This window comes from Leifsonia xyli subsp. cynodontis DSM 46306 (assembly GCF_000470775.1).
In the GTDB taxonomy this organism is placed as follows: Bacteria; Actinomycetota; Actinomycetes; order Actinomycetales; family Microbacteriaceae; genus Leifsonia; species Leifsonia cynodontis.
On the sequence record NC_022438.1, the window covers coordinates 284037 to 340930 of the forward strand.

Annotated in this window: 56 protein-coding genes, 1 tRNA gene and 1 pseudogene (2 of these 58 cut by a window edge); 10 read left to right on the forward strand and 48 right to left on the reverse strand. The window is 70.4% G+C overall.

The features are described from left to right. Positions 1-1859, forward strand: partial view of a helix-turn-helix transcriptional regulator gene (locus O159_RS01370; protein ID WP_021753984.1) — the 3' portion only. The gene continues 658 nt to the left of window position 1, outside the view; only the last 1859 of its 2517 coding nucleotides appear in the window; the start codon falls outside the window, past its left edge; it ends in the stop codon at positions 1857-1859. Between the two features lie 10 nt (positions 1860-1869). On the opposite strand, the gene O159_RS13045 is transcribed toward O159_RS01370, so the two are convergent. The 7 genes from O159_RS13045 to O159_RS01410 all read right to left on the reverse strand — a co-directional run bounded on the left by O159_RS13045 (position 1870) and on the right by O159_RS01410 (position 8758). Next, positions 1870-2526 carry a hypothetical protein gene (locus O159_RS13045; RefSeq protein WP_021753985.1) on the reverse strand — a complete coding sequence of 219 codons (657 nt, stop codon included), beginning with the start codon at positions 2524-2526 and terminating at the stop codon, positions 1870-1872. After that, on the reverse strand, positions 2523-3293 hold the full coding sequence (locus O159_RS01385; RefSeq protein ID WP_021753986.1) for a DsbA family protein: 771 nt from the start codon (positions 3291-3293) through the stop codon (positions 2523-2525). The genes O159_RS13045 and O159_RS01385 overlap by 4 nt, the downstream gene beginning before the upstream one ends. Next, positions 3290-5827 (reverse strand): LuxR C-terminal-related transcriptional regulator, encoded by a 2538-nt coding sequence (locus tag O159_RS01390; RefSeq protein ID WP_021753987.1) that lies wholly within the window; start codon positions 5825-5827, stop codon positions 3290-3292. Before O159_RS01390 ends, O159_RS01385 begins: the two co-directional genes overlap by 4 nt. Next, on the reverse strand, positions 5817-6833 hold the full coding sequence (locus O159_RS01395; protein ID WP_021753988.1) for a family 43 glycosylhydrolase: 1017 nt from the start codon (positions 6831-6833) through the stop codon (positions 5817-5819). Before O159_RS01395 ends, O159_RS01390 begins: the two co-directional genes overlap by 11 nt. Beyond that, positions 6826-7380 carry a signal peptidase I gene (locus O159_RS01400; RefSeq protein WP_021753989.1) on the reverse strand — a complete coding sequence of 185 codons (555 nt, stop codon included), beginning with the start codon at positions 7378-7380 and terminating at the stop codon, positions 6826-6828. The genes O159_RS01395 and O159_RS01400 overlap by 8 nt, the downstream gene beginning before the upstream one ends. 106 nt (positions 7381-7486) lie before the next feature. After that, on the reverse strand, positions 7487-8098 hold the full coding sequence (locus O159_RS01405; protein WP_021753990.1) for a hypothetical protein: 612 nt from the start codon (positions 8096-8098) through the stop codon (positions 7487-7489). A 570-nt stretch (positions 8099-8668) separates the two neighbouring features. After that, positions 8669-8758 (reverse strand) — tRNA-Ser (locus tag O159_RS01410). An 81-nt stretch (positions 8759-8839) separates the two neighbouring features. Between O159_RS01410 and O159_RS01415 the strand changes: the two genes are divergently transcribed. Beyond that, on the forward strand, positions 8840-9676 hold the full coding sequence (locus O159_RS01415) for an SGNH/GDSL hydrolase family protein (RefSeq protein ID WP_021753991.1): 837 nt from the start codon (positions 8840-8842) through the stop codon (positions 9674-9676). A gap of 713 nt (positions 9677-10389) precedes the next feature. Here the strand turns inward: O159_RS01415 and radA are convergent. The 7 genes from radA to O159_RS14860 form a co-directional block, all read right to left on the reverse strand. Then, a complete protein-coding gene (radA, locus tag O159_RS01420; protein ID WP_021753992.1) occupies positions 10390-11751 on the reverse strand; it encodes a DNA repair protein RadA in 1362 nt (453 codons plus the stop codon). Positions 11752-11857: 106 nt separating this feature from the next. Beyond that, on the reverse strand, positions 11858-12487 hold the full coding sequence (locus O159_RS01425; RefSeq protein WP_021753993.1) for a hypothetical protein: 630 nt from the start codon (positions 12485-12487) through the stop codon (positions 11858-11860). A 45-nt stretch (positions 12488-12532) separates the two neighbouring features. Beyond that, entirely contained in the window at positions 12533-13030 is a 498-nt protein-coding gene (locus O159_RS01430) for an amino-acid N-acetyltransferase (RefSeq protein WP_043993428.1), read from the reverse strand. 86 nt (positions 13031-13116) lie between these two features. Then, positions 13117-15639, reverse strand: a complete 2523-nt coding sequence (locus tag O159_RS01435; protein ID WP_021753995.1) for an ATP-dependent Clp protease ATP-binding subunit — start codon at positions 15637-15639, stop codon at positions 13117-13119. Between the two features lie 124 nt (positions 15640-15763). Continuing rightward, positions 15764-16186: a hypothetical protein gene (locus tag O159_RS01440; protein WP_021753996.1), complete on the reverse strand. Its 423-nt coding sequence runs from the start codon at positions 16184-16186 to the stop codon at positions 15764-15766. Positions 16187-16354: 168 nt separating this feature from the next. After that, complete coding sequence (gene cls, locus O159_RS01445) at positions 16355-17833, reverse strand: cardiolipin synthase (protein ID WP_021753997.1); 1479 nt, start codon at positions 17831-17833, stop codon at positions 16355-16357. Positions 17834-17967: 134 nt separating this feature from the next. Beyond that, a complete protein-coding gene (locus tag O159_RS14860) occupies positions 17968-18141 on the reverse strand; it encodes a hypothetical protein (protein WP_011186816.1) in 174 nt (57 codons plus the stop codon). Positions 18142-18241: 100 nt separating this feature from the next. Here O159_RS14860 and O159_RS01450 point away from each other — a divergent pair, with 100 nt between their 5' ends. Next, entirely contained in the window at positions 18242-19066 is an 825-nt protein-coding gene (locus tag O159_RS01450; RefSeq protein WP_021753998.1) for a cytochrome c oxidase assembly protein, read from the forward strand. Positions 19067-19095: 29 nt separating this feature from the next. Here O159_RS01450 and lysS read toward each other — a convergent pair whose 3' ends face one another. The 13 genes from lysS to tilS form a co-directional block, all read right to left on the reverse strand. Further along, entirely contained in the window at positions 19096-20610 is a 1515-nt protein-coding gene (gene lysS / locus O159_RS01455; protein ID WP_021753999.1) for a lysine--tRNA ligase, read from the reverse strand. Between the two features lie 42 nt (positions 20611-20652). Continuing rightward, complete coding sequence (gene panC, locus O159_RS01460) at positions 20653-21528, reverse strand: pantoate--beta-alanine ligase (RefSeq protein WP_021754000.1); 876 nt, start codon at positions 21526-21528, stop codon at positions 20653-20655. Positions 21529-21712: 184 nt separating this feature from the next. Then, positions 21713-22495, reverse strand: coding sequence for a DUF2520 domain-containing protein (locus O159_RS01465; RefSeq protein WP_021754001.1), 783 nt, complete (start codon positions 22493-22495; stop codon positions 21713-21715). Further along, positions 22492-24246: a PH domain-containing protein gene (locus O159_RS01470; RefSeq protein ID WP_021754002.1), complete on the reverse strand. Its 1755-nt coding sequence runs from the start codon at positions 24244-24246 to the stop codon at positions 22492-22494. The genes O159_RS01465 and O159_RS01470 overlap by 4 nt, the downstream gene beginning before the upstream one ends. Continuing rightward, positions 24243-24728: a PH domain-containing protein gene (locus tag O159_RS01475; protein WP_021754003.1), complete on the reverse strand. Its 486-nt coding sequence runs from the start codon at positions 24726-24728 to the stop codon at positions 24243-24245. Before O159_RS01475 ends, O159_RS01470 begins: the two co-directional genes overlap by 4 nt. Beyond that, the gene (locus O159_RS01480; RefSeq protein WP_021754004.1) at positions 24712-25185 is read right to left on the reverse strand and encodes a DUF3180 domain-containing protein; all 474 of its coding nucleotides are present in this window, start codon (positions 25183-25185) and stop codon (positions 24712-24714) included. The genes O159_RS01475 and O159_RS01480 overlap by 17 nt, the downstream gene beginning before the upstream one ends. Next, positions 25182-25718, reverse strand: coding sequence for a 2-amino-4-hydroxy-6-hydroxymethyldihydropteridine diphosphokinase (gene folK / locus O159_RS01485; RefSeq protein WP_021754005.1), 537 nt, complete (start codon positions 25716-25718; stop codon positions 25182-25184). Before folK ends, O159_RS01480 begins: the two co-directional genes overlap by 4 nt. Then, the gene (gene folB, locus O159_RS01490) at positions 25715-26095 is read right to left on the reverse strand and encodes a dihydroneopterin aldolase (protein ID WP_021754006.1); all 381 of its coding nucleotides are present in this window, start codon (positions 26093-26095) and stop codon (positions 25715-25717) included. The genes folK and folB overlap by 4 nt, the downstream gene beginning before the upstream one ends. Beyond that, on the reverse strand, positions 26079-26879 hold the full coding sequence (gene folP / locus O159_RS01495) for a dihydropteroate synthase (RefSeq protein WP_236609513.1): 801 nt from the start codon (positions 26877-26879) through the stop codon (positions 26079-26081). Before folP ends, folB begins: the two co-directional genes overlap by 17 nt. A gap of 8 nt (positions 26880-26887) precedes the next feature. Then, positions 26888-27463, reverse strand: a complete 576-nt coding sequence (folE, locus tag O159_RS01500; RefSeq protein ID WP_021754008.1) for a GTP cyclohydrolase I — start codon at positions 27461-27463, stop codon at positions 26888-26890. A gap of 11 nt (positions 27464-27474) precedes the next feature. Beyond that, positions 27475-29478, reverse strand: a complete 2004-nt coding sequence (ftsH, locus tag O159_RS01505) for an ATP-dependent zinc metalloprotease FtsH (RefSeq protein WP_021754009.1) — start codon at positions 29476-29478, stop codon at positions 27475-27477. A 250-nt stretch (positions 29479-29728) separates the two neighbouring features. Further along, complete coding sequence (gene hpt, locus O159_RS01515; protein WP_021754011.1) at positions 29729-30280, reverse strand: hypoxanthine phosphoribosyltransferase; 552 nt, start codon at positions 30278-30280, stop codon at positions 29729-29731. A gap of 16 nt (positions 30281-30296) precedes the next feature. Beyond that, positions 30297-31373 (reverse strand): tRNA lysidine(34) synthetase TilS, encoded by a 1077-nt coding sequence (gene tilS, locus O159_RS01520; protein WP_021754012.1) that lies wholly within the window; start codon positions 31371-31373, stop codon positions 30297-30299. Between the two features lie 53 nt (positions 31374-31426). On the opposite strand from tilS, the gene O159_RS01525 reads away from it, so the two are divergent. After that, positions 31427-31918, forward strand: coding sequence for an inorganic diphosphatase (locus O159_RS01525; RefSeq protein ID WP_021754013.1), 492 nt, complete (start codon positions 31427-31429; stop codon positions 31916-31918). Positions 31919-31981: 63 nt separating this feature from the next. Here O159_RS01525 and O159_RS01530 read toward each other — a convergent pair whose 3' ends face one another. Together O159_RS01530 and O159_RS01535 are read right to left on the reverse strand one after the other, a co-directional pair. After that, positions 31982-33250, reverse strand: coding sequence for a C40 family peptidase (locus O159_RS01530; RefSeq protein ID WP_021754014.1), 1269 nt, complete (start codon positions 33248-33250; stop codon positions 31982-31984). Continuing rightward, positions 33243-34220 (reverse strand): M23 family metallopeptidase, encoded by a 978-nt coding sequence (locus tag O159_RS01535; RefSeq protein WP_021754015.1) that lies wholly within the window; start codon positions 34218-34220, stop codon positions 33243-33245. The genes O159_RS01530 and O159_RS01535 overlap by 8 nt, the downstream gene beginning before the upstream one ends. 165 nt (positions 34221-34385) lie before the next feature. On the opposite strand from O159_RS01535, the pseudogene O159_RS01540 reads away from it, so the two are divergent. Then, positions 34386-35384 (forward strand): annotated as a pseudogene (locus tag O159_RS01540) (IS481 family transposase). Here the strand turns inward: O159_RS01540 and O159_RS01545 are convergent. Next, positions 35381-35560: a hypothetical protein gene (locus O159_RS01545; RefSeq protein ID WP_021754016.1), complete on the reverse strand. Its 180-nt coding sequence runs from the start codon at positions 35558-35560 to the stop codon at positions 35381-35383. The pseudogene O159_RS01540 and the gene O159_RS01545 overlap by 4 nt on opposite strands. A 56-nt stretch (positions 35561-35616) precedes the next feature. Here O159_RS01545 and O159_RS14375 point away from each other — a divergent pair, with 56 nt between their 5' ends. After that, positions 35617-36207, forward strand: coding sequence for an LPXTG cell wall anchor domain-containing protein (locus O159_RS14375; RefSeq protein WP_169725646.1), 591 nt, complete (start codon positions 35617-35619; stop codon positions 36205-36207). A 506-nt stretch (positions 36208-36713) separates the two neighbouring features. On the opposite strand, the gene O159_RS01550 is transcribed toward O159_RS14375, so the two are convergent. Beyond that, positions 36714-37370 carry a DsbA family protein gene (locus tag O159_RS01550; RefSeq protein ID WP_021754017.1) on the reverse strand — a complete coding sequence of 219 codons (657 nt, stop codon included), beginning with the start codon at positions 37368-37370 and terminating at the stop codon, positions 36714-36716. Beyond that, positions 37370-37822, reverse strand: coding sequence for a hypothetical protein (locus tag O159_RS01555; RefSeq protein ID WP_021754018.1), 453 nt, complete (start codon positions 37820-37822; stop codon positions 37370-37372). The genes O159_RS01550 and O159_RS01555 overlap by 1 nt, the downstream gene beginning before the upstream one ends. Positions 37823-38071: 249 nt before the next feature. Between O159_RS01555 and O159_RS01560 the strand changes: the two genes are divergently transcribed. Both O159_RS01560 and O159_RS01565 read left to right on the forward strand, forming a co-directional pair. Next, a complete protein-coding gene (locus O159_RS01560) occupies positions 38072-38572 on the forward strand; it encodes a copper chaperone PCu(A)C (RefSeq protein WP_021754019.1) in 501 nt (166 codons plus the stop codon). After that, positions 38569-39789 (forward strand): Dyp-type peroxidase, encoded by a 1221-nt coding sequence (locus O159_RS01565; protein ID WP_021754020.1) that lies wholly within the window; start codon positions 38569-38571, stop codon positions 39787-39789. Before O159_RS01560 ends, O159_RS01565 begins: the two co-directional genes overlap by 4 nt. 7 nt (positions 39790-39796) lie before the next feature. Here the strand turns inward: O159_RS01565 and O159_RS01570 are convergent, their stop codons facing one another. The 5 genes from O159_RS01570 to O159_RS01590 all read right to left on the reverse strand — a co-directional run bounded on the left by O159_RS01570 (position 39797) and on the right by O159_RS01590 (position 44220). Next, positions 39797-40363, reverse strand: coding sequence for a NifU family protein (locus O159_RS01570; protein ID WP_021754021.1), 567 nt, complete (start codon positions 40361-40363; stop codon positions 39797-39799). After that, positions 40360-42261, reverse strand: coding sequence for a ferrous iron transporter B (gene feoB / locus O159_RS01575; RefSeq protein WP_021754022.1), 1902 nt, complete (start codon positions 42259-42261; stop codon positions 40360-40362). The genes O159_RS01570 and feoB overlap by 4 nt, the downstream gene beginning before the upstream one ends. Beyond that, a complete protein-coding gene (locus tag O159_RS01580; protein ID WP_043993890.1) occupies positions 42258-42533 on the reverse strand; it encodes a FeoA family protein in 276 nt (91 codons plus the stop codon). Before O159_RS01580 ends, feoB begins: the two co-directional genes overlap by 4 nt. A gap of 4 nt (positions 42534-42537) precedes the next feature. Next, positions 42538-42876: a DUF7882 family protein gene (locus O159_RS01585; protein ID WP_021754024.1), complete on the reverse strand. Its 339-nt coding sequence runs from the start codon at positions 42874-42876 to the stop codon at positions 42538-42540. 75 nt (positions 42877-42951) lie between these two features. Then, on the reverse strand, positions 42952-44220 hold the full coding sequence (locus O159_RS01590; protein ID WP_021754025.1) for an LCP family protein: 1269 nt from the start codon (positions 44218-44220) through the stop codon (positions 42952-42954). Between the two features lie 174 nt (positions 44221-44394). Here O159_RS01590 and O159_RS01595 point away from each other — a divergent pair, with 174 nt between their 5' ends. Then, complete coding sequence (locus O159_RS01595; RefSeq protein WP_021754026.1) at positions 44395-45666, forward strand: Nramp family divalent metal transporter; 1272 nt, start codon at positions 44395-44397, stop codon at positions 45664-45666. Between the two features lie 706 nt (positions 45667-46372). Here the strand turns inward: O159_RS01595 and O159_RS01600 are convergent. The 7 genes from O159_RS01600 to O159_RS01630 all read right to left on the reverse strand — a co-directional run bounded on the left by O159_RS01600 (position 46373) and on the right by O159_RS01630 (position 51490). Further along, entirely contained in the window at positions 46373-46861 is a 489-nt protein-coding gene (locus O159_RS01600) for a DUF805 domain-containing protein (protein WP_021754027.1), read from the reverse strand. Positions 46862-47035: 174 nt separating this feature from the next. Further along, on the reverse strand, positions 47036-47356 hold the full coding sequence (locus O159_RS01605) for a CHY zinc finger protein (protein WP_021754028.1): 321 nt from the start codon (positions 47354-47356) through the stop codon (positions 47036-47038). Beyond that, complete coding sequence (locus tag O159_RS01610; RefSeq protein WP_021754029.1) at positions 47353-47964, reverse strand: energy-coupling factor transporter transmembrane component T family protein; 612 nt, start codon at positions 47962-47964, stop codon at positions 47353-47355. The genes O159_RS01605 and O159_RS01610 overlap by 4 nt, the downstream gene beginning before the upstream one ends. After that, on the reverse strand, positions 47958-48644 hold the full coding sequence (locus O159_RS01615) for an energy-coupling factor ABC transporter ATP-binding protein (protein ID WP_021754030.1): 687 nt from the start codon (positions 48642-48644) through the stop codon (positions 47958-47960). Before O159_RS01615 ends, O159_RS01610 begins: the two co-directional genes overlap by 7 nt. Further along, entirely contained in the window at positions 48641-49756 is a 1116-nt protein-coding gene (locus O159_RS01620; protein ID WP_021754031.1) for an acetyl-CoA C-acyltransferase, read from the reverse strand. The genes O159_RS01615 and O159_RS01620 overlap by 4 nt, the downstream gene beginning before the upstream one ends. Continuing rightward, positions 49749-50849 (reverse strand): AMP-binding protein, encoded by a 1101-nt coding sequence (locus tag O159_RS01625; protein WP_021754032.1) that lies wholly within the window; start codon positions 50847-50849, stop codon positions 49749-49751. Before O159_RS01625 ends, O159_RS01620 begins: the two co-directional genes overlap by 8 nt. Then, entirely contained in the window at positions 50846-51490 is a 645-nt protein-coding gene (locus tag O159_RS01630) for a biotin transporter BioY (protein ID WP_021754033.1), read from the reverse strand. Before O159_RS01630 ends, O159_RS01625 begins: the two co-directional genes overlap by 4 nt. 55 nt (positions 51491-51545) lie before the next feature. On the opposite strand from O159_RS01630, the gene O159_RS01635 reads away from it, so the two are divergent. Further along, positions 51546-52157: a TetR family transcriptional regulator gene (locus O159_RS01635; RefSeq protein WP_081689919.1), complete on the forward strand. Its 612-nt coding sequence runs from the start codon at positions 51546-51548 to the stop codon at positions 52155-52157. Here O159_RS01635 and O159_RS01640 read toward each other — a convergent pair. The 4 genes from O159_RS01640 to O159_RS01655 form a co-directional block, all read right to left on the reverse strand. Then, positions 52138-52515, reverse strand: a complete 378-nt coding sequence (locus O159_RS01640) for a DUF3566 domain-containing protein (RefSeq protein ID WP_021754035.1) — start codon at positions 52513-52515, stop codon at positions 52138-52140. The two genes, O159_RS01635 and O159_RS01640, sit on opposite strands and share 20 nt — an antisense overlap. 340 nt (positions 52516-52855) lie before the next feature. After that, on the reverse strand, positions 52856-54511 hold the full coding sequence (locus O159_RS01645) for an LCP family protein (RefSeq protein WP_236609514.1): 1656 nt from the start codon (positions 54509-54511) through the stop codon (positions 52856-52858). A gap of 169 nt (positions 54512-54680) precedes the next feature. After that, on the reverse strand, positions 54681-55466 hold the full coding sequence (locus O159_RS01650; RefSeq protein ID WP_021754037.1) for a DNA-formamidopyrimidine glycosylase family protein: 786 nt from the start codon (positions 55464-55466) through the stop codon (positions 54681-54683). 25 nt (positions 55467-55491) lie between these two features. Next, positions 55492-56894, reverse strand: the end of a protein-coding gene (locus tag O159_RS01655) for an ATP-dependent helicase (RefSeq protein ID WP_021754038.1). 3295 nt of this gene lie beyond the right edge of the window; 1403 of the gene's 4698 nt are visible here — the last part of the coding sequence; the start codon falls outside the window, past its right edge; the stop codon is at positions 55492-55494.

The following is a 56894-nucleotide window of genomic DNA, read 5'->3' on the forward strand; positions in this document are numbered from 1 at the left end:
CGACGCTCTGGACGCCGACCGTGGGGGCGTGGCTCGACGCCAGGCTCTCGGCGCTGCGACCCGAGGACTGCGAGGCGCTCCGCCACCTGGCGCTGGCGCACGCGACACCCGACCAGGGCCTCTGCTCGCGGCTCGAGGAGGCACAGCTCACCACGCTCGAGAGCAGAGCGTTGCTGACGATCGCCCGTCACCGGCAGGGCGCGCGCTATTCGATCTTCCCGCCCGCGCTCGGCATCGATCTGCGACGCACGGCCGGCGGCGCCCGGCGGCTGGACCTCACTCAGAACCCCGAGCCCTCCGGCGCCGATGTCCCGGACGACTGCACAGACATCGCTGCCTCGGTGACCCACGCGCGGGATCGGCTGGATGAACGCCTGCTGCTCGAGAAAGCGGCGTGGGAGCAGTCGGGAACCGTGGGCTCCGCTCTCCCCTATCTGATCAGCCTCCTCCAGGCTCCCCGGACGGACCGCACCGTGGCATCGGTTCTCGAAAGCGTCGACCCTGCAACGGCAGCCTCGCCCGAGGAGCTGTTCGACCTCGTCTTCCTCCGCGAGCAGTGGCGGGCGTGCCAGAACAGCTACAGCCTGTCGTCACCGGGGCGCTTCGGCACCATGCTCGACCGCTATCCCGCCTGGGCCGAAGCCTTGGAGACGCTGACCGCGGCGCTCACCGCCGACGACAGCGAGGAGCGCCCGCCTGCGCTCGCACCCGAGCAGGACGTGCTGACGGCCCCGAGCGGCCCGGTGATCGCCGCCGCGCACGCCTACAATTGCCTGGCGCTCGGCCGGTTCGAGGAGGCCCACGAGTGGAGCGAACTCATCCCGGCCACCGATCTGGTGACGGTGAACCACTTCCGGGGGTTCACCAGCGCCCTCAGCGACGCGGAGACAGGAGAGACGGAACAGGCGCTCGCCACGACCGCAGAGGAGATCGGAACCGCGGTCGAGACCGGCGACATCGGATCGGTGATTCGGCACTCCTACTCCGGCGCCCTCATCCTCCTCCGCGCGGGCCGCTGGCGGGCCGCCCTCGAGATCGTCGAACGGGGGCTGACGTTCGGGCCCTCCGGTCCGATCAACAGCCCCCACTACCGGGCGCTGCTCCACCTCGCCGCGCTCGTGCAGCTCTGGCTGGGGAGAGCGAAGACGGCGCGGCTCTTCGCCGAGCAGGCCGCGGATGTGCCCAGCCCCGAGCGTCGGCTCCCGGTGATGCAGGAAGGATTCGGAGACGTCATCGAACGCTTATTGCACGACGATCCGGCAGGGGCCACTGCGCAGGTCCGGACGCTCGCCTCCCGGCTGATCGCGCGCCACGACGTCTTCGCCGCCTCCCTGTCCCTGCTGCTCGTGCTGGTGCTGCACCCGGAGCCGGCGACCCTGGAGCTCTACGCCTCCATCACCCGGAGGGAAGGCCGGCCACACCCTTTCCTGGACATCGTCTCCGCCTCATTCGACCGCCCCGAGAGGCTCCACGCCCTCGTGGACGAGCTGCCCATCGAGCACCAGGACGCGGCGCTGGTGGCGCTGGTACTGAACACCCGGGCGAGCCAGGAGGGTCAGAGCGAGCGAACGAACGCCATCACGGCGGCGAGCGATGCGCTGCGAGCGCGGCTCGGCGTGTACTACCCGGACGAGCGCGACAACGGAAAGAAGCAGGGTCCGGCCATCGACCCGCATGTGCTGTCGAAGCGCGAGCAGGAGATCGCCCGGCTCGCGCGCAGCAACTCGAACGCGGCCATCGCCGCGGCCCTCGACCTCAGCGTGCGGACCGTGGAGAGCCACATCCACAACGCCTTCAAGAAAACAGGGGCGACCTCGCGACAGGAGCTCGCCGAGCTGGTCGGCGAGCTCCTGTGCTGAGGTCCGTCGCCTACTGCGACGAGCAGGACAGCTGCTGGTCCATCCAGTCCAGGGTCAGATCGACGCCGCGGCCCTGCGCCGCGCAGATGTCGATGGCACTGGCCGAGGTGGCAGCGATGGCGGCAGCGAGCGCAGCGGCGACCGCAGCGCCTCCCGTCGCGGCGGTGATGAGCGCGAGGATGGTCGTGACCGAAGCGCCCTCGTCCAGCGCGCCGATGATCTCCGCCGTGACGCAGGAGTCGGCGTCGTAGTCGACCTTCCACCAGTGCCAGGTGAAGCCGTCGGAGCCCGTGCAGGCCCGCAGGCCCTGGCCGAGCCCGGGCACAGCCGCGACCGGGACTCCGATGACGTCGCCGCCGCCCGCGGCGATGCCGGAGGCGAACTGCTCCAGGGTCGCCCGGTCGACGTGTGCTGCGGACGCCCGATCGCCGCGCAGGGTCAGCACACCGGCGCTGCGGACGATGGCGCCCACTGTCACGAGCGCGGACCAGGCCCGCAGCGCGCTCGCGGCCTGTTCGGCCCGCACGGCCCGGCGCGGTCCGTCCGCCGCGAGCGGGACGGCACGGCTGACCGTCCCGGGAGACGCCGTGCGCGCGTCCGCTGTGGTCGCCGGCAGCGCGACCAGGCCGACGGCGAGCATGAGCCGCGTTCGCGTGCGCCGGATCATCGCGCGGCCTCGATGGCGACGGCGAGCTGGGCGGGGTCGAGGATGCTGCCGCGGTACTGATGGCCGTTGATCAGAATGGTCGGCGTCCCTTCGAGCCGCGCGACATCCGAGTGCGGCAGCGGGCCGTTCAGATCGCGCGCCGTCTGGGCGGTGACGAATCCGGCCCACTTCTGGTCTGTCACGCAGCGCGACACGGCAGAGACATCCACCCCCGCGCTCGCGAACACATCGAGGATCGTCCGATCGCTGAGCCCGCCTCCCGTGACTTCATCGGGCTGACGGGCGAACAGGGCCCGGTTCGCGTCGAAGAACATGGCCGGCTGGCGCTCGGCCACGCACACGGCGGCAGCCGCCGCCCGCGTGGCGTACCGGTGGTTCGCCGCCGAGTCCAGGATCGCCACCGGGTGGATGTCCACATTCACCCGGCCGGTGTCCGCCAGCGACCGCAGCAGCGGCCCGTCCGCCGCCTCGAACTGAGGGCAGATCGGGCACTGGTAATCCGCGTACACCGTGACGGTCGGCGCCGCCGAGCTCGTCGTGTGCGGTGCCGGAGTGCCTGCCACCGGCACCCGGAAGCCTCCCTCCGTCAACGCCGATGGACCGGCCGCGGCAGCGGGCGACGAGGCGTTCACATACATCGCCGTTCCGCCCACAGCGCACGCCACGACGACCGCGGCGATCGCCGCGGCCTGCCAAGGCCCAGAGCCGTCCTGTCCTTCTCGATCGAACTGTTCGCATGGGTTCTTCCTCTCTTCGATGGTGATCATTCGGTCAAGCGCTCCATCAGCCCGAGTTCTGCGGCGCGGATCAGCGCTGCGTCCCGCGAGCGGACACGAAGCTTGCGGTAGAGGGAGCGGGTCTGCGTCTTGACGGTGTTCACGGAGACCGAGAACTCCTGCGCGATGTCGGCGAGGGTCGCCGCGGACCCGAGGCGGTGCAGCACCAGGACCTCCTTCTGCGTGAGCCGGACGGCCGGGTGTTCGACAGCGGGCATGCGCAGCGCGAACGGCCACTCGGCCTCCGGATCGCCCCCTCCCGCCGTCAGCAGGGCGAGACGGGCGACGGCCGGCAGCAGCGCGAGCGGAGTGCGAAGGCCCCGCTCGGTCGCGGCCGCCACCGCCCGTCGCGCAGCCCCGGCCGCGTCCGCGTTTTCGCCGCACGCGAGCAGAGCCGCGGCGACCACGAGCGCGTGCAGGACATCGTCGGGGGACGATGTCTCGCCGGCCGTCCGCGCAGCGCCGTCCGGCTCCGAGATCGCCGCGACGCCTTTGCCGGCGAGCAGGGAGTGCAGCGCACGGACCCCGATCGGCGCACAGCCCGCCCGGAACAGGTCGCGCAACGCCGTGTCCGCCGCCGTGCGATCGCCCGCGGCCAGCAGAGCCAGCACGCGAGTGATCGCGAGCCGATCCAGAACCTCCTGCGAGGCCGGACGGGAACCGCGCGCGGCGAGGGCGACGTCGATGGCGGCGGCGCACCGCTCGGGCCGGCCCCCGAACAGGAGCGCCGTCGCCCGGCAGTGCAGCACCGCTGCCCAGTGCTCGGGTGCGCGAGGCATCGCCGCCGCGCGCACCGCCATCCGCTCGGCGGCCTCCGGCTCGCCGTCCTCGATCAGGACCAGCGAACGGGCGAGGGCGTCGAACAGCGATGCGCTCGAGGTGGGGTCCTCCGTGCGCGGTCCCAGGGCAGAGAGCGCGGACCGCGCTGCCACGATGTCGCCCCGGAACGCGAGAACGAAGGCGCGAACGGCGACGCAGTGCCGCCGATCCTGGGGATGCTCCGTGCTGCCGAGGGCCACACCGAGAGCGCAGGCCTCGAGCGCACGCTCGCTCCACGATCCCCAGTGGAAGGTGATCGCCAGTTGCGCGCAGAGTTCGGCGATCCGGGGCACCGCGGCGTCGCGGGAGCGGGCGAGCCCGGCGACCGTCAGCATCCCCTCCTCCGCCACGCGCAGGCTCGCCGCGGTGTCGCCCCCGAGCCGGAACGAGGCGCTCTCGGCGCACAGCACGAGCAGCCGCTCCCCCGGATCGTCGTCGCGTCCCCGTCTGCTCAGCGTGCGCGCGGCGAGGGCGAACCAGTGGACGGCGCGCTCATGCTGCTCCCGGGTGCTGAGAGCGAGGGCGTAGAGGACGGCGACGACAGGGAAGCGTTCCAGCGCTTCGCCGCCCAGCCGCTCCAGAAGATCCACCGTCGCCGCGGCGGAGATCGTGGAGAGCGGCTCCCACGCCTCCCGCGCGACACGGGAGACGAGGAGCGGCTCGCGAGCGGCCACAGCCGCGTGCAGTGCGCGAACGTGGTCCCCGGTCTCCAGCGCCCACGAGCACACCACCCGAAGGGATCGCGTCGCCTCTCGCGGCTCGGCGCCCGTGTGCTGGCGTGCGAGCGCCACCGCCGCCGCGGGGTCCAGAACGAACTGGCGGCGCGGCCAGTCTCCGCGCCAGGTTCCGAGACCCTGCTCCTCGGCGGCACGGAAAAGCGGGTCCGGCGAGTCCAGCCCTGTCAGCCGGCGCGCGAGCTCCGAATCGCAGGGAGACACCGACGAGATCACCCGCAGGAAGCGCGTGAGTTCGGGACAGGGCTGCTCGCCGAGCTGGCGCCGCAACAGCGCTTCCGCGACCGCGTACGGGTCGAATCCGCGCCGGATGCCGACACCGGTCAGCCGGGCGGTGAGCGGAAGGACGCGCTCGCCCTCCTCCCAGGCCAGAACGGAGGGGCGCGGCGGCCGGTCCTCGCCCGCGATGGCGTCCACCAGCCGGGCGGACTCCTCCGCGGTGAACAGCAGATCGTCCGGACCGAGACACTCGACATCCAGAGACGCCGCGGCCGCCACATCCTCGAACGAGGTCAGCGCCCGCGTCCCGATCGCGACCTGCACCCGCGGGCAGGTCTCGAGCAGTCGCGCGATGTCCGGGTCCGCCGGCGCGCGCGCCGGGCAGTACCCGTCGAGCGTCAGCCGCACCGGCGGACCCGCTGTGCCGGCGAGGGCGAGCCGCACCGCGTCGAACGCGTCGGCGGGCGATATCGCGGGCGCGCCGAGCTGCGCTGCCACCGCCGCCCACAGCTGATCGGCGGCACGGTCCGCGTGCGCGGAGCCCGCCGTCAGCGTCACCCACAGCACCGTGTCGCCAGCGCTGCGACGGCGGGCACACCAGTCGGCGAGCAGCACGGTCTTACCCGAGCCCGCCGGCGCCCGCACGACAACCAGCGGAGCGGCGGCGTCCAGCCGCTCCGTCAGACGGGGACGCGGCAGGAAGTGTACCGGACGCCGGGGCAGGGGCCGGGGCGCCATGAGCTCAGCGTCCATTCCGCCACACTCCGGTTCGCGTGTCGATGCTCCAGACGTGCCGCTTGAGCAGCCTCGGGAGGCCGTTGTCGAAGCTCATCGGGTACCAGACCTCCGTCGAGTCGTTGAGATCGCCTCGCGTCCAGCGATCGCCGAGGTACACGTAGGTGGTCTGTTTGGTCCCCTGCACGGTGAGGATGCCGTCCGTCTGCGAACGGTAGGTCCTCGACCCCAGAGGGGCGAACAGCGACGGCGCCGACCAGAAGCCGTCGAGGGCGGCAGCCGATTCCACGATGTTGTCGTTCATCCAGTATCCGGTGAGGCGGGAGCCGAACAGGTAGTAGCGGCCGTCGACCTTGGCCATCGCCGGCGCCTCGATCGAACGGTGGTCCGAGTTCTGCAGCGCCGCCACCGACCCGCCAGGCCCCGACGAGGGGACGACGCTGCGGTCTTCGCTGAGCAGGTAGGCCGTGCCGTCGTCGTCCTGGAACACGCCGATATCGCGCGAGGGATGCCCGAGCGGCCGGCTCGATCCGAGATAGTGGTAGGGACCGCAGGGAGTGGAACTGACGGCGACGCCGGCACGCGCCTCGGAGTAGTTCGCATCGTCGATGTGCATCCACATCACGTACTCGTGAGTGCGCGCGTCGTAGAGCACACGGGCGCGCTGGACCTTCGCCCCGGCTTTCAGGTCGGGAATCGTCGGCGATGCCGCCAGCGCGACCCCCTCCTCCCGCCAGTTCGAGAGCGTTGTGCTCGAATAGCAGAGCACGCCCCGGAACCCGCCGTTCCCGCGCTCGTCGTTGCCGAAGAGGTAGTAGCGGCCGTTCGCGTGGAGCACGCTCGACGTGTGCGCCTGGACGATGACGCCGTCCGAAGCGCTGGCCTGTGCCCATGGTTGGGATGCGGTCTTCCAGTGAACCCCGGAGACGATGGTCGCCACCGGGTCCGCCGCGGCCTGCGGTGCGGCGGCGAGAGCCGCGGCGGTGAGGGTGAGAGCGGTGAGGGTGCGTATCGGGTTAAGCACTGTGCGTCACCGCCGTTGGCTCGCCCGCTGCCGCGGGCACCCGTTCGCGGTGTTTGCGGCGGGCGCTGGAGGCCAGCACGAAAGCGGCGAGCCCAGCGAAGAGCATGCCGCCACGCACGAACATGTTCTGGCTCACGGAGAACAGATACGCCGCGGTCCCCGTCAACCGGATTCCGGTCGGACGTCCGCTGAGGAGCGAGGGCGTCACCGTGCCCGGGTCGGGCAGGGCATTGCCATCGCCCTTGGTGACGAACCGTTCCCCCGGCTTCACCTGGAGGATGCGGTGGACGTAGGGGCCCAGTCGCAGCGACGAGCCGCTGTAGTGCGCCACGGCGCGTGCCGGGTCGACCACGACGATGTTCCCCGCGTGCAGAGCGGAGGCGTCGATGGTGTGGCTGACCAGCAGGATGTCTCCGCGCTGGTAGGTGGGGACCATGGAGGTCCCGTTGACCGTCACGTAGTACCCGTTGGTGCTGACAGTGGCGAGGAAGGGCAGGGCGAGCAGTGCGATGATCGCACCGCCGACGATGTTGAGGGCGATTCTCACGGGTTTCCTTAGGCCGGATTTCCTGAGGGAGAGGGACACGGGTTCGGAGAACGGCCATGACGCGGCGCCACCACCGAGGAGACGACGCCACGCCACAAACCGGACCTTACTTGTTGGGGTTCATCGAGTAGGTGACGTTGAAGTCAGCGATCGCATCGATCGCCTGAGCGGGCGCCGGGTCGGTGCCATCCCAGGTGACCGTCACCGTGACGGTGTCGGATTTGCCCGAACCGAGTGTGATGCCCGCCTCTTTCTTCAGCGCCTTGGCCAGAGCGATCGGGTTGGCGATCGTGCCGCCGTCGCCGGTGATCGGGGGAAGCACGCCCGTGGAGAGCGCATAGGCGATCTTCAGGTGCTCACCCACTTCCTTCGGAAGCGGTTTATCCGCGTTCGTCATCGCGAAGATACCGTCGAAGGTGGCCGACTCCGTCGTGGAGGCGTTGGCCGCGGTCCACGTCTCCCTCGCCGTGTTCGTGGTGGTGTTGAAGTGGGCGTCGAAGGCCGTACCGGTGAAGGTGAAGCCCGCTGTCGCGGCATCCTTGATGAACTGGTTGTTCGTGATAGCGGTCTGGGACGTGGCGATGGCCCCCACGCCGGTGAGCGCGACGGCGGCGACGGCGGCGGTGGTGAGTGCGACCACCCGCTTGCGCCCCTCGAACAGCGACTTCAAGCTGCGTTTGCCGTTCGAGGTCGGGTCTGTCGGACCTGTTTTCTTCATGTCGTTTCGTTTCCTTCTTGTCTGATCTAGCTGCCACCCAGAGGTGGGTGCTCCGCCAGCGTAGGAACGCCCCACGGCCGTTCAGTGATGTCCCCGAGCGCCGGAACGCAGTGGATAAGCGCTGTGGGCAGACAACTCAGTGCTGCCTCAGTACTCCGTCCGGCGATTCCGGACCGGCCGGGTCTATCATCTCACGGGTGAAACCTCCCTCGATCCCCTCCCCTCAGGCCAACGCGCCGCCGGGGGTGTGGAACGCTGACACCGGCGACACCGCAGGGGGCGATGGTTCGGTCGCCCGGTGATGTGGGCGCCGCCGTCGAGGCGAGCGCCCACATCATCGCCTCCCGCCGGGTTGTGCCCGGACGTCGCCGGCACACGCCCGAGTCCTGACGACGAGACTTCACCTCAGCGGAGACTCGCGGCGCGGACGCTCCACCTACCGGGCGAACCGGGGTCTGCGGCCCAGCGTGAACAACGTCAGTTGTGGGCGCAAGCGGGCAAAGGGGCCGTCCAGGCATGGCAAAAGCCCCCGCATCCTTCGTGTTCACCGAGAATTCGGGGGCTTCGCGCTGGCGGTACCGGTGGGATTTGAACCCACGGTGGGCTCTCACCCACACAACTTTTCGAGAGTTGCACCTTCGGCCGCTCGGACACGGTACCGCGGACAAGTTTACTGGATGCCCGCGAAGGCCGCCAATCGAATGGACAGCCGATAAACGAGAAGCGGGGTACGCTGCCGGAATGGGGTATCGGAGGCCGCTGGTCACGGCCGGCGCGGTCGTGTCGGCCGCTGGCTGCGCCGCTGCCGTCTGGTCATTCGCCGTTCGGAAGCGCGCCGCTGTCGAGGCAGGGCGCATGCGGCTCACCGAGACGCTGCCGGTCCACTCCGCGTGGTGGCGGGACACCGCGAAGCACGAGGGCGACATCCTCTATGTCGCGATCGGGGACAGCGCAGCCCAGGGCATCGGAGCGTCCACCCCGGAGAACAGTTACGTCGGCATCATCGCCGGTCACCTCCGCTCCGTCACCGGCCGGAGCGTCCGGGTCGTCAACCTCTCCGTCTCCGGGGCGACCGTAGCGCTCGCCGTCGCGGATCAGTTGCCTCGCTTCACCGGCTACGAGCCCGGCGTCGTCACCGTCTCCATCGGGGCCAACGACATCGCCGACTTCGACCCGGACGTGTTCCGCACCGGCATCCAGCGGGTGCTCGAGGCTCTTCCCGGCGACGCGCTCATCGCCGACCTTCCGTACTTCTTCTTGCCGAAGAACGAACGGAAGGTCGCTGTCGCGAACGCCGTTCTGCGCAAGGAGGCAGCGACACGCGGACTGACGGTCGTCCCCCTCCACGAGACGATGCGCCGCCAGGGGCTGCGCGGCATCCTCACCCAGTTCGCCGAAGACCTCTTCCACCCGAACGACCATGGCTACCGCGTGTGGGCGTCGGCGTTCCTCCCGGCGGTCACGGCACTGGCGGCGAGGAAGTTCCCACGGCGACGACCGGTCGAAACGGGATCGACGCCGGAAGAGCAAACGGAAAAGGAGGACAGCGGGCAGCCAGCGGAGGGTCGGCGAAGCTGAACGCGTGACCGCACCGCTCAGCGTCTCACCGTCCCCGGTGCGAGGTGCGACAGCACCCGCCCCCCGATGGCACGATCACAAGGTGTCCCGCACGGGAAACCTCTCCATCCGGGAGCCGGGGACCGCTCTCCTGTACCAGGTCGCGTGGGCGTTCCCGGCGAGCGGGTCGGCCTGACCGCCGAGGAGCGGCTTCGCGCACATCGCCCGGCTCGAAACCCCACGGCTGCGTGGTGTAGCTCAGGATGTCGCCCGCCCCGGCGCCCTGGCGAAAGGCATCGCGCAGCGTCCGTGCGAGCCGCTCGCGCACAACGGGGGGGTCCCACCCCTCTCATCCCTTCCCCGTCTCAGCGGCCACACCCCGCAACCCCGCGTTCACACCCTCAGAGGACACGCCAGGGACGACGGCCTCCACTCCAGCGCCCTCCCCACAGACAGGCGCAGGCGGCTCAGTCGGCTGGCTCTGTCGGGGCCCGTCGTGGGCGTCACGCCGTTCGCCGCACTGTGTGGAGGTAGAGCGTGACCGAGCCGTCCGACACAGAGCGACGCTAGCCCTCCGGCCGACACCGATCTTCCCTTCGTTTGTTCACGAAGACGTCAATTCACCCCGATGATGATGCGATCCGCACCGTGCTCGCCGGGGTGTCCTCGCCGATCGAACTCGCGCGGGACGCGGTGGGCAGCTGAGCTGTCAACGGCGGAGCTGAGTTCCGCGCTCAGAACGCCGCGTCGACCTCCTTCTCCCGTGCCGGGCTCGCCGCCGTGAAGGCCACCCGCAGCGCTTCCCGCACCGCCTCGCTCCGCTCGTCCACTCGGGTCGCGAAGCCGAGCCGCGCGGCCTCCGCCGCGCGCTGCTTGCCGCTGCTCACGGGGCGGATCTCCCCGGCGAGGCTGATCTCCCCGAAGGCCGCGAGCGTGTGGGGGATGGCCCGGTCCGTCGCCGCGGACGCAATCGCCAGCGCAATCGCCAGATCGGCTCCCGGCTCGGTCAGCCGCACCCCGCCGAGCGTGGAGACGTACACGTCTTTGTCGCCGAGCCTGATCCCGGCCCGCCGTTCGAGCACCGCCAGGAGCATCGCCACCCGCGAGGAGTCCACCCCGTTCGTCACCCGGCGCGGATTCGGCGCGGCGGTGCCGACGACCAGCGCCTGCACCTCGACCGGCAACGGCCGCCGCCCCTCCATCGCGACGGTGACGCACGTTCCGGAGACCGGTGCGGCGGTGCGGCTGAGGAAGAGACCGCTCGGGTCGGCGACCTCGCGGATGCCGTCACCCGTCATCTCGAAACAGCCCACCTCATCCGTCGGTCCGAATCGGTTCTTCAGCGCCCGGACGAAGCGCAGCGCGGTCTGCCTGTCCCCCTCGAACTGGCACACGACATCCACCAGGTGCTCGAGCAATCGCGGACCCGCGATCGAGCCGTCCTTCGTGACATGCCCGACGATGAGGATGGGCAGCTCCCTGTCCTTCGCCACCCGGATGAGCGTGCTCGCCACCTCGCGGACCTGCGAGGGTCCGCCCGCGACCCCCTCGGCCGCACCGCTGGACACCGTCTGCACCGAGTCCACGATCGCGAGCGAGGGACGCACCGCATCGATCTGGCCCACGATAGTGGCGAGATCAGTCTCGGAGGCGAGGAAGAGCCGATCGTGCATCGCGCCTGTGCGCTCGGCGCGCATGCGCACCTGGCTCACTGACTCCTCCGCGCTCACGTACAGCACGCGCGCCTGCTCGCGGGCGGCCCGGGAAGCCACTTCGAGCAGCAGTGTCGATTTGCCGACCCCCGGCTCGCCGCTCAACAGGATCGCGGCCCCCGGCACGATCCCACCGCCCAGCACCCGGTCGAACTCACCGATGCCGCTCGGCCGCCGCCGCACGGACTCCGCCCCGATCTCGGTGATCGCCCGCGCCAGCCGCTCCGAGCCCACCACCACGGGCTTGAGCGCTCGCAAGACCCCGGCCGGCGCCGCCGCCTCGGCCACCGTGCCCCACTCCTGGCACTCGCCACACCGCCCCGCCCACTTGGCGGTCGTCCAGCCGCATTCGACGCAGCGGTAGTTGACGCTCGCTTTCGCCACGACACCTCCTCGATCCGGTCTCACACTAAGGGGAACCACCGTCATCGCCGGGAGGATCGCTGGGATCTGTGGAGAAGCCGTCTGAGTGGGAACGATGTGGAGGAGACTACTGGAGGACGAACTGCTTGCTCGTCTGCGAGACGATGCCCGCGACCGACGTCTCCAGGTGGTACGACGCCCCACCTGCCGGAACCTGAGCGCGCTGCGCCTGGCAGGTCGCCGGGTCGCTGCGGGTGCGGTCCCAGGTGATCGGGGCCTGCGAGGAGATCGTCTTGCCCGGTTGCAGCAGCACGTCGGCATTCACTTTCTCGGTCTGGCAATCGGTCGACTTCCAGTAGACCTCGGACCCGCTCGTGATCGTGAACACCTGCTGCGCGGTACCGGCATCGATCGTGCAGGGAGAACCGCCGGTGTTGGCGATCGCGATCGAGAGCTGCGGCAGCTGACCGGCAGCGTAGCTCGACTGGTCGGTGACGGCGTCCACTTTCACCTCGGCCGGATTGCACGCCCGGCCGCTGGCGCTCGACGTCGGGATGCTGGTCGCACCGGCGGTCGGCGTCGCAGCGGGCACCGTCTTCGCCTTCGGGGCCGCCGGCTCACCGCCCGCCGAGCCGAGCCGCACGACGATCAGGACGATGGCGACCACCACCGCGACCAGCGCCAGGAAGAGAACGAGCCGCCGACGCCAGTAGACTGCCGGAGGCTTCGGGCCGACAGGATTCTTGAACGTCGACATGGCCGAAGCATAGCCGTGGCGTATGATGCTCGCGGTCAGGCGCGCTCAGAGAGACTTCAACATCCGGGTGTTGCCCAGCGTGTTCGGCTTGACGCGCGCCAGGTCCAGGAACTCGGCGACGCCTTCGTCCCGGGAGCGGACCAGTTCGGCGTAGAGCGCCGGGGCCACGGTCTCCGAGCCCATGTCCACGAAGCCATTGCGCTCGAAGAACGGCACCTCGAAAGTCAGGCAGAACAGCCGGGAGAGCCCGAGCTCGCGCGCATCGTCCTCCAGCCGTCCGAGCAGGGCCCGTCCGACTCCCCTCCCGAGCCACGAGTCCGCGACCGCGAGCGTGCGCACCTCGGCGAGATCGCTCCACATCACATGAAGCGCGCCACAGCCGATCAGGGCGCCGTCCTCGTCCTCCGCGACCCGGAACTCCTGCACCGACTCGTAGAATGTCACGGTCTCTTTGCCGAGCAGGATGCGTCGCTGCACGAGCGGTTCCACGAGCTCCTGGATGCCCGGGACATCGCCTGTCCGCGCATGCCTGACTGTAAACACCCCACAACCCTATCGACTCGCGCCGGCCCAGCGCGGACACGCGAAACGGGCCGGACTCCGTGGAGTCCGGCCCGTTTCGGGAAGGGTCAGTGACTGGCGGCGATATCGGGGGTGGCGGGGCCGGTGCCGATGGCGGCGGCGGCATTGATCCCAGCGCCGATCGGCTCCTTGCGGGCGGTCGTCGTGAAGACGAACTCCCCGTCCGCGAAGTCGACGTGGACGTGGTCGCCCGCGTTCAGCTCGCCGTGCAGGATCTTCTCGCTCAGCCGGTCCTCGATCTCGTGCTGGACCGCGCGGCGCAGCGGGCGGGCGCCGAGCGTCGGATCGAACCCGACCTCGATCAGCCGCTCCTTCGCCGCGACCTCGAGCTCGATCGTCATGTCGCGGTCGAGCAGGCGGTCGGACAGCCGTTTGACGAACAGATCCACGATCTGCAACAGCTCTGGCTTGCTCAGCTGCGGGAAGACGATGATCTCGTCCACGCGGTTCAGGAACTCGGGCTTGAAGTTCTTCTTCAGCTCCTCGTACACCTTGCCGCGCATCCGGTCGTAGCCGGTGCTCGGGTCGCCCTCGATCTGGAAGCCGACGGGGCTGCCGGAGATGTCCTTCGTGCCGAGGTTGGTGGTCATGATGATCACCGTGTTCTTGAAATCGACCACGCGGCCCTGACCGTCCGTCAGACGACCCTCCTCCAGAATCTGGAGCAGCGAGTTGAAGATGTCCGGGTGCGCCTTCTCGATCTCGTCGAACAGCACGACACTGAACGGCTTGCGGCGCACCTTCTCGGTGAGCTGGCCGCCCTCCTCGAATCCGACGAAGCCGGGAGGGGCGCCGAAGAGGCGTGAGACGGTGTGCTTCTCTCCGTACTCCGACATGTCGAGGGAGATCATGGCCGACTCGTCGTCGAACAGGAACTCCGCGAGCGCCTTGGCCAGCTCCGTCTTGCCCACACCGGTGGGCCCGGCGAAGATGAAAGAGCCGGACGGACGCTTCGGGTCCTTGAGGCCGGCACGGGTGCGGCGGATCGTCCGCGAGAGGGCCGCGATGGCCTCCTCCTGTCCGATAACACGCTGGTGCAGCGCCTTCTCCATGTAGACCAGGCGGGCCGACTCCTCTTCGGTGAGCTTGAACACCGGGATGCCGGTGGCCTGGGCCAGCACTTCGGCGATGAGCCCCTCATCCACTTCGGCCGTGGTCTTCACGTCGCCCGAGCGCCACTGCTTCTCGAGGCGCAGCCGCTCGCCGAGGATGTTCTTCTCCTCGTCGCGCAGGCTGGCGGCCTTCTCGAAGTCCTGATCCTCGATCGCGGCCTCCTTCTGGGAGCGCACCGCGGCGATCTTGTCGTCGAACTCGCGCAGCTCCGGCGGCGCCGAGAGGATCGACAGGCGCAGGCGCGCTCCCGCTTCGTCGATCAGGTCGATGGCCTTGTCCGGCAGGAAGCGGTCCTGGATGTAGCGGTCGGCCAGGTCCGCCGCCGCCACGATCGCGCCGTCCGTGATCGAGACCTTGTGGTGCGCCTCGTAGCGGTCGCGCAGCCCCTTCAGGATGTTGATCGCGTGCGGCAGCGACGGCTCCGCCACCTGGATGGGCTGGAAGCGGCGCTCCAGCGCGGCATCCTTCTCGAAGTGCTTGCGGTACTCGTCGAGCGTGGTCGCACCGATGGTCTGCAACTCCCCGCGGGCGAGCAGCGGCTTCAGGATGCTGGCCGCGTCGATCGCGCCCTCGGCGGCGCCCGCACCGACGAGGGTGTGGATCTCGTCGATGAAGGTGATGATGTCGCCGCGCGTGCGGATCTCCTTGGTGACTTTCTTCAGGCGCTCCTCGAAGTCGCCGCGGTAGCGGGAGCCCGCGATGAGCGAGCCGAGGTCGAGCGTGTAGAGCTGCTTGTCCTTGAGCGTCTCCGGCACATCCCCGCGCACGATCGCCTGGGCGAGGCCCTCGACGACGGCGGTCTTGCCGACGCCGGGCTCACCGATCAGCACCGGGTTGTTCTTGGAGCGGCGCGACAGGATCTGCATGACGCGCTCGATCTCCTTCTCGCGCCCGATCACCGGATCGAGTTTGTTGTCGCGAGCGGCCTGCGTGAGGTTGCGGCCGAACTGGTCGAGGATCTGGCTGCCGGCCTGCGCGGTGGTCTGATCGTTGCCGCCGACCTGGACCTGCTCCTTGCCCTGGTATCCCGAGAGCAGCTGGATGACCTGCTGGCGGACCCGGTTGAGGTCGGCGCCCAGCTTCACGAGCACCTGGGCGGCGACGCCCTCGCCCTCGCGGATGAGGCCGAGCAGGATGTGCTCTGTCCCGATGTAGTTGTGGCCGAGCTGGAGCGCCTCGCGCAGACTCAGCTCCAGCACCTTCTTGGCGCGCGGAGTGAACGGGATGTGCCCGGTCGGCTGCTGCTGGCCCTGGCCGATGATGTCCTGGACCTGCTCACGCACGGCATCCAGCGAGATCCCCAGCGACTCAAGCGCCTTCGCCGCGACGCCCTCGCCCTCGTGGATCAGGCCGAGCAGGATGTGCTCTGTCCCGATGTAGTTGTGGTTGAGCATCTTGGCCTCTTCTTGGGCCAAGACGACGACACGGCGGGCGCGGTCGGTGAATCTCTCGAACATGTCTACTCCTTGGCGATGCCTTTTGCAGGTCGGCATCGATACAAAGAGAGTAACCACCGTATCCCGGTCGGACGTGCTCTGTTCGCTTCGGGCGTGACGGCCGTGGCAGGGGTCGTGGACCGGCTCAGCCGCGCAGGCCGGCGAGGGCGACTGCCACGTCGGGCAGTCTGATCGTCACATCGGAGGCGCTCGACACCCGGGCGGGTGTGGCGAAGACGGTCGTGTGCGGCACGTAGTCCTGCGCGCAGACACCGCCGGAGACCGGCGCGAGCGTCGCTTGGAGCTGGTTGTCGGCGGTGACCTGGATCGACTGCACCGTCGGCGGGCAGGTCGAACTGCCGTAGAGCACGATCCCGAGCTGTCGGCCCTGTTCGAGCCAGGCGGCCCAGGACGCGCCCCCCGCGCTGCTCGCCGGAGCGTCGACGCCCTTGGGCTCGCCGGCATAGTCGGTGACCGGCTTCGAGCTGTCCGTGGAGCATCCCGCGAGCAGCGCTGCCCCGCTGACGGCGAGGAGGAGGGCGACAGCAGTGCGGCTGGGGCGGATCACCCGACCATTCTATGGAGCCTGCTTCCAGTTTGCCCGCCGGGGCGGGGACGGAAGATCGCGGGGCTGAAGGCTTCCTTCACAGGTGGCGGCTCACACTGGTTTGTCCACAGATTTCCGCTGGCCGGTCCGGGAAGCCGGCCGCCTCGGCAGGCTGTACACATGTCCTCTTTATTGCAGCGCGGAGGTCAGTCGCGCGAGGTTGTCCAGCACAGTCGAGCGCAACGGCTGCCGCATCCACTCATCCAACGTCAGCTCGCGGCTGTCCCGTCGGTAACCGTCCTCGATAGCCCGCATCTGCTCGACGAACGAACGGCCCCTCACCATCAGAGAGACCTCCATGTTCAACTGGAAGGAGCGCATGTCCATATTGCTCGAGCCGATCACCGCGACCTCGTCGTCGATGGTGAAGTGCTTGGCGTGCAGGATGTACGGCGCCTTGTACATCCAGATCCTCACTCCGGCGCGCAGCAAGGCTTCGTAGTAAGACCGCTGGGCGTGGTAGACAAGCGCCTGATCCCCGATCTCCGAGACGAACAGATCGACCGCGATACCCCGCTGCGTCGCGGTGGTGATCGCGGTGAGCATGGACTCGTCGGGGACGAAGTAGGGCGATGTGATGACGATACGCTCTTGCGCGTAGTAGAGCAGCGCCAGAAACAGCCGGAGATTGTTCTCGCCGGCGAATCCGGGACCCGAAGGCACGACCTGCGCGTCGAGTTCGTCCGCGTCGAGTTCGTCCGCGTCGAGTTCGACCGCGATAGGCTCCGTCTCCCGCCGCAGGAGTTCGTCGGTTTCGCTGTACCAGTCCGTGATGAAGATCGCGTTCAGACCGGCGACGATCGGACCCTCGAGCCGGAGGATCAGCTCTTTCCACTGGAGACCGCGCTTGATGTTGGAGCGCTTGTTGTAACTGCGGTCGATGACGTTCTGCGAACCCATGAAGGCGACATGCCCGTCGATCACGAGCAGCTTCCGGTGGTTGCGGAGGTCGGGCCGCTGATACTTTCCCCTGAACGGCTGCACCGGGAGCATGAGGTGCCACTTCGCACCCATCTCGGTGAGCCGGTGGATCGTGGCCCTGTAGCCGGGCGTCCGGACCGACGCGATGTGATCGAGCAGCACCCGCACGGTCACCCCCCGTCGCACCGCACGTTCCAGCGCGTCGAAGAACGGCGCTGTCGTCTTGTCGAGGGTCAGGATGTAGAACTCGACATGGACGTAGCGGCGCGCGGCCGCGATCTCCTCCGTCATCGCCGCGAGCGAGCCCACATAGTCGCCGTTGAGCGAAGCCCGGTTGCCGCCCACGAGAGGCATCGCACCGAGGTTGCGGTTCAGTTCGACGACCGACTGGAGCCACGGCGGCCAGGGATGGTCGTGCCGCACACGCTCCATACCCTCGGTGCTGTCGATGATGAAGGAGTTGATCTCCTGCTGCTTCTCCCGGCGCGCCTTCGGCAGCTTATAGCTGCCGATCAGCAGGAAGAACAGCACTCCGATGTACGGGATGAGGAAAATGGCCAGCAGCCAGGCGGTCGCCGAGGAGGGCTTGCGATTCCGGGGAACCACGATGATCGCCACGACACGGATCACGAAGTCGAACAGGAGCAGGAAGACCATGACGACCGTGGCCAAGAACCCGTCGCCCATCCGCCGTCCCTCCGGTCATGTCCGCCGAGAGTCCCGATCGGCATCCTCAGGAATACCGTAGCGAAGTGCGCCGCGACGCTGCTACGACTCGCTCGGCCGGGAGGTTCCGGCAGCGCTCCCGGTTTTCGGGACGGCTACGGTTTGGGCGCGAGCCCGCGCTTCGTGCGCTCCTCGGCCTCCATGCGCGCGTACACCTTCCGCTCGGTGCGGTCGGCGTGGACGATCTTTCGCATGATCATCCAGAAGAGCAGACCGACGAGCACGGTCGGTGCGAGCGACCAGACGATTCCGCCGACGATTTCACTCATAGCGGGATAATGGTATCCCGCCCAGCTGGGAACGGAGTCCCTCACGCCACCTCTCGCCGTCTTCCTCTCGACCTGGTCATTCGATCCGGCCGCCGCCGTCATGATCGTGGCGGCAGCGACGCTCTACCTCTCGGGGGTGGTGCGGCTCCGGCAGAACGGGCATCGCTGGCCGTTTCGGCTCACAAGCGCGTTCCTCTTCCTGGGGCTCGGGTCCTATGCGGTGGTCTCGTTCGGCTTCCTTGGCTCCGAGAGCACCGACCTCCGCTGGGCGTTCAGCACGCGCATCGCGCTGCTGCTCTTCGTCGTCCCGGGGCTGCTCGCGATCGGCCGGCCGGCCGCACTGGCGCGAGCTGCGCTCAGCGGCCGCGGCCGGGAGCGCACGGCCCGGGCGATGCGCTCCCGGCCGGTCCGGCTGTTCGGCAACGCGATCTTCGCGCCCGCCTTCGCGTGCGCCGTGTTCCTGGTGTTCCTGACTCCGGTCGCCACGATTCTGCGCGGTTCTCCCTGGTCAGAGTGGGCCATCTCCGTTCTGACGCCGCTCACCGGTCTGCTGCTCGTCCTGCCGATCGCCGCGCACTCGCTCGTCCGCACTGGTTTCTTCGTGACAGTCGAGTTCCTGCTGGCGTTCGTGGAGATGCTGCTCGATGCGATCCCCGGACTCCTCCTGCGGCTGAACGACAGCGTTCTCGACCACGCCCCGGCGATCACCGGACGGATGCCGTTCTGGTTCCCCACTCCGCTGCACGATCAGCACCTGTCCGGGGACTTCCTCTGGTTCATCGCGGAGATCGCGGATGTCCCGATCCTGGTGCTGCTTTTCGTGCGGTGGATGCGCCTGGATCGCCGCGAAGGCCGTCGGCTCGACGAGCTGACCGACGAGGAGATGGCGGAGCTCACCCGTGTACACCTCGAGCGCCGCGGCTGACACGGCTGGGTCCCTCTCCTCGCCAACCTCTACTTGACGAGCGGGAACAGGATGGTCTCACGGATGCCGAGGCCGGTCAAAGCCATCAGCAAGCGGTCGATGCCCATCCCCATGCCGCCAGTGGGCGGCATCCCGAACTCGAGCGCGCGAAGAAACTCCTCGTCCAGACGCATCGCCTCGTCGTCGCCCGCCGCGGCCAATCGCGCCTGCTCCACAAAGCGTTCGCGCTGGACGACCGGATCCACCAGTTCCGAGTAGCCGGTGGCGAGCTCGAAACCGCGCGTGTAGAGGTCCCACTTCTCGACAACGCCCGGGCGCGAACGGTGTACACGCACGAGCGGGCTGGTGTCCACAGGGAAGTCCATGACGAACGTCGGACGGACGAGTCCGCTCTTGACGTGATGCTCCCAGAGCTCCTCCACGTACTTGCCGGGCAGCGGGTGCTCGATCTCGACACCGGCCTCGACCGCAAGCTCGCGCAGCCGTGGCATCGGGGTCTCCGGGGTGATCTCCTCGCCGAGCGCCTCCGAGAGGCTGTCGTACATCCGGATGCGGTCCCAGTCGCCGCTGAGATCGTACTCGGTCCCGTCCGCCCAGGTGACGACATGCGAACCGGAGACGGCGACCGCCGCGTTCTGGATGAGCGCCTGCGTCAGGTCGGCGATGGTGTTGTAGTCGCCGTACGCCTGGTACGCCTCGAGCATGGCGAACTCCGGCGAGTGCGTGGAATCCGCTCCCTCGTTGCGGAAGTTGCGGTTGATCTCGAACACCCGGTCGATGCCGCCGACGACGGCGCGCTTGAGGTAGAGCTCCGGCGCGATGCGGAGGAAGAGCTCCGTGTCGAAGGCGTTCGAGTGGGTCACGAACGGACGGGCCGAGGCACCGCCGTGCATGACCTGCAACATCGGGGTCTCGACCTCGATGAAACCGCTGTCGGCGAAAGTCGTGCGGAGGCTCGACACGACGGCGGCGCGATCGAGGACATTCCGGCGGGCTCGATCGCGCGCGATCAGGTCGAGATAGCGGGAGCGAACGCGCGTCTCTTCGCTCAGCTCATTGTGGAGGTTCGGGAGCGGGAGGATCGCCTTCGAGGCGATCTGCCAGGCCACGGCCATGATCGACAGCTCACCACGACGGCTGGAGATGACCTCGCCCGAGACGAAGACGTGATCGCCCAGGTCCACGAACTCCTTCCAGCGCGCCAACGACTCCTCGCCGACCTCGGCCAGCGACACCATCGCCTGAATGCGCGAACCGTCTCCCGACTGGAGCACAGCGAAGCACAGTTTGCCGGTGTTCCGGAGGAAGACGACACGACCCGCGACGCCCACGGTCTCGCCGGAGACCTCGTCCGCGGCGAGGTGACCCCACTTCTCACGCACCTCCGGAATCGTCGTCGTCACCGGGAGCCCTACCGGGTACGCACCGCCACCGAGGTCGCGGGCGTCGGCGATGAGCCGCTCGCGCTTGCCAAGCCGGACAGCCTTCTGCTCGCTGATCTCCTCGTCGGTGAGCTCAGGGGTTTCCGTCGGCGTATCGGTCATTGTTTCTTCCGTTCGGATGCGGGGGAGGCGATGGTCGTTCGATCAGGGCAGCGTGATGCGCTCGTTGTCGATCAACCGGGTCGATCCGACACACGCGGCGATCAGGAGGAGTGCCGGCCCGTGGTGATTCGGCGCGACCTCGCGGAAGGTGCTCTGGTCGACGATCACGAGATAGTCCAGCCTAACGACTGGTTCGGCCTTCACGCGCGCACGGGCGGCAGTGAGCACCGCCGCCGCTCCGCCTGCGCTGGCCGCGGCGCCGTCAGCCAGCGCACGCGACAGCGTCGCCGCCGCGGCGCGGGCGTCGGCGTCCAGATACCGGTTCCGGCTGGACAGCGCGAGTCCGTCCGGCTCCCGAACCGTATCGACCACGGCGATGGTCACCGGGAGGTTCAGATCGTCGACCATCCGGCCGACGAGATACACCTGCTGCGCGTCCTTCTGGCCGAACACAGCGACATCCGGCTGCGCGATCCCGAAGAGTTTGGCGACGACAGTCAGCATCCCGTCGAAATGCCCCGGCCGCGAGACGCCCTCGAGCAGGCCGCCGACCGCTCCGGCGGTCACGCGCGTCGAGGATTCGCCCCGCGGGTACATCTCCGCTGCGGTCGGGGTGAACACGATGTCTGCCAGCCCGTCCAGCAGCGCGACATCCGCATCCAGCGTGCGCGGGTAGCGGTCGAGGTCCTCCCCCGACCCGAATTGCAGGGGGTTCACGAAGATCGAGACGACCACGATCCCCCCGAGATCGCGAGCGTGGTTCACCAACCGCACGTGCCCCTCGTGCAGCGCACCCATCGTCGGCACGAGCACCACACGGCTGGCCGGCGCATCGGACGCCCCTTCAGCGCCCGCAGTCCGCCGGGCAGTGCTGAGAGTCTCGCGGAGGGCTGCGATAGCAGTCACGACAGTGGGCATGGTGTCCTTTCGGGAGGCGGAGACGTTCGGAGCGGAGAGAGGGCCAGAGGTGGAGAGGGGGACGTGCGTCGAACAGGTGGGAGACAGACGGAGGCCGGACGGAGGGAAGTCAGAGATCGAGAGGCTGGAATGCGGCCCTCTCATTCTACCTCGTTCGCGCTCTCCTCGGCCCGCCGCGCTCCGCTCAGCCCCCGTGCGATTCGGGCAGACTGCCGTCGTCCTCCGGCTCCTCGGCGAACTCCGCCAGCATGTCGCTGACCTCCAGCGCGGACGCCGTCCCCGCTCGCGTCAACGCATTGTCCACCGCCGACCGCACGAGGGAGCTGAGGAACGATCCCGGATTCTCGACGCCGATGCCCCGCAGAATCCCCGTCGACTGCCCGACGATGGATCGAGAGAACGAGGTCGCGGTCGCAATCGCCTCCGCGTAAGCCGCGCGGTCCTCCTCCGCGACGACCACGGGCTCGCCACCCATCTCGACCACGAGCGCCTGACCGATCGGCAGCACCGGGGCCGGAGCCGTCACGGCGAAATAGCTCTCGGTGAGGCGCGCGAGATCCAGGCTGGTTCCGGTGAACGCCAGGGCCGGGTGGACGGCGAGCGGGATGACCCTCGCCACCGCAGCCGGGCGGAGCACGCCGACCCCGTGGCCGGGTGCAGTGTGCAGCACGATCTGTCCAGGCTGCCACGTCCCGGTCGCAGCGAGCCCGGCGACGAGCGCGGGCAGTTCCTGGTCCGGCACCGCGAGCAGGACGAGTTCGCTGCGCTCGATCAGCGTCGGCACCTCCAGGATGGGAACCCCGGGGAGCATCGCCTCGACGCGTTCGCGGCTGGGCTCGGACACCGCAGACACCCCGACGATCGCGTGCCCGGCTCCGGCGAGAGCGGCGCCCAGCACGGGGCCGACATGCCCACCGCCGACGACACCGACGCCAAGACGTCCCGAACGGGTGGAAGTGGGAGTCACGCGTTCTCCTCGTGATCGCGAGCGGACGAGGCGGGCGGGACCCGCGGGACAGCCGGAGCGGGCGAGGCCGTCGGCAGGGTCGGGCCAGGCGGGACCAGGGGCGCTCCCCAGCGATGGCTCTGATCCGACCGGGCCGCCGCGATCGCGCCAGCGGTGACGGTCTCGAAGAAAGCGACGCCGGTTTCGGCGTCGATGGCGGCGAGGCGGGGTCGGACGGGTCCGCTCACGGTGTGGAAGCGGGCTGCGGTCAAACCGAGGGCGCGATCGACGGGCCCCTGGCGGAGTTCGAGGCTCTGGACGCGTGCAAGCGGAACGATCGCGAGGCTGCGCCAGAGGAAACCGCGACGGAGGAGGAGTGCGCCGTCGATGTGTCGATAGCCTGTCCGATACCAGCTCAGCGGGCGCACCCAGGCGGCACGCACCGGACTGCCCGTGAAGTCGTCGCGTCCGCGGGAGGTCATGCCGGCCAGGATCGTCGCACGATTTTCGTCGGTGACGAACCCGGGGAGGACGAGGGAGAGCACCCGGACGATGTCGGCCGGGTCCCTGACAGGGAGGATGGTCGTGTTCGCCTGGCCGGCGGCCCCCTTCTCTCGGGACCGCCCGGCTGTGTCGATACGGATCTGCCACCAGCCGAAGGGCCGCCAGAGCAGCGGTTGCATCACCTCGACCGCGTGGACCCGGCCGGGCGGGAGCGTCTCGTTGCTTGTGCTGAGGAGACCGAAGCCGACGCGGACACCGTCGGGCGTCCCCGCTATCGAGTAGCGCAGCGACTTCGCGAACCGGTTGATGAAAAAGCTCGCGGAACCGATCAAACCCGGCAGCACCACGATGAGCAGCCACGGAGCTCCGTTCGACGCGCCGTAGACGAACAACGCGACCACAGCGATGACGAACAGGGAGAAGCCGCTGACGAGGAGCGACCCGAGCAGGCGCAGCGGTGGGATCTTCACGACCGACTCCGGCGAAGCGGCACCGGGATCGAGCTCGGGAGCCAGAAACTCGCTGACTCGGCGGTTCACGACCTCGCCGACCGCGCTGACAGGAGAGCTGGATGCCCTAGACGCAGCCGGAGCGGGAGCCGCCTCCACCGTCCGCGCACCCGACGCCAATCGCAGCACATCCCCGCGAAGCCCGTCCGCGAGCGTCGACCCCAGGTACGCCAGTTGCACATTCGCATCGTGGCCCGCCACGGTGATGTCGAGCTTCGCCGCCCCGAACAGACGCGCAAGCAGCGGCCGGACGACGTTGATCCCCTGGATGCGGTCGAGGCGCGCCTTCCGCTGGGTGCGGAAAAGGATGCCGCTGCGCACTTCGACCGCGTCACCGGTGATCCGGAAAGTGTGCATCCGCCAGGACAGGGAGAACAGCGCGAGGCAGCCGATCAGGACGGCGACCACCGCCAGGAGCGCCCATCCCTGCCACCCGCGGTCGTAGATCTCGTCGAGCGGGTCCCCGCCGAAGTCGGGTACACCGATGAAGAACAGGGCGATGCGCTCGCGCAGGTTCGACAGCACGAAACCGAGCACCGCGATGAAGACGATGCCCTCGCGCAGCAACGGGGTCGCCGGATGCAGGCGGTGCCATTCGCCGTCGGTGAACCGTTCGGCCGACCGTTCCCTGGCGGAGAGGCGGGCGGGGACGCGGGGAGGGCGACCGCCGACCGCCCCGGCGCCGACCGCCCCGGCGCCGCGTGCCGTGGCCGGCGTCGCCTCGCCGCCCGGCCCGTCTTCCCGCTCCGGCTCGGTCACAGTCCCGTCCGGCGGCTCTCGGCCAGCTCCACGAGGCGGTCGCGCAGCTCTCCGGCCTCCGCCTCCGGCAGCCCCGGGATGAGCACACCGGTCGAGGCGGCCGCGGTCACGAATTTGAGGTCCGCGAGGCCGAGCACCCGCCCCACCGGTCCGCGGGTGATGTCGATCAGCTGCATGCGGCCGTAGGGCACGGACACGAAGCGCTGGAACAGGATGCCGCGACGGAAGAGCAGATCGTCGTCCCGGAGCACGAAGCCGATCGATCGGGCTCGGCGGCGGGCGACGAACAGCGAGACCAGCGTGACCGCGATGACCCCCGCCAGGAGCAGCCAGCCCCACCTCCAGCCGGCGGCGAGCCACAAGAAGGCCGTTGCTGCGGTGAGCACGATCCCGGTGGTGAGCGTGCTGGCGATCACGACGACCACGTACTTGGGCGAGACCCTCCTCCAGTCGCCGACGGCCAGCTCAACGGGTGGGGGCATCGGCCGGCTCCTTCTCGCTCTCACCGGGCGGGAGGGTGCAGAAGTACTCGGCGAGGAGGCCGGCGACGAGGAAGATGACGGCGCCGGCCGTGCCCAGGACGGTGAGCAGGACGGCGGCGCCGCCGGGCAGCACCTCCCGCGTGAAGAGGAAGACCAGGATGCCCGCGCCAGCGCCGGTCAGCACCGCGCCGCTCAGGCCACACGCCTTGGCGAGGAGGACGATCCGCGTCGCCTGGAACGGGTCGACCCGCCGCGAGCGGGAGCCGCGCACCGAGCGGCGGATCGGGAGGGCGAAGGCGACGATGCCGATCGCGACGGCGACGAGGGTGATCGGCAGAGTCAGCGGCGGGATGAACACCGCGACCCCGCCACTGGCGGCGGCGACCTCGACGAGGAACCCGAAAACCAGTCCGAGGACGCCGAAGCCGATCAGCGAGGAGGGCCGGGTGCGTCTCACGGTGCGGTCTCCTCGAACGGGGTCACGGGGTCGGTGGCGCGGGCGGCGAGGTCTGCGACGCGGCCGTGACCGGGGAGCACAGCGTCCGGGGCGATGTCCCGCCAGGGCACGAGGACGAACGCGCGCTCGTGGGCGCGGGGGTGTGGGAGCGTGACCCGCGGATCGTCGGAGACGATGCCGGAGTAGTCCACGATATCGACGTCGATGGTGCGGTCGCCCCAGCGCTCCTCGCGGACGCGGCCGAGGCCGTCCTCGATGCGGTTGGCCGCGGCGAGCAGAGCGAGCGGGTCCAGGACGGTGTGGATGAGGACGACCGCGTTCAGGTACGCAGGAGCCTCCCTCGAGATGCCGTCGGGTTTGAGCGCGGGCGTCTCGTACAGCGGCGAGACCCGTTCGACGCGGATGCCGGGATGAGCGGCCAGAGCGTCGAGGGCGGCGCGAAGGGTCGCGACGCGGTCGCCGACGTTCCCGCCCAGGGCGAGCACGGCGGGCGCTCCGACATGGAGGCGCTGGCGGCGGGGAGCGGGCCTCACCGGCGTTCCCGCACGATCCGCACCGCCACATCCCCGAACGGCACGTCGATCGGCGCCTCCGGTTTGTGGACCGTCACCTCCACCGAGTACACCGGCGAATGCGCGAGCACCACACCGGCGACGCGCTCGGCGACGGTCTCGATGAGGTCCACCGGGTTCCGTCTCACGGCTTCCACGATCTCCACCGCGAGCTCTCCGTAGTGGACCGTCTGCCGGAGGTCATCGCTCGCGGCCGGGCTCGCGAGGTCGAGCCAGGCGGTCACATCGACCACGAAATCCTGGCCGTTCTCACGCTCGAAGCCGTACACTCCGTGGTTCGCACGAACGCGGAGTCCCGTGAGGAGGAGAGAGTCGGCCGGTCTATCGGTTCTGGTCATCACTTCCACCTTGCCACGCCCGCAGGACATCGAGGGCGATCCGCGTCGATGCGACATCGTGGACGCGCACCGCCCACACCCCGGCCTGCGCGGCGAGCGCCGACACGACAGCCGTGGGGGCGTCCCAGTCGGCGACGGCGGAGCCGTCCGGAAGCAGAGCGCCGAGGAAGCGCTTGCGGGAGGCGCCGATGAGCACCGGGTAGCCGAGCGCCTCGATGTCGCCGAGCCCGGCGAGCACCTGCCAGTTGTGCCCGGCGTTCTTCGAGAAGCCGAGGCCGGGGTCCAGGATGAGGCGGGCCGGGTCCACACCGCGGCGCAGGAGGTCGGTGACGCGGGCGGACAGCTCCGCCCGCACCTCGGCCACCGTGTCGGAGTAGACGGCGCGCGAGTCTCCGGCGTCGAGCTCTCCGCGCCAGTGCATGACCACGTATCGCAGTCCGGTGGCGAGCACAGCGTCGGCCATTCCCGCGTCGGCGAGGCCGCCGGAGACATCGTTGATGATCGCGGCGCCGGCGTCGGCCGCGGCGCGCGCGGTGGAGGCGTTCATGGTGTCGACGCTGACGGTCACACCGCGTTCGGCGAGCCGGCGGATCACAGGGACGACCCGTACACGCTCCTCCTCCGGATCGACCCGGCGGGCGCCGGGACGGGTGGACTCGCCCCCGACGTCGATGATGTCCGCACCCCGGGTGACCAGATCGAGCGCGTGTGCGACGGCGGCCTCGGGCTCCAGCCAGAGCCCGCCGTCGCTGAACGAGTCCGGCGTCACGTTGAGGACGCCCATGATGGCGGTCACTCCGCACCGCACCCGATCAGCGCGATGAGCTCCGCGCGCGCGGCCGGCTCCGCGAACTCGCCGCGCGCAGCGAGGGTCACCGTCGTCGCCCCGGACTGTCGCGGACCACGGGTGGTGACACAGCCGTGCGCCGCGCTCAGCACCACGAGCACGCCCCGCGCGCCCGCACCGGCCTCGATGGTGTCTGCGATCTGCTCGGTCAGCCGCTCCTGGATCTGCGGACGCGCGGCGAGCGTTTCGATGACGCGCGGGATGCGGCCGAGGCCGATCACGGCCTCTCCCGGCAGGTAGGCGACGTGCGCGACGCCGACGAACGGCAGCAGGTGGTGCTCGCACACCGAACGGAACGAGATCTCGCGCAGGATGACCGTCTGAGCCTGGCCCTGCTCCAGCGGAACCGGCTCGCCGAGCTCCGCTGCGGCATCCCGGCCGAGGCCCGCGAAGAACTCCGCGTAGGCGTCCGCCACGCGGGAGGGCGTGGCCCTCAGGCCCGGGCGAGACGGGTCCTCGCCGACAGCGGCGAGGACCTCAGCGACGGCCGCCTCGATGCGAGCGCGATCGAAACCGGTCATGCGACGCGTGACTAGGCGGTTGCGGGTCGCGGCTTGATGGCGGGAGAGCGCTTCGGCTTCGATGTCGGAGGCTCGGAGTCGACGCCGCCGTCCACAGCGCCCGCGTCGATCGGGGCCTTCGGGAACTCGATCGGCGGGACGTCCGAGAGGGGGCGGTTGTCGCTGGAGAGCCACTGGGGCCGCTCCGGCAGCTTCTTCACCTCGGTGAAGATCTCGGAGATCTGGTTGTGATCGAGCGTCTCATGTTCGAGCAGCGCGGCAGCCAGGCGATCCAGGATGGCGCGGTTGTCGTTGAGGACCTGCCACGCCTCGTCGTGCGCCTTCTCGATGAGCGCGCGCACCTCGGCGTCGACGCGCTCGGCGATCCGCTCGGAGTAGTCGCGCTGGTGGCCCATGTCCCGGCCGAGGAACATCTCCCCGTTCGCCTGACCGAGCTTGACCGAGCCGATGTCGGCGCTCATGCCGTACTCGGTGACCATCTTGCGGGCGATCGAGGTCGCCTTCTCGATGTCGTTGGACGCGCCGGTGGTCGGGTCGTGGAAGACGATCTCCTCGGCGACGCGGCCGCCCATCGCGTAGGCGAGCTGATCGAGCAGCTCATTGCGGGTGACCGAGTACTTGTCTTCGAGCGGCATGACCATCGTGTAGCCGAGTGCGCGGCCGCGGGGGAGGATGGTGATCTTCGTCACCGGGTCGGTGTGCCGCATGGCCGCTGCCGCGAGCGCGTGGCCGCCCTCGTGGTACGCGGTGATGAGCTTCTCCTGGTCCTTCATCACGCGCGTCCTCTTCTGCGGACCGGCGATGACGCGGTCCACGGCCTCGTCCAGAGCGCGGTTGTCGATGAGCTGCGCGTTGGAGCGGGCGGTGAGCAGGGCGGCCTCGTTGAGGACGTTCGCCAAGTCGGCGCCGGTGAAGCCCGGCGTCTTGCGGGCCAGCACGTCCAGGTCGACGGAGGCGGCGAGCGGTTTGCCGCGGCCGTGAACCTCGAGGATCTTCTTGCGGCCGAGCAGGTCGGGCGCATCCACGCCGATCTGCCGGTCGAAACGGCCCGGGCGCAGCAGCGCGGGGTCGAGGATGTCGGGGCGGTTGGTCGCCGCGATGAGGATGACGTTGGCCTTCGGGTCGAAGCCGTCCATCTCCACGAGCAGCTGGTTGAGCGTCTGCTCGCGCTCGTCGTGCCCGCCGCCGAGACCGGCCCCGCGGTGACGGCCGACCGCGTCGATCTCATCGATGAAGATGATGGCGGGCGAGTTCTCCTTCGCCTGCTGGAACAGGTCGCGCACACGGCTCGCGCCGACGCCCACGAACATCTCCACGAAGTCCGAACCGGAGATCGAGTAAAATGGCACGCCAGCCTCCCCCGCGACAGCGCGGGCCAGCAGGGTCTTGCCGGTGCCGGGAGGGCCGTACAGCAGCACGCCCTTCGGGATGCGGGCGCCGACCGCCTGGAATTTGGCCGGCTCCTTGAGGAAGTCTTTGATCTCCTCCAGCTCTTCGATCGCTTCGTCCGAACCGGCGACGTCGTCGAAGGTGACCTTCGGCGTCTCCTTCGTGACCATCTTGGCCCGGGACTTGCCGAACTGCATGACTTTGTTGCCGCCGCCCTGCATGCCGGAGATCATGATCCAGAAGAACACCCCGATCAGCAGCGCCGGGATCAGGAAGCCGAGGATGTTGACCAGCCAGTTCGGCTGCGGAACCTCGTCGTCGTAGCCCTTCGGGAGTTTGGCGTCGTCGATCGCCTTGACGACATCCGCGCCGCGCGGCGTGACGTAGTAGAACTGCACCTGCGTGCCGAGCGAGCCGTCCGCCGCTTTGAGCGTGAGGTCGACGCGGTTCTCGCCGTCCACGATCTTCGCGCCGGACACCTTGCCCTCGGAGAGGAGCTCGAAGCCTTTCTGCGTCGACACACCCTTGAATCCCGACATCGTGAGCAGGCTCGAACCGACCCAGACAGCGATGATCGCCAGTACGACGTACAGGATCGGGCCGCGGAAGATCTTCTTGACGTTCATGGTGCCCCCACAGTACCGCCTGCCCGCTGGGGGGCGGCTGCGTGTTCGCTCTGGGCGCGCTCGACGCTCAGACCCCCGCCGAGAGTGTCGAGCGTCCGCGCGTTCGCGGCGGCGAAGGCGGCCGGGCCGGCGAGGCTCCGACCCGCCAGCGTCCCACCGCTCCGGGCGAGGGGAGGGACCTCGCGACCGGTCGCGGTCCACCCCACACCGGCAGCCGGCGGCGACGCGGCTCGGCCGGCTCTCTCAGCGCCTAACTGTAGACCGCCGGGGCCAGGACGCCGATGCCGCGAAGCGTGCGGTAGCGCTCGGCGTAGTCGAGGCCGTAGCCCACGACGAACGTGTTCGGGATGTCGAAGCCGACGTACTTGACGTCGATCTCGACGCGGGCCGCCTCCGGCTTGCGCAACAGGGCGAAGATTTCGATCGACTCGGGTCCGCGGCTGCGCAGATTGGCGAGCAGCCAGGAGAGGGTCAGCCCGGAGTCGATGATGTCCTCGACGATCAGCACGGTCTTACCGCTGAGGTCGGTGTCGAGGTCCTTCAGAATGCGGACGACGCCGCTGGAGGCCGTGCCGCTGCCGTACGAGCTGACGGCCATCCAGTCCATCGTGACCGGGATGCTGAGCTCGCGGGAAAGGTCGGCCATCACCATGACCGCCCCCTTGAGGACGCCGATGAGCAGGACATCCTTGCCGGCGTAGTCGCGCTCGATCTCGCGGGAGAGGCCGGCGATGCGGGAGCGGATCTGCTCCTCGGTGATCAGAATCTCGGTCAGGTCGTCGCGAACGTCCGTGAGGTCCATGGGGGAGGCGCTGTCCTTAGGTGTGGGGGTGAAACGTGAGCAGGCCGTTCTGCCTGACAACTCTAACGCCTGGAAGGCTGAGCGGCCCCTGGCCGTGCCAGTCGGCGATGAGCTCGGCGACCGCGAGCGTGTGGCTGCGGGAGAGAGAGACGCCGAACTCCGCCGAGACGACCAGCCGGATGATGCGCTGGCGCAGGGCGGGAGGGTCGGCGTCCAGCCCGCGGACGTCCAGAGCGACCGAGCCGTCATCCGCCTGGGAGACCAGCTCCTGCGCCCAGTCGAGCGCGAGGCCGTCGAGGGCTTCGTCGTCTTCGCGCAACTGCTCGGCGGTGCGGGCGAGCGCCTCCGCGACGCCCGGGCCGAGCTCCCGCTCGAGGACCGGGAGCACCGCCGAACGCACGCGCACACGGGTGTAGGCGGGGTCGTCGTTGTGCGGGTCGTCCCACGGCTCCAGGCCGCTGTCGGCGCAGAACGCGCGCGTCGTGGCGCGCCGCAAGCCGAGGAAGGGGCGCAGCAGCCGGCCGGTGTCGGGCAGCATGCCCTGCAGGCTGGACGGTCCGGAGCCGCGGGCGAGGCCGAGCAGGACGGTCTCGGCCTGATCGTCCAGGGTGTGGGCGAGCAGGATGCGGGCGGCGGCGGTCGCGCGAGCGGCGGAGTCGAAGGCAGCGCGGCGGGCAGCGCGCGCGGCGCCCTCGGGGCCGCCCGCGGCCTCCACCCTCACCCTTTCCACGAGCACAGGGCCGAGACCAAGCGCACGCGCCTGGGCCGCGGCCCGGGCGGCGACCGCGGCCGAACCGGGCTGGAGGCCGTGGTCCACGACGATGGCGCCCGCGCGGAAGCCCGCGCGGGGGGCCTCGAACGCGACGGCCGCGGCGAGGGCGAGCGAGTCCGCTCCCCCGCTCAGTCCGACGAGGAGGAGGGCGCCGGAGGCGAGCGGGCACGGTCGGGCGGGACCGTGATCGCCCTCCGCTTCCGGCGCGGGGAGGGCGGCGGCCGCGGCGAGCGCTACGCGCACAGCGCGCCGGGCGTCGGCGATGGGCGGTGTCAGGCGCGGACGACGGGGGGCCGCTCCCGGAGAACCGTCGGAATGCATCCAGTAACGTTAGTGCAGGTTTTTCCCGCCGAACTGTTAAGGAGCGAACGGCCATGGCCGCATACGACGTCGTCATCGAGATCCCCAAAGGGGGCCGCAACAAGTACGAAGTGGATCACGAGACCGGCCGCGTCTACCTGGACCGCGTGCTGTTCACGGGCTTCGTCTACCCGGCCGACTACGGCTTCTTCGAGAACACGCTGGGCGACGACGGCGACCCGCTGGACGTCCTCGTTCTTCTCGAGTACCCGGTCTTCCCCGGTGTCGGCATCAAGGTGCGCCCGGTCGGCGTGCTGAAGATGTCGGATGAGGCCGGCGGCGACGCGAAGATCATCGCCGTCCAGCACAAAGACCCGCGCTGGCAGCGCATCCAGGATGTGAACGACATCCCGGAGTACACCCGCAAAGAGATCGAGCACTTCTTCGCCCGCTACAAGGACCTCGAGCCGGGCAAGTTCGTGACCATCGAGGGCTGGGGCGACGCGGCCGAGGCCGAGGAGATCGTCCTGGCCGGCTTCGCGAACCTCGAGGCCCAGGGCCACTGAGCCGGACAGAGAACCGCCGGGCGCGCATCGTGCGCCCGGCGATTTCTTCGTTCCCGAGAGGGATCAGGCGGAGGGGCGGGCCACCTGACCCCAGGGGGAGCCCCAGACGGACTGGATCTTGACGACATCGCCCTCGGTGGGCGCGGCGATCATCGTCCCGTCGCCGAGATAGATGCCGACGTGATAAAAGGAGCCCGGTCCGCTCCCCCAGAAAATGAGGTCGCCCCGCTGGCGCTGGCTGTAAGGCACGATCTGCCCGCGGTTCGCGGCGGTGTACCACTGGTTGTTCACCGAGTGGGAGCCGATGTAAACACCGGCGTAGGCATAGGCCTTCATCGTGAGGCCCGAGCAGTCGTAGCCGACGGGACCCTCGCCTCCGAAGATATAGGGCTTGCCCAGCTGCGCCTGCGCGTAAGAGATCGCGGCCTGCACGACGTTGCCCTGCGGCGGGGAGACCGGGTCACCGCCGCCACCGCCGCCGCCCTGTTGCTCCTGCTGGCGGCGGCGCTCCTCCTCGGCCGCTTTGGCCGCGGCGGCTGCCGCGGCCGCCTGCTGCGCTCTCACCTGCTCGCCCTGGAGATACGCCGCCTCGACCTGCGAAGACGTGTTCTTCAGCGTCGCCAGCTGGGCGATGAGCTCGGTCGACTTGGTCTGCTGTTCGGCGAACGCGGCCTGCGCCTTGGCCTGGGCGTCCTGTGCCGCCGCCAGGGCGGCGGTCGCCTTGTCGGCGAGGGCTGCGCGCTCGGTTTTCGCGACCTGGGCCTGGGCTGTCAGGGACTGCGCGGTGTTCTTGTCCTTGGTGGCCTGGTCGTAGACGGCCTTCGACTGCTCGGTGAGTTTGCTCATCGTGCCGAGCTGGAACAGGAGCTTGTCGGCGGCGGACTCCGATCCGCCCCCCTTCAGCAGCAGTTCGGTGCTGACATCGCCACCGCCCGACTTCGCGAGGTGCGAGGCGAGCAGGCCGGCGCGCATCTGCGACGTCTTGGCCTTCTCCGCCGCAGCGCTCGCCTGCGCTTCGAGGTCCGCCTCTTTCGCCGTCGCCCGGTCGAGCGCGTCCTTGGCCTGGAAGTACGCCTCGGCAGCCTTCTCGGATTCGACGCGGGCCGCATCCACACTGGACTGCAGATTGCCGATGAGCGTTGTGATGTCGCTGATCATCGCCTGCTGGTTGGCGACATTGGCCTTGGCCTGCTGCACATCGTTCCAGGACGGGTAATCCACAGCCTGCGCGGGCGCGACGATGCCGATGGAGGCCGTCACAGCGCCCATGACACCGGCGCCGATCGCCAGTCCGGGCCGGATGCGGGTGGTCTTGGGAGCGTCACTAGCCAAGAGGTGCCTGCCTTTGTCTCATGAACGGGATGCCATCGATCTTCTCACCGTTGACGCGCAACTCGAAATGCAAGTGACATCCGGTCGAAGCTCCCGTCGTACCGACCTGGGCGATCGGCTGGCCGGCGCTCACCGACTGCCCGATGCCGACCAGGATGCCGCCGTTTCGGATGTGGGCGTACCCGGTCTGGATGCCGCCGCCGTGGTCCAGGAGGACGAAGTTGCCGTACGTGCCGTTGGGGCCGGCATAGATGACTGTTCCGCTGTGCGCGGCGTAGATCGGCGCGCCGCACGACGCCCCGATGTCGATGCCCCTGTGGTAGGTGCTGCCGACACCGCCCGGCGAGGGGCGCGGCCCGAACCCGTCGGTGATCGGGCCGGCCGCAGGCACGGCCCAGCCCTGGGGGCCGACATAGCCGCCGGGGAGTCCGGCCGAGCCCCGCGCGGCTGCGGCAGCGGCCGCCGCCGCGACGCCGGCCTCGTAGCCCGCGATCGTCGTGGCGGTGGCGTCGCGCAGGGCAGCCAGCTGGGCCTGCATCACGACGATCTGCGTCTGCTGCTCCGCAAGCTTGCCGGCAGCCGCCTTGGCGGCCTCCACCGCCGCTTTCAGCGCGGCATCGGCCGCGACCCGCAGGCGCTCACGCTCGGCCTTCGCGACCTCGGCCTGGTCGGAGAGCGACGTCGCGGTGTTCTGGGCCGTCTTGACGTCGGAGTAGACCCTGTCGGACTGCTCGACCAACTTGGACATGCTGCCAAGGCCGGAGAGAAGCTGCTCCGGCGACGCCGTAGCGGCGCCGTTTCCGCTGAGGAAAAGGTTCGCGGTCAGATTTCGGCCGCCGGTGCGGTACAGCTGCGCAGCCAGCTTGCCCGCCTGCGCGCTCGCGGCGTCCGCCTTCTCCTTGCTCGCGGCGGCCTGAGCCTCGAGGTCCCTAGCCTTCGTGTCGGCGGTGTCGAACTCCGCCTCGGCCACCTGGAGCTCTCTGCCCCGCTGCTCGGCCGCCGCCTGCGTCGCACCGCCGCTAGGTGTGCTGCTCAGGGCAGTTGGTTGAGGTGTGACGCGATAGATGGGTGAGGACCTCCCGGTCGAGAGTGGGGCTGTCTAGTTTCCCTGCACTCGATGACTTAGGAGGTCCTCGTGACCCACGCTAATGCTGCTTTGACTCCTCGCGAATGCCTCCGCCTGGCCCGCCAAGTCGTCGACGACGGCTGGTCCGTTGCTGCGGCGGCGACCTACTTCCGAGTGTCCTGACGCACCGCGGACCGATGGGCTCGTCGTTACGTGGAGATGGGCGAGGCGGGAATGCTGGACCGTTCGTCACGGCCGCATCACAGCCCGAACAAGACCCCGCGAAGACTGGTCCGCAAGGTCGTGCATCTGCGGTGGAAGAAGCGGCTGGGACCAGTCGGTATCGGCGCCCAGCTCGGCATGCCCGCCTCGACCGTTCACACGGTCCTCTCCCGGTGCCGGATCAATCGGCCCAGCCACGTCGACGTCCGCACCGGCGAACCCGCCCGCCGCTACGAGCACGAGCATCCCGGATCGATGATCCACGTCGACATCAAGAAACTCGGCAACATCCCCGACGGTGGCGGCTGGCGCTACGTCGGACGTCTCCAGGGAGAGCGGAACAAGGCCATCACCGCGAAGCGGACCGGGAAACACGGGATCACCGGCGACATGATCACCGGCACAGCGTTCGTTCATACCGTCATCGACGATCACTCCCGTGTCGCTTACGCCGAGATCCACGACGACGAAACCGCCGCCACTGCAATCGCTGTTCTGCGTCGAGCGGTCGGCTGGTTCGCCAGCCGTGGCGTCACCGTCGAACAGGTGCTCTCCGACAACGGCTCCGCATACCGCTCATACGCCTGGCGCGACGCTTGCGCCGAGCTCAGCATCCAACCGAAACGCACCCGGCCCTACCATCCGCAGACGAACGGCAAGATCGAACGCTTCCACCGCACCCTCGCCGACGGCTGGGCATACGCCCGGCACTACAACTCCGAATCAGCCCGCCGCAACGCACTCCCGGCCTGGCTGCACTCCTACAATCACCACAGGCCCCACACCGCCATCGGCAGCCAGCCACCCATCAGCAGATTGACCAACGTCCCTGAGAAACACACCTAGGTAAGGACCCAGCACATGAGACTTCGCCCTCTCGGCATCGCCATGATCGCCTTGACCACCGCGATCACCGCATCCCTCTTCGCCATCGCTCCCGCAAGCGCCGATGACACCGGGAACACAGCGACCGATGCCTTGTCCCTGACCGCCAACATGCCTACGACGACCGCGATGTTCACACCGTCCAATATCGTTCCGGGTCAGTCTGGCAGCAACACGATCACGGCCAAGGCCGGTGCCGTCAGGGCGGTCAAGGTCTACGCGGCGAACGTGTCCGACCCCTCGCAGATCGCACAGTACTTCACCCTCACCATCACCGAGGGAACAAAGAAAAAAAGGGGGCACCTTCACCGCGGCCGCGGACGGGACCGTCTACACTGGCAGCCTTGCGCACTTCCTCACGAAGGACATCTCCTACCCGGCCGGCGTCGGCACCTGGGCGCCGGACGGCACCGCCGATGCGTCGAAGACCTACCAGATCATCTGGACCCTCAACCCCACCGCTCAAGGCAAAACCGTCTCCACCAGCCTCGCCTGGGAGATCCAGAGCACGGGAAACGGTAAAACAGCCGCCAACAACGCCGGCGGTAACAACGACGGCCTCGCCAGCACCGGTTCCGACACCGCGATCATCGCCCTCAGCGGCACCGCAGCGCTACTACTCACCGCAGGCCTCCTCCTCGTCCGCCACCGCTCCAGGCCCGACAGACAGATGCTCCACGTCACCCCACACTCGGGTGAACTCCGCTGCGGGACGCTCTCACACGCCGTCCGCCGCCACACCCGTGACCCAGAGGACGTTGGGCGCCGCCCGGTTCTCGGCTGAAGACGACCAATGATCCGAACGCCGGATGGTTCGACCCGGAAGGCGGGCCGGTGTACGCCACTGCGGACGGCACATTCTCCGTGGCCACCGGTCGTCTCATCAACGGTAAAGCAGCAGTCATGGCCTTCGACCCGTCCACAGACGCAGAGATCGGCGAATCCAACCTCCTCATCCCCCTCCACCTGTGAACTCGTCCGCTCCGACAGCCCGCGGACGCTGCATACCCGCAGCCAGCACTGAGGACATGGAGGATCGGGCGGAACACGTCGTCTCCATCGCCGCTGAGGTCGTTGCCGCTGGGGGCGATGGGTGGTCGTCGTGGACGGGCTGGGAGCTGTAGCCGCCCGCCGCACTCGCGCACTCACCTCTGATTCCGCTGCGGAGCGGGCCACCCTCCTGACCGGGGTGGTCGCGCCGCGCAAGCCGAGTACACGATTCTGGACTTCGGTGGAACGGGACGTCAGGGGGTGCTGCCGCAGCCACCGACGAGACCTGACCGAGCACTGCTAATTGCTGCGGTAGAACTTCTCGAACTCTGCGGTCTGCTGGCTGCTGCCCGGGAACACTTTCCCATCCACCATCACGGTCGGCACATGGGAGACCCCCAGCTGGAGGGCGGTCTCGGTCGCGCTGGCGACTTCCGTTTCCATCGGGCTGGCCCCGCCGGTGAGGGTGACCGGGGTCCCGGCGTCGGCCGCGAGCGCTTCGAGCTGCTCGTCGGTGAGTCCCACGCTGTTCTCCTCGGGTTGGTTCTCGAACAGTTTGGCGAGGAAGGCCGGCCACGAGTCCGGATGGCTCGCGCCGACCGTGAGCACCGCGGCCGCGGCCCTGGTCGAGTACCGCGTCCCGTTCGAGAGCCGATCGAGGATCGCCATCGGATGCACGCGCAGGGTCAGCCGGCCCGCTTTCGCCTCGCTCAGGAGCATCGGCCCCGACAGCTGCTCGAAGTGGCGGCAGTAAGGGCACAGGGGATCGACATACAGGTCGACGGTTTTTGCGCCCGACCCGTATTCCACGACCCCCGCCGTCCGGGCCGAGGTCGCTGAGCTGGTGGCGGCCGGCTGCTGCGTCTGCGCCACGCACCCGCTCAGCGCGAGCGCCACCAGGGCGATCGCCGCCGCGGCGGCGATCCGGCGGCGGCGATTCTCTCTCGCGGCGCGCATCAGTTGTCTCCGGGAGGCGGAAGGAGCAGGTGACTTCGTCGGAATCGTGGCTTTCGATCTGCGCCAGCCGCTTCCCGCCCGCTGTAGCGACCTCGCAGCTCAGGCTCTGGGCGACCGCGGGCTCCGGATACCGCGCGATCGAGAGGGTTGTAGTGGTGGTAGGTCGCGCCCTCCCGCAGTTCGAGCGAACTGGACAGCCGGAAGGCGCCGTCGCGATCGAAGACCGGGTCCGTGATCCCGGCGTCGATGACGTGCCCGCCGCTCGTCACACGCTCGAAGGCGACCACACTGTCGTGGGTGGGCACGGTGCCCGTCCCCACCAGGGTGACGCGCTGGGTGACCTCGCGGGTGGACGGCGGCGGCGCTGCGCCGTCAGAGCGCGCGGCCGCGGCCATCGTCGCCGGTCCGGGTGGGGCCAGGGCTCGTTGCCCGTTGAAGCCACGGTTCTGCATCGTTAATTCCTCTCGTGACATACGTTCCTTGCTGCCCAGTGTCCGACGGCGGAAGCGGTCACGAGTGGCCAGCGGAGCGGGATGAGTGGTGTTCGGGGGTCGGCGTCGGGTCGGGCTTCCACTCAGCGGCAGCCGGCGCCCACCTATTCGGCCGGGTTGCGCACCCGGTCGTCACTTGGTCCCGCCGCGCGCGGATTGAATCGGTGGGCACACTCTCGACCGACCCCCTGAGCTGAAGAGGACGTACGAATGACGAAAACCACCAGGCTGCTTCGCGCCACGACCGTGGCAGCGATCCTGCTCGGCCTCACCGGCTGCGCCGTCCATCTGCCCGCCTCGGCGCAGACCCCGGCAAAACAGGCGGACGGCGTGCAGGTGAGCAGAGCGTGGGCCAAGGCGGCCGACTCCGGGATGACCGCGGCGTTCGGCGATGTGAAGAACACGGGCTCCGGGACGGTGATCGTGGTGGGGGCCTCCAGCTCCACGGCCTCGAGCCTCCAGCTCCACGAGACGGTCACCAAGAACGGCGCGGAGACGATGCAGGAGGCGAAGAGCGGGTTCCGCATCCCGGCCGGCTCGACCCTGCACCTCGCACCCGGTGGCAGCCACATCATGCTGATGGGCCTCAAAGCGCCGCTCAAGGCCGGGCAGGAGATCTCGGTGACGCTGCGATTCTCCGACGGTTCGACCTCCTGCGTCGCCATCCTGGTGAAGGACTTCTCCGGGGCGAACGAGAACTACAAGGGATGACCGGCTCCGGGCCCGGCGGGCGCGTCCGGCGGCGGCAGTTCCTCCTCGGGGGAGCGGCGGTCGCCGGGATCGGCGCGACCTCGTCCCTCGTCGCCGGGCTCGCGGCCGCCCGCCCCGCCGCGGCGCCGGCAGAGACCGTCGACGGGCGCCGGTCGGTGGCCTTCCACGGGCGGCGGCAGTCCGGGATCGAGACCCCTCCCGCGGCGCACTCGGCGTTCATCGCGCTCGATCTCCACCCGGAGACGGACCGGAGCGCGATCCAGCGGATGCTGCTCGTCCTCTCCGCCGACGCCGCCGATCTGACCCGTGGCGAGGCGGCGCTCGCTGACACCGAACCGGAGCTGGCCGCCCGGCCGGCCGGGCTCACCGTGACCTTCGGCTTCGGCCCCGGTCTGGTGCGGCGCGTCGGCGCCGAGCCGCCCGCCTGGCTGCGCCCGCTCCCGGCCTTCGGCGTCGATCGTCTCCGCGACGAGTGGAGTCACGGCGATCTGCTGCTGCATCTCGCGTCCGACGACCCTCTCACGCTGGCTCACGCTCGCCGCATGCTGCTGAAGGACGCCCGCGGGTTCGCCGGAGTGCGGTGGGTTCAGACGGGGTTCCGCAACGCCCGCGGCACGCAGCGCGCCCGTGCGACCGGCCGCAATCTCTTCGGTCAGGTGGACGGCACCGCGAATCCCGTGCCGGGCAGCGCCGACTTCGCCGAGCTCGTCTGGCGCCGGGCGGGGAACCCCGGCTGGCTGCACGGCGGCACCGGGATGGTGCTGCGCCGGATCGCGATGGATGTCGACCGCTGGGATCTCCTGGACCGCCCGGGACGCGAGGAGGCGGTCGGCCGCACCCTCGGCACCGGGGCGCCGATCACCGGGGGCACTGAGCACAGCGAGCCCGACTTCGGCGCGATGAACGAGTTCGGGTTCCCGGTGATCCCGGCCTACGCGCACATCCGCCGCGCGCGCTCTTCGGACACCGCGCAGCGGATCTACCGGCGCGGGTACAACTACGATGAGCGGCCCGGGAGCGGGGTGAGCGACTCGGGGCTGCTGTTCGTCTCGTACCAGGCCGATATCGACGCGCAGTTCGTGCCGCTCCAGCGGCGCCTGGATCAGCTCGACCTGATGAACCAGTGGACGACACCGGTCGGCTCGGCGGTCTTCGCCCTCCCGCCCGGCTGCGAACCGGGCGGGTACGTCGGCGAGACGCTGTTCAGCGGGAGCTGACGCGCGCTCAGATCGCGCGGCGCGGCCACAGCGCCGGCGCATCCAGCACGCAGCGCACCTCCGGGTGGCTCTCCCGCAGGTGCGCCGTGATCCGGTTGGCGACGGTCTGGCCGGCCGCCGGGCAGGTGCCGCAGGTGCCGCCCAGGCGCAGTGTCACGACGCCCTCATGGACCGAGACGATCGTGGGTCGGCCTCCGTGCGAGCGGATGAAGTCTCCCGCGGCTCCGTCGAGCAACTGTACGAGCGCGGCCTGGAGCGATTCGTCGTCGGCGGGCGACGGGACGCTCGCCGGGCTGGAGAGCGTCCACGCTCCGGGGGCGCTCAGCGCATCGCCCAGCGATCGCCGGATCGCGTCGCCGGATCGGCGCCAGCCGAGCGCGTCGTTCAGCTCGACGAGCACCTTCCCGCCGGTCAGGCGCAGCTCGGCCAGCTCGCCGCCGGACAGCAGCGCTCCGAGCTCCCCCGGAGCGGCGATCACCTCGCCGCTGCGGGGGAACAGACCGTCCGGGACCGTCCACAGGAGGGCCGCCGGGCGTCCGGGTACCGCCTCGGGATGCATCGGCACGGCGCTCATGCCGTGCCCGACAGCCAGCCGAACGCGATGTTCGCGATCCAGGCGCCTGTCCACGCGAGCGCGAACATCGAGCCGAAGGCGATCAGAGGCCAGCGCCACCCGCCGGACTCTCGCCGCATCACCGCGATGGTCGACATACACTGCAGGGCGAACATGAAGAACACGATCAGAGCCGCGATCGTGCCGGGTGAGAACAGCGGAACCGAGTGTCCCGCTTCGTCCACCCGCTCCATGGCGCGCAGCGCCGACGCGGGGTGGTCGGCGTCGTCGGCGGCGGCGATCTGCCCGAGCGTCGAGACGAAGGTCTCCCGCGCGGTGAGCGACGCCAGCACCGCCACGTTGATGTGCCAGTCGAAGCCGAGCGGCTCGAACACCGGCTCCACGAAGCGCCCGATCTCCGCGGCGACGCTCCGGTCGATCGCGGGCGCGGAAGCCGAGGCCGAGCGCGCGACGGCCGCGCCCGGAGCGGCGATGTTGAGCAGGAGCCACATGACGACGCTCGCGGCGAGGATGATGGTGCCGCACTTGCGCAGGAACATGGCGATGGCAGCCCAGGTGGACAGAGCCAGCGAGCGCAGCGTGGGCCGCCGGTAGGGCGGCATCTCCATCGAGAAGAACACCCCCTCTGAGCGCCGTCCGCCCTGCAAGCGCGCGACCACCCAGGAGGCCGCCATCGCGACGACCGCGCCGAAAAGGTAGAGGGCGAACATCACCAGCCCCTGCGCCTGGAACGGCCCGAAGCGGGCGTGCGGGCTCACCAGCATCCCGACGAGGAGGACATACACCGGGAGCCGTGCGGAGCAGGTGACCAGGGGGGCGGCGACCATGGTCGCGATCCGGTGGCGCGCGGAGGGCAGGGTGCGCGTCGCCATGATCCCGGGGATGGCGCAGGCGAACGACGAGAGCAGCGCCACGAACGCCCGGCCCTCCAGCCCGGCTTGCGACATCACCCGGTCCATCAGGAAGGCCGCGCGGGAGAGGTACCCCGAATCCTGGAGGAAGGCGAGCATGAGGAGCATCAGGGCGATCTGCGGCAGGAAGGCGACGACGGTCCCCACTCCGCCGATCACCCCGTCCGCCAGCAGGCTCGCCAGCCACGGCCACGGCACCGCGGCGTCGACCAGTGTGGCGAGCTGGCCGCAGAGGTCGGTGATGGCATCCTGGGCCGGTGCGGCGACGGTGAAGATGAGCTGGAAGAACACGAACATCACGCAGGCGAAGACACCGACGCCGACGACGGGATGCAGCAGCAGGGCGTCCGCCCGGTCCGTCGTGCGGTCGACGCCCGGCGGCCGGTGCCCGGCGGCGGCCGCGACCGAGCGCGTCCACGCGACCAGTTCCTCCCGATCCGCCGGGGGCGGCAGGAGCGGCGCCGACCAGCTCGCCGACGTGGAGCAGAACTCGCGCAGCAGCGCGCCCGAGGAGCGCCGGGTGGCGACGGCGGAGATCACCGGAGCGCCGATGGCCCGCTCCAGGCTGTCGACGTCGATGCTCCCGCCGCGGCGCGCCAGCTCGTCGGTCATCGTCAGGACGACGGCGGTGCGGATGCCGTGCTGCAGGATCTGCCCGAGCAGCACGAGCGATTGTTCGAGTCGCGTGGAGTCGATGACGACGAGCAGCGCGTCGGGGAGCTCTTGCGTCCCGTCCTCCCCGCCCAGCCGGGCGGTGACGATCGCCTCGTCCGGGCTGAGCGGCGTCAGGCTGTACGTCCCGGGCAGGTCCTCCACGACGAACGGCCGTCCGTCCGCCTGGAAGGTCCCCTGCTTCCGGGCGACGGTGATTCCCGGGTAGTTGCCGGTGCGGGCGGTGAGCCCGGTCAGCAGGTTGAAGACGCTGCTCTTCCCCGTGTTCGGCTGGCCGACGAGGGCGAGCGTCGTCGGCGTCTCGACCGCGTTCATCCCTCGGTCACTTCGACCAGGGACGCCTGGGCGCGGCGCAGGCAGATCTCGACGGACCCGACGCGGTAGTGTGCCGGGTCGCCGAGCGGGGCCCTCCGCAGCACGCGGACGGTCGCTCCGGGCGTGAAGCCCAGGTCTTGCAGTCTCTGGACCACCTCTGGACGTTCCCCGACGACGCGGCGCACGACGGCCACGCCTCCCGGGACGACGCCGGACAGGCGGGGGCCCGACCCGGTCGAGTGAGGTAAGGCTATCCTTATTTGCTTTGGCATGTCCTCATCGTGCGGCACCCACGTCTGTCCGAGTGGAGCGGCGGACGGGTTTAGGTGACGTCTCGATGCGCATACCCGACAGGGTGCTGGCGGCGCCGAGCAGCTCGCCCACCCGGGCGCGATCGGTCTTCGGCCGCTCGCAGGAGTCGAAGGAGAACAGCAGCGGCTGACCCGGCCCGACGAGCACGCTCTGCTCCGAAGCGCCCCGTTGCGTCTGCTCCGTCCAGCTCACGGCGAACATCTCCCGGCACCGGAGTTTGACCCCCATCGCGACCCGCAACTGCTCCAGCTCCATGTCGTCCAGCTCGATCCGTGCCGTGCTGCCGATCTGCAACGTCCCCATCCGAACCCCTCCCGTCGGTGTGCGTGCTGTGAAGCTATCGGCACAGTGCGATGCCTGAGTGGGGGAGTGAGTGGCTCAGTTCACGCAGGGGATGCCGCCCGCCTCGAGCGGAGCGTCCGGGGCGGTGGTCGCCGTGCTGTGGTTCAGAGCGGGTGGCGACGGGGCCGTGGATCCCGTCGCCGGGGGCGCTGTCGCCGGCGTCGGCGAAGCGCTCCCCGTGCCGAGCAGACCGGCGACGATGCCCTGGATCGTCGCCGGGTCCACGATGTTCACGGATTTCCCGTCGACGGTCGCGAACCGCGCGACCGGCAGGGTCTGGAACGACAGTCCGCCGCCGGAGAGCCGCTGCGCATCGCCGGCGAAGCTCAGCAGATCGAACCCGTCGTCCACGGCGATGTACTGCTTCGCGGTGTCCAGCAGCCGCTGCAGCGTGCCCAGGTCGGTGAAGGTCTCGGCGCGGCGCAGCTTGTGCGCGAGCGAGAGGATGAACGCCTGCTGCCGTCGCGTCCGGTCGAGATCGGTCAGCTCGAGGTCGGACGGCCCGGTGTCGCGCCGCTGCCGGACGAAGCTCATCGCCTGCGCCGCGTTGAGCTCCTGCATGCCCGCGGGGAAGTCGGCGCCCGAGTACTTGTCCTTCGTCGCGTGGTTGAGGCACACCGTGATGGGCTGCACTGCCTGCGCCACGCGCTCGAAAGCGGCCATCGTGATCTCGATGAAGTGGTCGATCCGCACACCGCCGAGGAAGTCCGAGACCGTCCGGATCTGGGTCTGCCGTGCGGCTGCGCGCGCCTGCTGGTAGGCGTCGGCCCGGGCGACGCCCTGTTTGCGCAGCGCGCGCAGGTTCTCGTCGAGGGAGAGGCCGTAGGCCTCCTTGATCTTCGATGTCCTCACGCTGTCCGGCGCGCCCGAGAGCGGGGCGTAGTCGTCGCGGGGGATCGAGATCCCGACCGCTTTCCCCCCGTCGGCGGGCAGGTGGACGAGCATGAGGACATTCGCGTTGTACCCGCCGTCGCTCTGGTCGCCCGCGTGGAGCGCTTGGTACAGCTCGCGCGGGAGCGGGTCGCCGTTCTGGTCCACCCGGCTGTCGAGCCCCATCACCAGGATGTTCACCTCGCCGTGCGGTGTCGGTGTGGGCGAGCCGGACGGTGCGGCCAGGGTGAAGCCGGAGCGGTGGAGGGAACTGGTGAGATCGACGTAGGCGTACGCTGTCACGGTGCAGGCCGCGACCAGGACAGCAGTGAGCGAGCCGGCGATCAGCAGCGTGAGCCGCCGGCGGCGTCGCACGGCCGCTCGGTGGCGGATCGGGCGGCGGCGGTGTGTCAGGGGACGCTCGTCCGGTGTCATCGGCGGTTCTCTCGCTTTCGTCGGGGTCGGCCTTCAGAACGTAGGTGGTGCCCTCTGTCTCCGAGTGGCGCTGGCGACGGGTTGAGTGGTGTGAGAGGTTAAGAACAATGATATTAGGCTCGCCTAACATCATGCGCAGAGGTCGATGCCGTCGGCCGGGAGAGGAGAAAGAGGATGAGCGGAGGAGGCGACGTCGCCGTCATCGCCGGCGAGCGTGCGAAGGGGCCGGGGCCGGGCCGGCTGGGCGCCGGACGGCTGCTGTTGCTGGGCCCCGCGTTCGTCGCAGCGATCGCCTATGTCGACCCGGGGAACGTCGCGGCGAACCTCACGGCGGGAGCGAGCTACGGGTACCTGCTCGTGTGGGTGCTCGTCGCCGCCAATGCGATCGCAGTGTTCGTGCAGTACCAGTCGGCGAAGCTCGGCATCGTGACCGGCCGGAGCCTCCCGGAGCTTCTCGGCGAACGGCTGGGCGCGGGCGCCCGGCGTGGCTACTGGGCCCAGGCGGAGGTGGTGGCCGCCGCGACCGACATCGCCGAAGTCATCGGCGGCGCGATCGCGCTGAACCTGCTGTTCGGGCTGCCGTTGCCGCTTGGCGGGCTCATCGTGGGCGTGGTCTCCATCGGCATCCTCGCCCTCCAATCGCGCCACGGCCAGCGAACGTTCGAGCTGGTCATCGTCGGGTTCCTCGCGGTCATCTCCGTCGGCTTCCTCGCCGGGCTGGTCGTGAGCCCGGTGGACTGGGGCGAGGCCGCGGGCGGGCTGCTCCCGCGGTTCGACGGCACGCCGACGGTGCTGCTCGCCGCGAGCATGCTCGGAGCGACTGTGATGCCGCACGCGATCTACCTGCACTCGGCCCTCGCGCGCGACCGGCACGGCGCGACCGACGACCCCGGCCGCATCCGCACGCTGCTGAGCGCCACCCGGCTGGATGTTGTCCTCGCGCTCATCGTCGCCGGCGCCGTCAACATCGCCATGCTCCTGCTTGCGGCCGCGTCGCTCCCGGGCGTTCCCGGGACCGACACGATCGAGGGCGCTCACGCGGCGATCACCGCGGCGCTCGGACCCGCCATCGGAGTGATCTTCGGGATCGGCCTGCTGGCCTCCGGTCTCGCCTCCACCTCGGTGGGCAGCTACGCTGGGGCCACCATCATGAGCGGACTCCTGACGGTGCGGGTGCCTCTGCTCGCGCGCCGGGTCGTCACCCTCATCCCGGCCGTCGTCCTCCTCGCCCTCGGTGTCGACCCGACCAGGGCGCTCGTGCTGTCGCAGGTCGTCCTCAGCCTCGGCATCCCGTTCGCGATGATCCCGCTGCTGCGCCTCACCGGCTCCCGGGCCCTCATGGGCGACCGGGCCGATGCGCTCTGGGTGCGTGCCGCGGGCGGCGTTGTCGCGGCGCTGGTGGTGCTGCTCAACCTCGCCCTGGTCGTCCTGACGCTGCTGGGGTGACGGCGTCGGCGGAACGGCGCTGGCTGAGTGGAACGCCTAATTCGGGTTCGTTCGTCGCCCAGGGGCCTGCGGGCGGGACAGGATGGGGATGTTTCGAGGCGGACGGGTTCGGGTCCTGTTGCCGCCCCGGGACGACGGGCCTTCCCATTCGAGCAGGCGGTGGGCCCCGGGGAGGGATCGGTTGCTTACCCGCATCGGTCCCGATCCCTCCCCCTTCTCCGGGGTTTGTCCCGGGGCATCAAGGTGACAGCGGAGCCCGCGTCGCCCGGTCTCTCGGCGGGGCTGGCCGGTGTGCGAGAGGACGCGCCGGGGAGGCAGAGTTCGGCGCAGCTCTGCGGCAGACGCGTCCAAGCGCCGTCCGTCCGGGGCTGTCGGCCGCGGAGGCCCACCCGATGAGCGCCGCGGCCGACAGCCGGCTCGGGGAACGGAGCCCCATCACCTCTCCTCGAGCGTTGTCGGTCACGACTCAGTGACGACTCCACGAGAGTAGGCGCGGGCCTCTCCCGCCTCGTCGCGATCGTCCGCCGATGGGCGGGATATCACCCTTGAGGTGATGCCAGCCGACCCGGCCCCGTCCGGGCAAAAACGGAGGAGATCCGGCCTATCCTGGCCCCGTTCTCCTCCGTTTCCGGTCTTCCGGCCCTTCTCGTCGGAAAGTTCCTCCCTTTCCGTCCCCTGTCCTCCGTGGCGGCGGACGGGCGTAGTGCTAGCCGCGGGGCCGGTCGAACCGGGCGCCTGCCGGGGCCGACGGAAGCAGTGTGAACACCAGGAGCACGATGCTGCCGAACGGGATGAATGTGATGAAGAACCACGGCCCTGCGAAGTTGGCGTCGTGGAGGCGACGCCAGATCAGGGCCAGACACGGCACGACCGTCGCGACGAACCAGAGGAACCCCAGGACGCCGACCATCCAGGAGCCAGGACCGGGGACCGCTGTGCCGTCCTCGGCGATCGTGCTGCCGGCGAGGCCGGAGATGAGCGCGAGCCCCCAGAGCACGACGTTGACGATGACGTCGAACAGGAACCACCACCAGTACTCGCTGCGGCTGGCACGCCCGGTGAAGTCCGCGTACTTCTGGAAGAAGCGCCGCACGCTCGCGCCGAGGCTTGCGCCGGGCAGCGGAGCCCAGAGTGGAACGGTCCCACCGGGCAGCGATGCGTCGGGGGCGGGCGGGGGCGGTGTCTGGTACGTCATGGTCGGTCGATCCTTTCGATCTGCGGTGCGGTGAAGCTTCGGTGCGGAAAGGCTGAAGCGTCAGTCAACCGCATCCGTGCCGCAGACCGGGTCTGTCTCGCGGCGTGTTTCTGTCCCCGGGGGCGGGCGCCGCCGCGCCGCCGCTCGCGAATGCGTGCCGCTGGTGCGCTCCGCTCAGACCTCGAAGTACAGCCCTGCGTGTGCTTTGCAGCCCGGGTTGAACGGCGTCGCGCACGCCGGGCAGTTCTCCGTTTCGAGGTAGTCGGCGATGGTGAGCGTCTCCCCGCAGACCCCGCACAGGATGGCGTGTACACCTCGCTCGGCGGCCGGCCAGGGGCGCGCGGGATGCCCGGCGGTCTCGGCGTGGCAGAGGTGGCACGGGTAGTACTCGCCGCAGCACGCGAACCGGATCGCGATCACATCCAGCGGTGTCCGGTAGTGGACGCAGCGGGTCCGCTCGTCCACGACCGGGCCGAGCACCCGCGGCCGGCTCACCGGACGCCCCTTGCCGCCAGCGCGTCGCCCAGCTCGTCGGCGTGCTTCAGCGCGACGATCGTGTAGGGGACGAGGAAGGCGCCGGGGCCGCCGCGCACGCCGCGGGCGCGCTGCGCGTCCCGGACGTCCCCGGCCAGGCGGGCGAGCACGGGGATCGTCCCGAATGTGACTGTCAGGAGCAGCGCCGCCCGCTCCGGATCGAGCCGCACCCGTGCGAGCGGGCGGAGGCCGCGCTCGACGGCGTCGAGCAGATCGGTCGCCCGTGTGGTCAGCACGAGGAGCCCCGCGAGGACGATCGCCGTCGTCACGCGGGCCGTGTTGGACACGGCCGGCTCCGGTCCGAGGAAGACGAGCTGACCGGCGAGAGTGATCGCGATCAGCCAGCGCACGGCCAGGACCTGCCGCGCCAGCTCGAGCATCCCGAGCATCCCGTCGCCGAGTCCCGCCGTCGCGTAGGCCAGGACGCCCGCGCCGGCGGCGACCGCTGCCGCGGCCCACAGGCTCGGCAGCGCCGACACGGCGAGGACCAGCGCGAGGAGCAGAAGGGTCTTGGGACCGGCCGGCATCCGGTGCAGCCAGCCGTTCCCGGGCCGGTAGAGCGTCAGCACGCGAGCCTCCTCTCGTACTCGGAGAGCACCGTCTCCGGAGCGCCGGTCGCCGCGAGACGGCCCTCCGCGAACAGGACCGCCGTCTCGCAGCGCGCCGCCAGGGCGAGGTCGTGCGTCACGAGCACGAGCCGGTGCCCGGCGTCCTCGAACAGATGGCCGGCCACGCGGCGGGCATTGCGCGCGTCCAGGTACGCCGTCGGCTCATCGGCGACGACCAGCTCCGGCCTCCGGACGAACGCGCCGCACAGGGCGAGCAACTGCTTCTGGCCACCGGAGAGATCGTGCGAGGGCCGATCGACCAGGGCGGCCAGCCCGAAGCGCTGAAGCGCCTCGGCGACCCTCGCCGCCGACTCCGCGCGCGGCAGCCGCTCCCGGCGGAGGGAGAAGGCGACATCCTCCGCGACCGTCGGCATCACGATCTGCGCGTCCGGGTTGCTGAACACGAGAGCGGTGCGGCGGCGCAGCTCGGCGGCGTCTCGGCGTGGGTCGAGGCCCAGGATGCGGACCTCGCCCGCGGTGGGCTCGGCCAGCCCGCCGAGCAGCCGCGCGAACGTCGACTTGCCCGATCCGTTCTCCCCGATCACCGCGATCGTGCGGGCGCCGAGCGTGAGCGAGACCTCGCGCAGCGCGTCGGTGTCGCCCAGGCGGACCGTGGCGGCGTCGAGGTGGAGCACACTCACCGCACCACCTCCACCACGGCGGCCACACCCATCCCGCCACCGATGGAAGCGGCCGCGACGCCGAGGGTCCCGGCCGGGGCCCCCGCGCGCACCAGCCGGCTGAACAGCCGCACCACGGCCACCGCCCCGCTCGCCCCCCAGGGGTGCCCCAGCGCCAGCGCGCCGCCGTCCGCACAGACGCGCGGGTCGTCGTCCGCGACGCCGATGCGGCCGAGGACGGCCAGACTCTGCGCGGCGAACGCTTCCACCAGCTCGATCGCGGCGATGTCGCCGACCGGAACCGCCGCCGCCTCGAGCGCAGCGAGGATGGCCGGCGCCGCTCCGACTCCGGGCCGTGCCGGATCGCAGCCGACGATCGCTCCGGATCGCACGGCGAGCCCCGCTGCCGTCCCCGGCGGGGCGACCAGCACCGCGGCGGCGCCGTCGCCGATGCGCGTCGAGGTCCCCGCCGTCACCGTCCCGCCCGGGAAGAGCGCGGGAAGCCGTCCGAGCAGCCGGGCGGCCCTGCCGATCGCGTCGTCGCTCTCGCACCCGCCGAGGTGTACGAGCTCGCCGGCGAACCGGCCGGCCTCCCGCGCGGCGCGGGCCCGCGCGTGGCTGCGGCCCGCGTGGGCGTCCTGCCGCTCCCGCGAGATCCCGTCCGCCCAGGCGAGATCCTCCGCTGCGCGCGGCATGTCCGGGTCTGGGAACCCGGCCGGTGCGAACGGAGCGCGGTCGTAGCGGACGCCGCCGGAGGCGCGGACGGGCGCTGTGGAGGCGCTCTCCGCGCCACCCGCCAGATGCACCCGGCCATCGCCCGCGCGGATCGCCGAGACCGCGTCGAGCACGGCCGCGAGCCCGCTTCCGCACTGCCGGTCGACGGTTCCGCCGGGGACCGCCGCGCCGAACCCCGCCGCGAGAGCGGCCACGCGCGCCGGGTTGCCGCCCGGCCCCATGCAGTTGCCGAGAAGCACATCCGCGAGCGGGAGGGAAGCGTTCGCGGCGGCCTCCCCGTCCGCGAACGCGGCCCGCAGCACGGCAGCGGCGAGTTCTTCCACCCGGAAACCGGCGAGCGCGCGCCCGCGGGTGGCGATGGGCGTGCGGCGTGCCGCGATGATGACGGGGTCAGCCAAGCGACCGCACCTCCCCGTCGCGCGCGCGGCGGGCCGCTTCGGCGCGCGCCGGTTTGCCCGACGCGCTCCGGGGGAGCGCTCCCGCGAACCACCGTCGCGGGCGGTGGGCGGTGGCCAGCTCCGCGGCCGCGACTGCGCGGAGCGCCGACAGCTCGATGTCCTGCCCGGACTCCGGTTCGACCAGCGCTGCCACCAGCGCCCCGATCGGACCGCTCGGGAGGCCGAACGCCACCGCATCGCGAACGCCGGGCGCCGTCCGCAGCACGGCTTCGACCTCCTCCGGGACGATCGTGGCCGATGCGCTCAGGATGGCGTCGTCCGCGCGGCCGAGCAGCCGCAGCCGCCCGCCCGACGACTCGGCACGGTCACCGACGGTCGCCCAAGCGCCGTCGCGGCGCAGCGGCCCGGGCGCGCCGGCGTAGCCGGAGGCCAGGAACGGGGAACGCACCCAGAGCGTCCCGTCGCGGAGGTCGAGGTCGACACCGGGAAAGGCGCGCAGGCCGTCGCCGGAGTCGACGGCGACGAAGGAGAGTTCGGCCGCGCCGTAGTACGCGGTCAGGCGGACGCCCGCGGCGGCGGCGCGGGAACGGAGCGCAGGGTCGAGGTGGGAGCCGCCGACGAGGGCGGAGCGCAGCGGGACGGAGGCCGCGGGAGTCTCCAGTGCGGCGCGGAGCGCCTGCGGCGTCGCGTGCAGCGCGGCGGCGGAGCCGGCGGCGGCGGCTCCGACGGCCGGGCGGAGGCCGGCGGCGAGCGCGTGGGCGAGCGAGAAGAGCGTGAGCGACGACGATGCCGGAAGGGGAAGCGCCACAGCGTCTCCCCGCTCGACCCCCAGATACCCCGCGACCGCGGCGTACGAGGCCGCCCACGATTCCTCGCTCCGCAGCACGATGCGCGGTGCGCCGCTGCTGCCCGAGGTCAGTGTCGCCCACGCCGTCCCGGCCGGAGGCTGTGCCGCCGCGGCGGCCGCCCGCACAGCCCTCCACTGCGCACGCGCCCAGCGATCGTCGCCGACGAGAGGGATGTCGCCGGCTGACCGGACGGCGCTCAGCCGTTCGAGGAGGGCGGGGTCGCCCGAGCGGAGGAGGACGATCACGGGACCGCCGCCGCCTCCGGGGCTGGTCGCGGCGCCCGCCGGTGCGCCCAGGTGCGGCGGAACGCGCGCGGGTAGGCGCGCACCAGTGTCATCGTGATGGCCGTCGCGAGCACCGCTTTCGCGATGTCGCCGGGGACGAACACGAGACTGGTCAGTGCCGTCTCGGCGAGCGGCAGTCGCGTCACGAAGCTCTGCACGGGGATGCCGGCCGCGTACACGACGAGGATGCCGCCGGTCGCGATCCCGAGCGCGGTGCGCCAGAGCACCGGCTTCCGGCCGCCCGCGTGGACGAGGAGGCCGATCGTCAGGGCGCCGAAGACCCAGCCGAGCGCGTAGCCGGCGGAGGGCCCGCCGAAGACCGCCGCGCCGCCGCGTCCGCCGGCGAGGAGCGGCAGTCCCACGGCGACGAGCGTGAGCAGCACGGTCATCGAGAGGGCGCCGAGCCACGGCCCGAGGATCGCGCCCGCCAGCATCACGCCGAGGGTCTGCGCGGTGATCGGCACAGCGCCGAACAGTGTGAGCCCGCCGGGCAGTCCGAGGACGGCGACCAGCGCGGCGGAGGCGGCGACGCGCGCGATGTCCCGCGCGTCGAGGCGGCGCGAGCGCGCGCGCGGCGGGGTCGGTGCGGGGGCGGAGGTCATGGCGGGTCCTAACCTGAACGGTGTTCACCTGAACAGCGTTCACTATAGTGGTGCCGTGACAGGCACCGAAAGCACACGTCGGCACACCCGCGACGATGTGGCGGAGGCGGCGCTGCGTATCCTCGACGATGTCGGGCTTCCCGATCTCACGATGCGCCGCTTGGCAGCGGCGCTCGAGGTGCAGCCGAGCGCGCTCTACTGGCACTTCCCCAACAAACAGACCCTGCTGGCCGAGCTCGCGGACCGCATCGTTGCGAGCGCGGCGACATCCGTGCGCCCGGAGCCTTGCGGGTCATGGACGAGCGGCGTCCGCGCCGAGGCCGATCGGCTCCGGGATGCGCTGCTCGCCTGCCGCGACGGCGCCGAGGTGGTCGCGAGCACGCTCGCGCTCGGACTCGGCTCGACCGTCGCGCGCGACCGTCTCGCGAGCGCCGTCGCGGGCGGCGGCTTCGACGCGGCGACCTCTCGCCGTGCCGCCGACGCGCTGCTGCATTTCATTCTCGGCCACGTCTCACACGAGCAGCAGCGGACGCAGTACGACAGCTTCGGCGTCCTGACCGGCGCCGATCGGGGGGCGGCGACCGGGGCGGAGGATCCGGTCGGCGGCTTCGGCTTCGGCGTCGGCCTGCTGGTGGGCGGACTGGAACTCACTCGTTCCCGAAAATGAGCTTCCAGCCCCCGGCGACGTTGGTGGCGAGGTTGTAGAGCGCGGCGACGATCGCCCCGAGCGCGGAGACGACGATGACTTCCAGCAGGGCGACGACCAGGGTGAAGGTCATCACGTTCGGGAAGGTGAGATCGGAGACGAGCGTGGCGCCTTTCTTTCCGGCGATGCTGGCCAGGAAGTCGCTGGCGGCCCCGAGGGCTCCGAAGCGTTCGAGGGCCGCCCAGAGAAGAAGCGTCAGCACGATGGTGAAGGGGGCGACGATCAGGCTGACCAGGAAGGACATTTTCAGCGCCGACCAGAAATCGATGTAGACCAGACGCATGCTCACTCGCTTGGCCTGCTTCTTCTGTGCCGGCATCGTGCCTCCCCGTGCTGGTGCTGCCACCGGATGACGGCGTTCCCCGGGTTTTCATCGTAGCGAACGCCGCGAGGCAGGGCGCACAGGGAAGCGAACCGATCGGCCGGGTATGCATGTATTAGGGTGGCGGGGGCGGACGCTCGACTGCCGTAGAACGCTTCCCGCCGTCTCGGCCGGGCAGCGGATGGGGGGATGGCGGTCGAGCGCCCCGCCCAGGTGCGGCATCCCGCCGCTGAGAGACCGGCTCCCGATCCGGCGTGTCGCGCACGCTCACACCGTCACCGGACCGGGCAGCCGGCTGCCGTGACCCTGTCCGTCGCGGGAGCCCCGCGCCAAGGCGTCAGTTGATGCACACCTTGTCCGAGTAGCTGGTCGCCGGACCGGAGGGTGTGGGCGCCGGCGCGGCCGGGGCCGGCGAGCCCGAGGCCGCTGTGGACGGCGCGGCGGGCATGATGCCGTCGTCGCCGAGCACCACCGTCACCGTGCTGACGCTGGCCGTCTCCTGCACCGCGGCCCCGGCGAGGTAGGCGGCGACGGCCTTGGCCTGCGATTCCTGGCCCTTCGGATACTGGATGACCGTGGTCGCGCGGGTGCTCGCGTCGCCGGCCGTCCCGGTCTTGAACCCGGCTGCGGCGAATGTCTGGGTCGCGCTGGCGGCGGCGCCGTTCTGGCTGCCGCCGTTGAGGACGGTGACGGTCGTCTCCGCCGGTTTCGCGGCCTTGGCGTCCTCGTAGGCGCTCGGCGTGCCCATCAGGCTCTGGACGAACGCCGGCATCGCTGCCGTGTCCACCTCGACGATCGAGAGGTCCTCGCCGTCCACGGTGATTGTCGGAGTGCCGGTGATCGGGATCGTGGCCGACTGGATCTTGCCGCCGGTCAGGCCTTGCAACTGCGCGGCGAGCTGCAAGAAGTCGAGACCGGGGTCGGTCTCGATCGAGCCGCTCACGGCATCCAGCACCTTTGTCAGCTTGCCCGGGTTCAGCAGCGTTCCCGCGGAGAGGAACTTGCGCGCCTCGACGGAGAGGAAGTATTGCTGGCGGACGACGCGGTCCAGGTCGCCGCGCGGCAGCCCGTGCCGCTGACGCACGAACGACAGCGCCTGCTTCGCGTCCAACGTCGAGACTCCGGCAGGGAACTTCGCTCCCGAGTAGGGGTCGTCGACCGCCTCGTTCAGGCACACCTGGATCGGGCCGAGAGCCTGCGCAATGGTGTAGAAGCCGAGCAGTGAGACCCGGACGTAGTGGTCGATGCCCAGCCCCGTGAGGTTCTGCACGGTCTGGATGAGCAGCTTCGCGCCCGCGGCCGAGTCGCTCGCGCCGCCGCCGAGCGAGAACGCGGCGTTGAGCTTGTTCATCCCGTGGCCGGGCACCGCCACCCAGGAGTCGCGCGGCAGCGAGATCAGTGTGGCGGACTTCCCATCGGCCGGGACGTGCAGGATCATCATCGTGTCCGTGTTGGTGCCGCCCCCGTCGCCGGTGGTGCTCAGCTGGTCGAGTTCGGCCTGCGTCGCGCCATCGGGCCGGTGGTCGTCGCCGACCAGCAGGATGTTCTGGTCCTGACCGTCCACGTCGTGCGCCGGTTTGTCGATCACATCGACGCGGGAGACCCCTCCCACGAACCGGAAGTAGCTGTAGGCCGCGTACCCGCCCACGACGACCAGGAGCACAGCGAGGGAGGCCGCCGTCCAGGCGATGATCCGCTTCGCGCGGCGGCGCTTGCGGGGAGGACGGCCGCCGCTGCCGTCTCCGCCGCCGCCTCCCGGGAGGCTCGGGCCGCCCCAGCCGCCGTCTCCGCTGCGACCTCCTCCGCTCAGCCCGAACGGATCGAACTCCGCCGCTCTCGCAGCGCTCGCACCGGCCCGTGTACGCCCCGAAGGTGCCTCGGTCGCCGGCCGGGTCGCCCGCACCGGCCGGCGCGGGTCGCGCTGCTGGTTCGCGGGCACGCGGCCGAGGATCTCGGTCGCCGGCTCATCGCCGTCGGCGCCGGGATCGTTCACAGAGAAATTCGGGCGTCGCACACCGAAACGTTAGAGCGCGCACCCTGCGAAGGGCCTGTTTCCGCGCAGCGTTCCCGAGAAATCGCCAGCAAGTCCGGGCTAATCTCCCAGCGGTCGCACGGCAAAGCTCGCTGCGAGAACTCTTACGGTTCCGCCGTGCCCGCCCGGATCAGCTCTGGCAGACCGGGCAGAAGTAGGTGACCCGCTCTGTCAGCTCCGTGTACCCGAGCCGGCCCCGCCGGATCGGCGTCCCGCAGCGCCGGCACGGCTGCCCCTGCCGTCCGTACACCCAGACGGTGCGCCCGCGGCGGGTGTCGCCGGTGGTCACCCGCACGCTCCGGTCGCGATTCGCGGTCAGCAACCGGTGGGCGAGATCGACAGCGGCGGGGATGTCCGCTTCGCGCACCGGCCGGGTCGGCAGCATCCCGCGCAGGAAGCACAGCTCGTTCGCGTAGACGTTCCCGATCCCCGCGAGCACGCGCTCATCGAGCAGGGCGACCGCGACCGGCGTCCCCAGACGCTCCCGGAGGCGTCGCACCGCCTCGGCGGCCGACGACGCATCCCAGCCCGGGTCCAGCAGATCCGGTCCGAGGTGGCCGACCGCCTCGTCCTCCCGTTCGCGAGGAAGCAGGTCCAGCGTCCCGAGCAGAAACCCGACCGCCTCGCCCTCCTTGGTCCGGAGAACGACGCGCGCCTGGTGCGCGGGATGCCGCCAGCGGCCGTCCGGCGGATACACCTCCCATGAACCGTCCATTCTCAGGTGGCTGTGGATGCTGTGCCCGCCCACCCGGATCAGCAGGTGCTTCCCGCGGCTGACCACGTTGTCGACGCGCTGCCCGCTGAGGTCCACGGTCGCGTACGCGGGTACGCGGAAGTCGGTGGCCGTGAGCACCCGCCCCGCGAGCGCTCGGCGCAGCCGGTCCGCGGCCTGGTAGACGGTGTCTCCCTCAGGCATGGTCTCCCTCAGCCATGCGCGGGCCTCATCCGCGCAGCCGCAGCCCGCGCGGGGTGGGCAGGAAGCCCGCCTCCGCGAGCGCTTCGCCCAGCGGCGTCCCGAGCACGAAGCCGCCGTTCGCGGTCTCGATCGCCAGTCTGTCCACGCGCCGGCCGGTCACCAGCGCCGCGAGGGCTCGCGCCGCCGCCGCCAGCGCCGGGCGGGCCGCATCGTCTGTCTCCGCAGCCACGAAGCTCAGGAGGCTCTTGCCGCCGCGTTCAACGTACAGCGTCAGCTCGCCGTCGACCAGGACGACGAGCGCTCCGGCCTTCCGCCCGGGGCGGTGCCCGGTCCCCGAGCCGGTCGCGCCGTCGGCCGCGCGCGGGGCGGCCGGCCATGGCAGCGCGGCGCCGTACGGATTCGCCGGATCGGTCGCGGCCAGCGCGACCGCCCCGAACGGCCGTTCCTGCGTGTGGTCACGCGCGAACGAGCGCAGCCGGTCCACGGTCGGCCCGCTCGCGAACTGCGCGCCTCCCAGCGTCTCCACGAAGTAGCCGCGGCGCGCCCGCCCGGTCTCCTCGAACCCGCTCAGCACTTTGTACGCGAGGGCGAATCCACCGGGCGTCCCCTCGTTCATCACCGAGCCCCGGGTGACGACGCCGTACCGTTCGAGCAGTGTCTCGGCCTGGCCGTGGGCGCGGACTGTGGAGTCGAGGTCGCGCTCCGGCAGCAGCGCCCAGCGCCCGGCCACGGTCGGCGGTCCCATCCGGGCGGGCATCGTCGAGCGCCCGCTCGCTCGCCCGCGGTACATCCGGGAGCGTGCCGGCTGGCGGGGCCGCTTGTGGGCGGCGGAGCCGCCGCCCGTGTGCGTGCGCAGCGGCGCGAGCGTGTCGTTGGTGACGAGTCCCGCCCAGACGAGGTCCCAGAGCGCGGTGACGAGCGTGGAGTCGTCCACCGGCTCGCCCCTCTCCGCCCCGAGCGCGTCGGAGAGCTGGCGGAAGAAATACCCGCCGCCCCGAGCGAGGGCCGCCAGCACTCCCCGCTGAACCTCGTCGGGCTCGGATTCGACCGGGGGAGCGAGCGTCAGCGGTGCGGCGTCGGAGAGATGGAGGCTGACCCAGCCGTCGTTCCCCGGCAGCGCGCCGTCCCCAGCCCAGATGACCTCGCCGGCCGCGGTCAGCTCGTCCAGCATGGCCGGACTGTAGTCGGCGACGCGCGCCGGCAGCACCAGCGACTCCCAGGCGGAGGCCGGGATGCGGGCCCCGGCCAGCTGCTCGATCACCGATGCCACGGCGTCCACCCCGCGCAGCGACGAGCCAAGGTGCTGCCAGTCGGGGAGGAACCGGGCGAATGTCGCGGTGTCGACCGGTTCGACCTCGTGCCGCAGCGCGGCCAGCGACATCCGCCGGAGCCGCCGCAGGATCTCGTCGTCACACCACTCGGCGCCGT

Bases quoted from the DNA above. Each gene is read 5' to 3' on its own strand.
- O159_RS13045 (WP_021753985.1), bottom strand. From the start codon at position 2,526: ATGATCCGGCGCACGCGAACGCGGCTCATGCTCGCCGTCGGCCTGGTC.
- O159_RS01385 (WP_021753986.1), bottom strand. From the start codon at position 3,293: ATGATCACCATCGAAGAGAGGAAGAACCCATGCGAACAGTTCGATCGA.
- O159_RS01390 (WP_021753987.1), bottom strand. From the start codon at position 5,827: ATGGACGCTGAGCTCATGGCGCCCCGGCCCCTGCCCCGGCGTCCGGTA.
- O159_RS01405 (WP_021753990.1), bottom strand. From the start codon at position 8,098: ATGAAGAAAACAGGTCCGACAGACCCGACCTCGAACGGCAAACGCAGC.
- O159_RS01415 (WP_021753991.1), top strand. From the start codon at position 8,840: ATGGGGTATCGGAGGCCGCTGGTCACGGCCGGCGCGGTCGTGTCGGCC.
- O159_RS01425 (WP_021753993.1), bottom strand. From the start codon at position 12,487: ATGTCGACGTTCAAGAATCCTGTCGGCCCGAAGCCTCCGGCAGTCTAC.
- O159_RS01435 (WP_021753995.1), bottom strand. From the start codon at position 15,639: ATGTTCGAGAGATTCACCGACCGCGCCCGCCGTGTCGTCGTCTTGGCC.
- cls (WP_021753997.1), bottom strand. From the start codon at position 17,833: ATGGGCGACGGGTTCTTGGCCACGGTCGTCATGGTCTTCCTGCTCCTG.
- O159_RS14860 (WP_011186816.1), bottom strand. From the start codon at position 18,141: ATGAGTGAAATCGTCGGCGGAATCGTCTGGTCGCTCGCACCGACCGTG.
- O159_RS01450 (WP_021753998.1), top strand. From the start codon at position 18,242: ATGATCGTGGCGGCAGCGACGCTCTACCTCTCGGGGGTGGTGCGGCTC.
- lysS (WP_021753999.1), bottom strand. From the start codon at position 20,610: ATGACCGATACGCCGACGGAAACCCCTGAGCTCACCGACGAGGAGATC.
- panC (WP_021754000.1), bottom strand. From the start codon at position 21,528: ATGCCCACTGTCGTGACTGCTATCGCAGCCCTCCGCGAGACTCTCAGC.
- O159_RS01475 (WP_021754003.1), bottom strand. From the start codon at position 24,728: ATGCCCCCACCCGTTGAGCTGGCCGTCGGCGACTGGAGGAGGGTCTCG.
- folB (WP_021754006.1), bottom strand. From the start codon at position 26,095: ATGACCAGAACCGATAGACCGGCCGACTCTCTCCTCCTCACGGGACTC.
- folP (WP_236609513.1), bottom strand. From the start codon at position 26,879: ATGGGCGTCCTCAACGTGACGCCGGACTCGTTCAGCGACGGCGGGCTC.
- folE (WP_021754008.1), bottom strand. From the start codon at position 27,463: ATGACCGGTTTCGATCGCGCTCGCATCGAGGCGGCCGTCGCTGAGGTC.
- ftsH (WP_021754009.1), bottom strand. From the start codon at position 29,478: ATGAACGTCAAGAAGATCTTCCGCGGCCCGATCCTGTACGTCGTACTG.
- hpt (WP_021754011.1), bottom strand. From the start codon at position 30,280: ATGGACCTCACGGACGTTCGCGACGACCTGACCGAGATTCTGATCACC.
- tilS (WP_021754012.1), bottom strand. From the start codon at position 31,373: ATGCATTCCGACGGTTCTCCGGGAGCGGCCCCCCGTCGTCCGCGCCTG.
- O159_RS01525 (WP_021754013.1), top strand. From the start codon at position 31,427: ATGGCCGCATACGACGTCGTCATCGAGATCCCCAAAGGGGGCCGCAAC.
- O159_RS01550 (WP_021754017.1), bottom strand. From the start codon at position 37,370: ATGCGCGCCGCGAGAGAGAATCGCCGCCGCCGGATCGCCGCCGCGGCG.
- O159_RS01555 (WP_021754018.1), bottom strand. From the start codon at position 37,822: ATGCAGAACCGTGGCTTCAACGGGCAACGAGCCCTGGCCCCACCCGGA.
- O159_RS01560 (WP_021754019.1), top strand. From the start codon at position 38,072: ATGACGAAAACCACCAGGCTGCTTCGCGCCACGACCGTGGCAGCGATC.
- O159_RS01565 (WP_021754020.1), top strand. From the start codon at position 38,569: ATGACCGGCTCCGGGCCCGGCGGGCGCGTCCGGCGGCGGCAGTTCCTC.
- O159_RS01570 (WP_021754021.1), bottom strand. From the start codon at position 40,363: ATGAGCGCCGTGCCGATGCATCCCGAGGCGGTACCCGGACGCCCGGCG.
- feoB (WP_021754022.1), bottom strand. From the start codon at position 42,261: ATGAACGCGGTCGAGACGCCGACGACGCTCGCCCTCGTCGGCCAGCCG.
- O159_RS01580 (WP_043993890.1), bottom strand. From the start codon at position 42,533: ATGCCAAAGCAAATAAGGATAGCCTTACCTCACTCGACCGGGTCGGGC.
- O159_RS01585 (WP_021754024.1), bottom strand. From the start codon at position 42,876: ATGGGGACGTTGCAGATCGGCAGCACGGCACGGATCGAGCTGGACGAC.
- O159_RS01590 (WP_021754025.1), bottom strand. From the start codon at position 44,220: ATGACACCGGACGAGCGTCCCCTGACACACCGCCGCCGCCCGATCCGC.
- O159_RS01595 (WP_021754026.1), top strand. From the start codon at position 44,395: ATGAGCGGAGGAGGCGACGTCGCCGTCATCGCCGGCGAGCGTGCGAAG.
- O159_RS01600 (WP_021754027.1), bottom strand. From the start codon at position 46,861: ATGACGTACCAGACACCGCCCCCGCCCGCCCCCGACGCATCGCTGCCC.
- O159_RS01630 (WP_021754033.1), bottom strand. From the start codon at position 51,490: ATGACCTCCGCCCCCGCACCGACCCCGCCGCGCGCGCGCTCGCGCCGC.
- O159_RS01640 (WP_021754035.1), bottom strand. From the start codon at position 52,515: ATGCCGGCACAGAAGAAGCAGGCCAAGCGAGTGAGCATGCGTCTGGTC.
- O159_RS01650 (WP_021754037.1), bottom strand. From the start codon at position 55,466: ATGCCTGAGGGAGACACCGTCTACCAGGCCGCGGACCGGCTGCGCCGA.